This is a genomic window from Gordonia sp. NPDC127522 (assembly GCF_042672305.1).
Taxonomy (GTDB): domain Bacteria; phylum Actinomycetota; class Actinomycetes; order Mycobacteriales; family Mycobacteriaceae; genus Gordonia; species Gordonia hongkongensis.
Genome location: NZ_JBHXVK010000016.1, coordinates 57,672 through 113,866, shown reverse-complemented (window position 1 = coordinate 113,866; position 56,195 = coordinate 57,672). Strand labels below are relative to the sequence as shown.

General features: G+C 68.7%; 49 protein-coding genes, 1 pseudogene and 1 riboswitch (1 of these 51 only partly in view). Of the genes and pseudogenes, 21 read left to right on the top strand and 29 right to left on the bottom strand.

Features of this window, described 5'->3' with window-relative positions:
- Window positions 1–444, top strand: a pseudogene (locus ACFVHY_RS20010) (Fe-S oxidoreductase); the annotation flags it as partial.
- Window positions 445–613: 169 nt separating this feature from the next.
- Here ACFVHY_RS20010 and ACFVHY_RS20005 read toward each other — a convergent pair.
- The 4 genes from ACFVHY_RS20005 to ACFVHY_RS19990 form a co-directional block, all read right to left on the bottom strand.
- A complete protein-coding gene (locus tag ACFVHY_RS20005) occupies window positions 614–934 on the bottom strand; it encodes a GNAT family N-acetyltransferase (RefSeq protein WP_390275001.1) in 321 nt (106 codons plus the stop codon).
- A 177-nt stretch (window positions 935–1,111) separates the two neighbouring features.
- On the bottom strand, window positions 1,112–1,627 hold the full coding sequence (locus tag ACFVHY_RS20000; RefSeq protein ID WP_390274999.1) for a GNAT family N-acetyltransferase: 516 nt from the start codon (window positions 1,625–1,627) through the stop codon (window positions 1,112–1,114).
- Between the two features lie 89 nt (window positions 1,628–1,716).
- Window positions 1,717–3,483: an ABC transporter ATP-binding protein gene (locus ACFVHY_RS19995; RefSeq protein WP_390274997.1), complete on the bottom strand. Its 1,767-nt coding sequence runs from the start codon at window positions 3,481–3,483 to the stop codon at window positions 1,717–1,719.
- Between the two features lie 127 nt (window positions 3,484–3,610).
- On the bottom strand, window positions 3,611–3,958 hold the full coding sequence (locus ACFVHY_RS19990) for a DUF4440 domain-containing protein (protein WP_390275007.1): 348 nt from the start codon (window positions 3,956–3,958) through the stop codon (window positions 3,611–3,613).
- A gap of 175 nt (window positions 3,959–4,133) precedes the next feature.
- Here ACFVHY_RS19990 and ACFVHY_RS19985 point away from each other — a divergent pair, with 175 nt between their 5' ends.
- The gene (locus ACFVHY_RS19985; protein WP_390274995.1) at window positions 4,134–4,313 is read left to right on the top strand and encodes a hypothetical protein; all 180 of its coding nucleotides are present in this window, start codon (window positions 4,134–4,136) and stop codon (window positions 4,311–4,313) included.
- Between the two features lie 185 nt (window positions 4,314–4,498).
- Here ACFVHY_RS19985 and ACFVHY_RS19980 read toward each other — a convergent pair whose 3' ends face one another.
- The 4 genes from ACFVHY_RS19980 to ACFVHY_RS19965 form a co-directional block, all read right to left on the bottom strand.
- Complete coding sequence (locus tag ACFVHY_RS19980) at window positions 4,499–4,666, bottom strand: hypothetical protein (RefSeq protein ID WP_390274992.1); 168 nt, start codon at window positions 4,664–4,666, stop codon at window positions 4,499–4,501.
- A 421-nt stretch (window positions 4,667–5,087) separates the two neighbouring features.
- Complete coding sequence (locus ACFVHY_RS19975; RefSeq protein ID WP_390274990.1) at window positions 5,088–5,939, bottom strand: hypothetical protein; 852 nt, start codon at window positions 5,937–5,939, stop codon at window positions 5,088–5,090.
- 240 nt (window positions 5,940–6,179) lie between these two features.
- Window positions 6,180–6,830: a response regulator gene (locus ACFVHY_RS19970; RefSeq protein ID WP_390274988.1), complete on the bottom strand. Its 651-nt coding sequence runs from the start codon at window positions 6,828–6,830 to the stop codon at window positions 6,180–6,182.
- Window positions 6,827–7,960: a sensor histidine kinase gene (locus ACFVHY_RS19965; RefSeq protein ID WP_390274987.1), complete on the bottom strand. Its 1,134-nt coding sequence runs from the start codon at window positions 7,958–7,960 to the stop codon at window positions 6,827–6,829. Before ACFVHY_RS19965 ends, ACFVHY_RS19970 begins: the two co-directional genes overlap by 4 nt.
- Window positions 7,961–8,120: 160 nt before the next feature.
- On the opposite strand from ACFVHY_RS19965, the gene ACFVHY_RS19960 reads away from it, so the two are divergent.
- The 5 genes from ACFVHY_RS19960 (at window position 8,121) to ACFVHY_RS19940 (ending at window position 13,261) form a co-directional block, all read left to right on the top strand.
- A complete protein-coding gene (locus tag ACFVHY_RS19960) occupies window positions 8,121–9,035 on the top strand; it encodes an ABC transporter ATP-binding protein (protein WP_390274984.1) in 915 nt (304 codons plus the stop codon).
- Window positions 9,032–9,844, top strand: coding sequence for an ABC transporter permease (locus ACFVHY_RS19955; protein WP_390274982.1), 813 nt, complete (start codon window positions 9,032–9,034; stop codon window positions 9,842–9,844). The genes ACFVHY_RS19960 and ACFVHY_RS19955 overlap by 4 nt, the downstream gene beginning before the upstream one ends.
- 103 nt (window positions 9,845–9,947) lie before the next feature.
- A complete protein-coding gene (locus ACFVHY_RS19950) occupies window positions 9,948–11,699 on the top strand; it encodes an alpha/beta hydrolase (protein ID WP_390274980.1) in 1,752 nt (583 codons plus the stop codon).
- Between the two features lie 69 nt (window positions 11,700–11,768).
- Window positions 11,769–12,707 (top strand): helix-turn-helix domain-containing protein, encoded by a 939-nt coding sequence (locus tag ACFVHY_RS19945; RefSeq protein ID WP_390274978.1) that lies wholly within the window; start codon window positions 11,769–11,771, stop codon window positions 12,705–12,707.
- A complete protein-coding gene (locus tag ACFVHY_RS19940; RefSeq protein WP_390274975.1) occupies window positions 12,707–13,261 on the top strand; it encodes a dihydrofolate reductase family protein in 555 nt (184 codons plus the stop codon). The genes ACFVHY_RS19945 and ACFVHY_RS19940 overlap by 1 nt, the downstream gene beginning before the upstream one ends.
- A gap of 35 nt (window positions 13,262–13,296) precedes the next feature.
- Here ACFVHY_RS19940 and ACFVHY_RS19935 read toward each other — a convergent pair whose 3' ends face one another.
- Window positions 13,297–13,956, bottom strand: coding sequence for a PaaI family thioesterase (locus ACFVHY_RS19935; RefSeq protein WP_390274973.1), 660 nt, complete (start codon window positions 13,954–13,956; stop codon window positions 13,297–13,299).
- Window positions 13,957–14,066: 110 nt separating this feature from the next.
- On the opposite strand from ACFVHY_RS19935, the gene ACFVHY_RS19930 reads away from it, so the two are divergent.
- Window positions 14,067–14,909, top strand: a complete 843-nt coding sequence (locus ACFVHY_RS19930; protein ID WP_390274972.1) for a crotonase/enoyl-CoA hydratase family protein — start codon at window positions 14,067–14,069, stop codon at window positions 14,907–14,909.
- A gap of 287 nt (window positions 14,910–15,196) precedes the next feature.
- Here ACFVHY_RS19930 and ACFVHY_RS19925 read toward each other — a convergent pair whose 3' ends face one another.
- Window positions 15,197–16,192, bottom strand: coding sequence for an N-acetylglucosamine kinase (locus ACFVHY_RS19925; protein WP_390275006.1), 996 nt, complete (start codon window positions 16,190–16,192; stop codon window positions 15,197–15,199).
- Between the two features lie 100 nt (window positions 16,193–16,292).
- Between ACFVHY_RS19925 and ACFVHY_RS19920 the strand changes: the two genes are divergently transcribed.
- On the top strand, window positions 16,293–16,760 hold the full coding sequence (locus ACFVHY_RS19920) for a nitroreductase family deazaflavin-dependent oxidoreductase (RefSeq protein ID WP_390274969.1): 468 nt from the start codon (window positions 16,293–16,295) through the stop codon (window positions 16,758–16,760).
- A 26-nt stretch (window positions 16,761–16,786) separates the two neighbouring features.
- Here ACFVHY_RS19920 and ACFVHY_RS19915 read toward each other — a convergent pair whose 3' ends face one another.
- Both ACFVHY_RS19915 and htpG read right to left on the bottom strand, forming a co-directional pair.
- Window positions 16,787–17,782, bottom strand: a complete 996-nt coding sequence (locus ACFVHY_RS19915) for a hypothetical protein (protein ID WP_390274967.1) — start codon at window positions 17,780–17,782, stop codon at window positions 16,787–16,789.
- Window positions 17,783–17,813: 31 nt separating this feature from the next.
- Window positions 17,814–19,826: a molecular chaperone HtpG gene (gene htpG, locus ACFVHY_RS19910; protein ID WP_390274964.1), complete on the bottom strand. Its 2,013-nt coding sequence runs from the start codon at window positions 19,824–19,826 to the stop codon at window positions 17,814–17,816.
- A 173-nt stretch (window positions 19,827–19,999) separates the two neighbouring features.
- On the opposite strand from htpG, the gene ACFVHY_RS19905 reads away from it, so the two are divergent.
- Complete coding sequence (locus tag ACFVHY_RS19905; protein WP_390274962.1) at window positions 20,000–20,755, top strand: PIG-L family deacetylase; 756 nt, start codon at window positions 20,000–20,002, stop codon at window positions 20,753–20,755.
- Here the strand turns inward: ACFVHY_RS19905 and recD are convergent.
- The 4 genes from recD to ACFVHY_RS19885 are packed head-to-tail and all read right to left on the bottom strand — an operon-like array spanning window position 20,752 to window position 29,977.
- Entirely contained in the window at window positions 20,752–22,614 is a 1,863-nt protein-coding gene (recD, locus tag ACFVHY_RS19900; protein ID WP_390274960.1) for an exodeoxyribonuclease V subunit alpha, read from the bottom strand. The two genes, ACFVHY_RS19905 and recD, sit on opposite strands and share 4 nt — an antisense overlap.
- On the bottom strand, window positions 22,611–25,994 hold the full coding sequence (locus ACFVHY_RS19895; RefSeq protein WP_390274958.1) for a UvrD-helicase domain-containing protein: 3,384 nt from the start codon (window positions 25,992–25,994) through the stop codon (window positions 22,611–22,613). The genes recD and ACFVHY_RS19895 overlap by 4 nt, the downstream gene beginning before the upstream one ends.
- Window positions 25,991–29,431, bottom strand: coding sequence for an exodeoxyribonuclease V subunit gamma (recC, locus tag ACFVHY_RS19890; RefSeq protein ID WP_390274956.1), 3,441 nt, complete (start codon window positions 29,429–29,431; stop codon window positions 25,991–25,993). Before recC ends, ACFVHY_RS19895 begins: the two co-directional genes overlap by 4 nt.
- A gap of 30 nt (window positions 29,432–29,461) precedes the next feature.
- Entirely contained in the window at window positions 29,462–29,977 is a 516-nt protein-coding gene (locus ACFVHY_RS19885) for a thioesterase family protein (protein ID WP_065629855.1), read from the bottom strand.
- Window positions 29,978–30,110: 133 nt separating this feature from the next.
- Between ACFVHY_RS19885 and ACFVHY_RS19880 the strand changes: the two genes are divergently transcribed.
- On the top strand, window positions 30,111–30,716 hold the full coding sequence (locus ACFVHY_RS19880) for a GNAT family N-acetyltransferase (protein WP_390274952.1): 606 nt from the start codon (window positions 30,111–30,113) through the stop codon (window positions 30,714–30,716).
- 171 nt (window positions 30,717–30,887) lie between these two features.
- Window positions 30,888–32,405: an NAD(P)/FAD-dependent oxidoreductase gene (locus tag ACFVHY_RS19875; protein ID WP_390274949.1), complete on the top strand. Its 1,518-nt coding sequence runs from the start codon at window positions 30,888–30,890 to the stop codon at window positions 32,403–32,405.
- 33 nt (window positions 32,406–32,438) lie between these two features.
- Here the strand turns inward: ACFVHY_RS19875 and ACFVHY_RS19870 are convergent, their stop codons facing one another.
- The 7 genes from ACFVHY_RS19870 to ACFVHY_RS19840 all read right to left on the bottom strand — a co-directional run bounded on the left by ACFVHY_RS19870 (window position 32,439) and on the right by ACFVHY_RS19840 (window position 37,624).
- Complete coding sequence (locus ACFVHY_RS19870) at window positions 32,439–33,167, bottom strand: urease accessory protein UreD (RefSeq protein WP_390274946.1); 729 nt, start codon at window positions 33,165–33,167, stop codon at window positions 32,439–32,441.
- 2 nt (window positions 33,168–33,169) lie between these two features.
- Window positions 33,170–33,856 (bottom strand): urease accessory protein UreG, encoded by a 687-nt coding sequence (ureG, locus tag ACFVHY_RS19865; RefSeq protein WP_068972432.1) that lies wholly within the window; start codon window positions 33,854–33,856, stop codon window positions 33,170–33,172.
- Between the two features lie 62 nt (window positions 33,857–33,918).
- Complete coding sequence (locus ACFVHY_RS19860) at window positions 33,919–34,584, bottom strand: urease accessory protein UreF (protein ID WP_390274944.1); 666 nt, start codon at window positions 34,582–34,584, stop codon at window positions 33,919–33,921.
- Entirely contained in the window at window positions 34,584–36,302 is a 1,719-nt protein-coding gene (locus tag ACFVHY_RS19855; RefSeq protein ID WP_390274941.1) for an urease subunit alpha, read from the bottom strand. The genes ACFVHY_RS19860 and ACFVHY_RS19855 overlap by 1 nt, the downstream gene beginning before the upstream one ends.
- Before the next feature lie 3 nt (window positions 36,303–36,305).
- Complete coding sequence (locus ACFVHY_RS19850) at window positions 36,306–36,680, bottom strand: urease subunit beta (protein WP_390274939.1); 375 nt, start codon at window positions 36,678–36,680, stop codon at window positions 36,306–36,308.
- 85 nt (window positions 36,681–36,765) lie between these two features.
- Entirely contained in the window at window positions 36,766–37,068 is a 303-nt protein-coding gene (locus ACFVHY_RS19845) for an urease subunit gamma (RefSeq protein ID WP_058253197.1), read from the bottom strand.
- 133 nt (window positions 37,069–37,201) lie between these two features.
- Entirely contained in the window at window positions 37,202–37,624 is a 423-nt protein-coding gene (locus ACFVHY_RS19840) for a PaaI family thioesterase (protein WP_390274936.1), read from the bottom strand.
- Between the two features lie 342 nt (window positions 37,625–37,966).
- On the opposite strand from ACFVHY_RS19840, the gene ACFVHY_RS19835 reads away from it, so the two are divergent.
- From ACFVHY_RS19835 to ACFVHY_RS19795, 9 genes are all read left to right on the top strand, one after another.
- Window positions 37,967–38,365 (top strand): BlaI/MecI/CopY family transcriptional regulator, encoded by a 399-nt coding sequence (locus ACFVHY_RS19835; RefSeq protein WP_058253195.1) that lies wholly within the window; start codon window positions 37,967–37,969, stop codon window positions 38,363–38,365.
- Window positions 38,366–38,409: 44 nt separating this feature from the next.
- The gene (locus ACFVHY_RS19830) at window positions 38,410–39,363 is read left to right on the top strand and encodes a M56 family metallopeptidase (protein ID WP_058253194.1); all 954 of its coding nucleotides are present in this window, start codon (window positions 38,410–38,412) and stop codon (window positions 39,361–39,363) included.
- An 86-nt stretch (window positions 39,364–39,449) separates the two neighbouring features.
- Window positions 39,450–40,907, top strand: coding sequence for an NADP-dependent phosphogluconate dehydrogenase (gene gndA / locus ACFVHY_RS19825; RefSeq protein ID WP_390274932.1), 1,458 nt, complete (start codon window positions 39,450–39,452; stop codon window positions 40,905–40,907).
- A 16-nt stretch (window positions 40,908–40,923) separates the two neighbouring features.
- The gene (locus ACFVHY_RS19820; protein ID WP_390274930.1) at window positions 40,924–42,357 is read left to right on the top strand and encodes a GuaB1 family IMP dehydrogenase-related protein; all 1,434 of its coding nucleotides are present in this window, start codon (window positions 40,924–40,926) and stop codon (window positions 42,355–42,357) included.
- Between the two features lies 1 nt (window position 42,358).
- Window positions 42,359–43,828: a hemolysin family protein gene (locus ACFVHY_RS19815; RefSeq protein ID WP_390274928.1), complete on the top strand. Its 1,470-nt coding sequence runs from the start codon at window positions 42,359–42,361 to the stop codon at window positions 43,826–43,828.
- Window positions 43,818–44,894, top strand: coding sequence for a hemolysin family protein (locus ACFVHY_RS19810; RefSeq protein WP_390274925.1), 1,077 nt, complete (start codon window positions 43,818–43,820; stop codon window positions 44,892–44,894). Before ACFVHY_RS19815 ends, ACFVHY_RS19810 begins: the two co-directional genes overlap by 11 nt.
- On the top strand, window positions 44,891–45,835 hold the full coding sequence (locus tag ACFVHY_RS19805) for a 3-methyladenine DNA glycosylase (RefSeq protein WP_390274922.1): 945 nt from the start codon (window positions 44,891–44,893) through the stop codon (window positions 45,833–45,835). The genes ACFVHY_RS19810 and ACFVHY_RS19805 overlap by 4 nt, the downstream gene beginning before the upstream one ends.
- Window positions 45,836–45,871: 36 nt before the next feature.
- Window positions 45,872–48,103 carry a malate synthase G gene (locus ACFVHY_RS19800; protein WP_390274919.1) on the top strand — a complete coding sequence of 744 codons (2,232 nt, stop codon included), beginning with the start codon at window positions 45,872–45,874 and terminating at the stop codon, window positions 48,101–48,103.
- A gap of 138 nt (window positions 48,104–48,241) precedes the next feature.
- Window positions 48,242–49,477 carry a substrate-binding domain-containing protein gene (locus ACFVHY_RS19795; protein ID WP_390274917.1) on the top strand — a complete coding sequence of 412 codons (1,236 nt, stop codon included), beginning with the start codon at window positions 48,242–48,244 and terminating at the stop codon, window positions 49,475–49,477.
- A gap of 49 nt (window positions 49,478–49,526) precedes the next feature.
- On the opposite strand, the gene gcvP is transcribed toward ACFVHY_RS19795, so the two are convergent.
- From gcvP to gcvH, 6 genes are all read right to left on the bottom strand, one after another.
- Window positions 49,527–52,445, bottom strand: a complete 2,919-nt coding sequence (gene gcvP / locus ACFVHY_RS19790) for an aminomethyl-transferring glycine dehydrogenase (RefSeq protein ID WP_390274914.1) — start codon at window positions 52,443–52,445, stop codon at window positions 49,527–49,529.
- Between the two features lie 173 nt (window positions 52,446–52,618).
- Window positions 52,619–52,722: riboswitch (glycine riboswitch) on the bottom strand.
- Between the two features lie 29 nt (window positions 52,723–52,751).
- A complete protein-coding gene (locus ACFVHY_RS19785; protein WP_390274912.1) occupies window positions 52,752–53,396 on the bottom strand; it encodes a MerR family transcriptional regulator in 645 nt (214 codons plus the stop codon).
- A 295-nt stretch (window positions 53,397–53,691) separates the two neighbouring features.
- The gene (locus ACFVHY_RS19780) at window positions 53,692–54,204 is read right to left on the bottom strand and encodes a bifunctional nuclease family protein (protein WP_055475394.1); all 513 of its coding nucleotides are present in this window, start codon (window positions 54,202–54,204) and stop codon (window positions 53,692–53,694) included.
- A gap of 174 nt (window positions 54,205–54,378) precedes the next feature.
- Window positions 54,379–55,065: a MerR family transcriptional regulator gene (locus ACFVHY_RS19775; RefSeq protein ID WP_055475436.1), complete on the bottom strand. Its 687-nt coding sequence runs from the start codon at window positions 55,063–55,065 to the stop codon at window positions 54,379–54,381.
- A gap of 41 nt (window positions 55,066–55,106) precedes the next feature.
- Window positions 55,107–55,559 carry a glycogen accumulation regulator GarA gene (garA, locus tag ACFVHY_RS19770; protein ID WP_055475393.1) on the bottom strand — a complete coding sequence of 151 codons (453 nt, stop codon included), beginning with the start codon at window positions 55,557–55,559 and terminating at the stop codon, window positions 55,107–55,109.
- A 315-nt stretch (window positions 55,560–55,874) separates the two neighbouring features.
- Window positions 55,875–56,195: the 3' portion of a glycine cleavage system protein GcvH gene (gcvH, locus tag ACFVHY_RS19765; RefSeq protein WP_055475392.1), read on the bottom strand. It continues 84 nt past the right edge of the window; only the last 321 of its 405 coding nucleotides appear in the window; its start codon lies off the right edge, out of view — the gene reads right to left on this strand; it ends in the stop codon at window positions 55,875–55,877.

Genomic DNA, 56,195 nt, shown 5'->3' with positions numbered 1-56,195 from the left:
ATGCTCACCGACGGTGTGACCGCCCGGACGAGCGGTACCGAGTCCGAGGGCAAGGTCGAGGTCGTCGACGTCGCGCAGTTGCTGCTCGAGTCGGTCAAGCGCGACCGGACCGAGGTCAAGCTCGGCGGCCGGTTCCTCGGACCGCGTCCCACCCTCGCCGAGCCGGAGCCGGAACCCGAGCCCGAGAAGGTGCCCGCGGCGGCGACTGCGTCGGCCGCGACCACCGAGGCCGCGCCGAAGCCGAAGGTCGGCCTGGGCATGAAGGGCGGCAAGAAGCCGGGCGCGGCGGCCAAGACCGCGGCACCGGAAGCGCTCGACGAGAGCCCAGCCCACAAAGCCCCGGCCGAGAAGAAGCCCGCATCGAAGGGCTTCGGCATGAAGACCGCCGCCAGGCGGCCCGGCGCTACGAACAGGCCTTCCAGTACGGGTCAATCCTCTTCTTGATCCCGATCGCCCTCGATCTCGACAACCGGGTTGTCGATCGGGCTCGCCTTTTGAGCTTCGTCAGTTGATGGTGCTCGGTACTCGTCGTGTGCGGTGGTCTTGCGTGTTTCGTGGCAGTTCCAGTCGGGGTCGAAGCGTGTGACGCCGACGCTGCCGATTGCGAGTGGCGTTAATGAAGTTGTTTGATGAACCGGATGCCGGTGTGGGTCCAACCGTGGCGCTGGTAGAAGTCGTGCGCAGACTGGCGGTGGTTCCCGGAGTTGACCACTGCCCGCTGCGCGCCATGAGTGAGTGCCCAGGCCTCGAAGGTGCGGCACAGGGCGGTGCCGACCCCCGTCCCGCGTGCTTCGGTACTGCTGACCAGAGCGATCAGTTGCGCGGCCGGTCGGTCGTCTTCGATTGGGTGCACGAGATGCCCGGCGGCGAACCCCACCGGTACGCGCGCCGCGGACACAGCGATCCACGCCTGATAGGTCGGATCGGACTGCACACGTGTGAGGCGAGTGGCCAGTTGAGTGGTGGTAGCCGGGTGACCCAACTCTTCGAAGAGGTCTTCAAGCTCGCTGGCGTCGGCGGGTTCGGCGGGTCGGGTCACTATCGGGTCGCTGCTGGTGGCCTCACAGTCCATTCCTGGATCATCGCACCCGAGATACGTCGACGCCCACCGCTAATCACCGCTGAGATGTGTCGTGGTCATGCGGGTTTCGTGGCAGTTCCAGTCGGGGTCGAAACGGGTGACGCCGTCGAGTGCGAATCCGTGTTTGCGATAGAACGCCCTTGCGCGTGGGTTGTCGCGTAACACCCATAGGTAGGTGGGGGCGGCGGCGCCGCCCAGAACGGCGGTCATCAGCTTGAGGGCTATGCCGCTGCCGTGGTGGTCGGGCAGGACGTTGAGAGACCACAACTCGGTCGGTGCGGGCGGGTCGTCATCGCGGGCTGGACCGCTTGTTGCGAAGCCGACAATCTCGCCAGTGGCGGTGAGTGCCGCGCAGACGGTGCGGATTCCTCGCGCGGCCTGTGCTGTGTGGGTGCCGAGGGATTGGCGACGTCGGGCGAGTGCGTGGGCAACGTCGAAGGAATCGAGCTTGGTCTGGTCGACCATCCCCGGATAGGTGGCTTTCCAGATAGCGACGTGGGCAGCAGCGATCTGTTGCGCATCCTCAGGTCTGGCGTCGCGGATCACGTACCGATGCATAATGCCTGTCTCGCACACGGCGGGCTCCGGACCTGTTCTGCAATCGGACATACTGCGGCCGCAGAAGCAATGTCGACTCACGTGGCGCCCGAGGATGACAGTGTTGAGATACGCAGTGCTGCAATCAGTTCTCGGTACAGGGCGTCTTGGTTGAGGAGTTCGGTGTGGGTGCCTTGGGCGCGGATGGTGCCGTTGTCGAGAACGATGATGTGGTCGGCGTCGATGATCGTGGACAGGCGGTGGGCGATGGTGATGACTGCCCCGTGGGCGGAGAGTTGTCGGATGGCGGTGGTGATGGCGGATTCGGTGCGGGCGTCGAGTTGGGCGGTGGCTTCATCGAGTAGCAGCACATCGGGGCGGGCCAGCAACGCGCGGGCCACCGCGATGCGTTGACGTTCACCACCGGAGAGGGTGGTTGCGGCGATCTCGTGGTCGAGCCCATCGGGCAGTGACCGGACTTTATCGCTGAGGGCGACGGTGTCGAGGGCCTGCCATATGTCTGCTTCGGAAGCCTTGGAGGCGGTGTAGGTGATGTTGTCGCGGACGGTGCCCGGCACCAGCGGGGCGTCTTGTTCGACGTAGCCGATCCGGGATCGCACCGCGGGGATGGTCCACTGGTCGTAGGGGATGCCGTCGAGCAGGACCCGTCCGGCGGTGGGATTGATGAATCTCAGCAGTGTGGAGAGCACCGTAGTTTTGCCCGCTCCGGACGGGCCGACCAATGCCAGGTGACCGTGCCGCGGGACACGCAGGCTCACCGAGCGCAGCGCGGGCGGTTGATCGGGGGTGTAGCGGACGGTGAGGTTGTCGAACTCCAGCACCGGGCGGTGCGGGTTGATGCGATGATCCGCCCCCGCGCTGGGAGGGTCGGTTTCGCGTTCGAGTGTGGTGACTTCGTCGATGCGCCGGGCTGCGGCCAACCCTGATTGCGCGGACCGGATGCTCACCATGATCATTCCGATGGGTGCGTTGAGGGCGAACACGTACAGCAGGAAGGCGACGAGGCTGGGTACGTCGAGCGCGCCGGTTGATACCCGCCACGCACCCACGGTGAGCACGCTGATGAGCATCAGGTTGATCGCCAGCCCGCTGAATACGTCGGCGGCGGCTTCGAGCCGGATCGCCCGGACTCCGAGTGTGCGGGCGTCATCGACGTGGCGGTTAAGAGCTTCCAGCTCGCGGTTCTCGGCGCGTGAGGCCTTGACGGTGCGGATAGCGCGGACGGTGCCGTCCAGTCGCGCGCCGAGTTGGCCGAGTTGCTCTTGGACCTGTTGTTGCACACGAGACAACCTGGGCATCAACGCCAGCGACAACGCCAGCGTCAGCCCCATCACCACCGCAGCGACCGCGAGCAGGACGACATCGAGGTAGGCCATCAACGCCAGGCTGCCCACCAGAGACACGACCCCGTTGACCAGCAGCACGACGCTGCTGGTGGCGGTCTCTCGAATCAGGGTGGTGTCGGAGGTGACCCGGGAGGCCATCTCGCCGGCGGTACGGGTCGCGCCGATACGCGCCCGCAACAATGCGGCCAGCATCGACCGCCGGGTGGCGCGCACGATCCGCTCAGCCATCGCCCCGAGCATCACCATCTGTACATACCCGACTCCGGTGGAGGCCACCAGCACCGCCACCAGTACCAGTGCGGCCCCGAGGACCGAGCTGCGGGATTCCAGCCGCTCTAGCACTTCTCGCGTCACCAGCGGGCTGATCAACTGGGCGGCGGTACTGACCAGACCCAGAACGAGCCCGACACTGAGCACCGCCAGTTCTGGGCGCATCCACCGGGCCAGCAAACCCCACCCACCGTGCTCGGACACATCACTGCTTGTCTTCCCCGACATGTTCGCCACACTAAAGCCGCCATCAACTCGCTGTCGCGGCAAAGTCCTCGTCGTGGCGGCTGAACTCCTGGCGGCCTTGGCTCAGACGTGACGGTGGAACGCGAGACCAGCCGCCGATGTTGTCATCTCAACTCGGGGTGGCATCGGCTGGATCGCATGCCGTCCCCTGATGGTAGACAGCTTTCCATGCCGAGTCTCGCCGCCTCCATAGTGTGCAGCGCCGCGACAACCGCTCCTGGAAGCGCAAACGGTAGGTGACGAGATACACGTCGGTGGCAAGAGCCATGGAGCGAAAGTCAGTGATCGTCCAGGCTGCTTCATTCGGATCCTGGCCATCGCGATACCGCTGTTCGACGACGGCGAGGACGAGGTGTCGGGTGTACACCACTCCGGAAGCGCCTACCTCGAAGAAATCAGGTTCGAGCAGTGCTTCGACCGCCCAACGATCAGCTCGCGGCGGGAGGCGATGGAAGATCGGTTCCAGGTCGCCAATTCTCGATCTACCGCGGTATCGCTGCTCACGACTTCATCCTGGCAGGAAGCGGAAGCGCCGACACTCTAGATTGCTGAGCTGTTCACCCAGCTGACGGACTAGGGGGCGCGGCCGATCCAGCAGGTGGGTGGGCTGTCGTTGGCAGTCCAAGGTCGGTGTGTCGCCGGAGTCGGCGCTGCACTTCGGTTCTCTTGCCGCGCAGAAACGACAGGGTGAGGTCAATCCCTTCGATTTCGCCGATCCAGTTCTCGGTGTGGGCGCGGTCTCGTCGCTCGAGAAGGCTGGCTTCGATGTCGTCGAGGCGCGAGAGCATCTTGGGGTCGACGTGGATGGGTAGGCCGTTGTTGACCAGTTCAGTGGCGAACAGTCGGCGAAAGTCGTGGGGCCGGAAGTGAATTCCTTCGAAGCGGGGTCGGTGGTGGCGATGTCGGCGCACACGGCCCGCAGGTGTGTGCCGATCGCGCCGGTGGTCATCACTTCGATGCGTTGGCGGATGCGGCGTTAAAACAGGAACGGCTGCGGTCACTGGTGATGCGTTCGTAGTTGTCGTACCGGGTGGCCAGCGGCACCGCGGCTCGACCAGGCAATGATCCGGCGGATGATGCAGGCGATGACGTGGAACAGGTCCGCAGACGTGGGTACCACTCGTTCGCGGTCGGTCTTGGACGGTGCCACTACCAGTAGCGCCATGACGTCACTATTGGGCCGTCGGTACTGTCGCACGCTCAGCTGGGACAGTTCAGTCAGTTCTTTGATGCGTAGTCCGCTGTGCCGCAATGTTTCTACGATGGCCCCACCCCCCCCCCCAGAACGCGGCGTCTTCCGGTCGGGTGACATCGATGCCTATGTCAGCTTGGTGATCGTGCACCCGGACTCGTGGCGCGACGCCTTGAGCGGCGAGGCGGCGGTCCTCGCGGGAGTAGATGCGAGTGTAGGTCCGGTCGCCGACGGTGAACTGTTGCTGGTCATCGACATCGGTGGCGGTGTCGAGGAGGGTGCGCCACGTCTCGTCTCGTACCGGATTGCGACGGCGTCGATGAGTGCCGGTGGCAGCGGTTGCAGGGTGCGGATCGAGGGTGGGTTCTTTCGCGGACGCGGTGTCTGTGGTTCATCAGCATGCGGATGCCACTGCGTGGCACGGGGCAGTGCGCGGCCCAGTGCGCCCACTTTTCGGGTTCGTGAGTGACCCACAGGTTGATGTCGAAATACATGGTCCGCACCGCGCCGAGGACAGTTGCCCGGTCGGTGCGCGGGCTGGCGTCATCGCAGACCGTGATGTGTTCTCGCCACCGGGCGTAGAGCTCTTGGGAGATGCGGAGGTCGGTTTTCTGGGGTTGAACTGTTGGATCGCCAGCCAGAACAGCTTCGTGATGAGGTGTGCCTGTCGTGCCAGGGAGGCGTAGTCGATCTCGGCGCCGCGGCGATCGAGGTAGACGATGAGGAGCTGCCGTACCGGCTGGCTGGCGACCGGATACTGGTCAACCATCAGTGCGGTTGTCAGCTGCGGTGCCCGTAGGGCACCCCGCAGCGTGGGTGGTGCTGAGGCTCGGAAGTGCCCGCATCCGTGCAGGATCTGCCAGGCCAGGTGTCCGACGTACTTGCCGAGGTGTTCACCGTTGCGATCGGTCAGTGAGCGTGTGCGGACTGCGTAGTCCATGAATGCTTCGGGTGTGAGATCGGCGAACGGGATGCCTTGGTAGGTCAGCGCGGCGCACACGTCGAACACGGCCCACCGTTCGAACTTGTCGCTGGCATCGGTCTCGTTGACGGCGGTGATGAAGCGCTCCAGCTCGGGATCGTTCTCGGCCTGGGCGAACTCGTGGGAGTAGCGCATCAGTTTGTTGGCTCGAAAGGCTTGCAATGTCGGGCGGATCACGCGCAGCGCGAACAGCGCTTCGAGACCCTGCGCGAACTCGGCGCGGGCAGTCGCTGTGCCCGTGGGGGAAGCGTCGCTGGCGGGCAACAGTTCAGTGTTGAGTTCGCATGCGTCCCAGCGTTGTTGCCACGTATCGCCGGGATAGCCCTTCAGGTAGTCACCGATCTAGTCCAGACCGCGGTTACGGCTGCGCCGCCGATGGACTGGCTCGGGCCACACGCTGGTAGCGGACCGACCGGCAGTACGGTCATCGGCAGCGAGAACGGCCAACCCGCATCTGCCGATCGGTGAACGCACTGCCGGGGAGGTCTCGACGGACTGAGGCGCTCACACCATCCCGGCGTCGTGCATGAGGATCGCGACCTGGACCCGGTTGCCCGCGTCGAGTTTGGTGAAGATGTGCGAGATGTGCGCCTTGACCGTCGCAAGACTCATGTAGAGCCGTTCGGCGATCTCGGCATTCGACGCCCCGCGGGCGAGCTCGACGGCCACATCACGCTCGCGTGCGGTGAGTCGGTCGATACGTTCGACCGCGGACGACGTCCGGTGACCGCCGCTGGTGACGACCTGCTTGATCAATGCGGCGGTCACCGAGGGACTCAGGGCCGGTCGACCGTCGAGCACCTGGTGGATGGCGGCGACGATGTCGTCGGGTGGAGTGTCCTTGAGGAGGAATCCGTCGGCACCCATCGCGAGTGCGCGGACGACGTAGTCGTCGGCGTCGAAGGTCGTGAGCACGATGATCGCGGGTGGCGAGGCCAGTGCCTTGAAGCGGCCGGTGGCCGCGATCCCGTCGAGGACCGGCATCCGCAGATCCATGAGGACGAGATCCACGGGCGCCGTGGCATGGGTGTCGAGGGCCTCCTGCCCGTTGCCCGCCTCGGCGACGATGTCGAGGCCGGCATCACCGCCGAGGAGAAGCCGGAGTCCGGAACGGACGAGGGGGTCGTCGTCGACGATCATGATGCGGGCGGTCATGACTGCCACGGTAACCAGACGTGCAACAGGAACCGTTTGTCCTCGCTCACGGTCACCGACTGCCTGCCGCCGTGCAACCCGACCCGCTCGGCCAGGCCGACGAGTCCGAATCCTGGTGTGGGACCGGCCGAACCCGCTGTCAGCGGTAGCGGATTCTCGACGAGCAGATCCACACCGTGCTCGGGTCCGCCCCGGATGTGCATGGTCACCGGCGCGCTCGGCGCATGACGCCGCGCATTCGTCAAGGCCTCCTGCACACACCGATACAGCGTGCGTGAGATCGCCGGGCCCAGCGAATTCACATCGATGTCGCAGCGGCTGTCCACACGCATCCCCAGCCGGCGCGCCTCCTCGATCAGCGCGGCCAGGTCCGGAACCCCTTGCGGTTCCTCGGGCGCGGCGTCGCCGGGCCCTTCGCGCAGAACCCCCAGCACCTCGCGCAGCTCGGTCAACGCCAGGTGCGACGTCTCCTGGATGGTCTGCGCCGTCTCGCGGATCTGCTCTCCGGACAGGTCCGAACGGTAGGCCAGTGCGCCCGCGTACATGCTCATCGCCGAGATCCGATGCGCGAGGATGTCGTGCATCTCGCGTGCGATCCGCGCCCGTTCGAGCGAACGCGCCTGCATCACCTTCGCCTGCTGTTCGGCCTCGGAGGCCAGCGCGCGCGCCTGCCAGCTGGCGAGAAGCTCACGGCGCGAACCTATGTAGAGACCCCACGCGACCATTGCCGCCGTCGCGACCGCCGTGACCGAGTAACTGATGATGACGGGATCGTTCGCCTCGGTCGGAGTGGCGAAGAAGGCGAGGGCGATGATCCCCGCGACAACGGACAACACCGCCTGCGGGATGATCTCGCGCCACCGACGCCGGGTCGACAGGGACACCATGGCGAGAATGCCCGGTCCGAGAGACGACGACGACACGATGGTCACGATGTTCGTGAACGTCGTGACCGGTACGGGATGGCTTCGGCGCCACCAGATGACGATGTAGGAGAGCACCCCGAGTGCGAGGTCGGCCACGAACCACCACCGGGCCTCGTCCCACAGGTACGACGCACGGGTGGCGAAGGTGCCGGCCGAGACGCAGAGCATCACCGCGAGCCGCCACAATCGGCCGGCCCACGTCATCGGTGGTTGGTACTGCTCAGGACGCACAACCGTCACCGTAGTCGGGCGCCGGTGGTGCCCGCGTCCTCCCGATGGGTGTCGACCCCTACGACTTTCGGTCGATACGACGCTGTCCGGAGGTCCGATGTGCGCGCCGTGCGGGAACGACACGATGGACGACATGATCACAGTGAAGAATCTGACGAAGCGCTACGGCGACTACGTCGCAGTCGACGACGTGTCCTTCACCTGCCGCCCCGGGCAGGTGACCGGATTCCTGGGCCCCAATGGCGCCGGGAAGTCGACGACGATGCGGATCATCGCCGGGCTGACGCCGCCGACGTCGGGGGTGGCGCAACTCTATGGCGTCGACTACCGGTCCATCCCGAATCCCGGCACACAGGTCGGCATCCTCCTGGACGCCTCGGCGCAGCACGCCGGCCGGACGGGCGCGGAGGTCCTGCGCCTGTCGGCGATGACCATGGGCATCGGCCAGGACCGCGTCGACGAGATGCTCGAGCTGGTCAGTCTCACCCCGGAGGAGGCCGGGCGACGAGTGCGCAACTACTCCCTCGGCATGCGCCAGCGTCTCGGTATCGCCGCAGCCCTGCTCGGGGACCCGAAGATCCTGATGCTCGACGAACCGGCCAACGGACTGGACCCGGCGGGCATCCACTGGATGCGAACCCTGCTGCGCGGGTACGCCGATCGCGGTGGCACGGTGCTGCTGTCGTCGCACCTGTTGCACGAGATCGAGATCGTCGCCGACGACATCGTCGTGATCGGCAACGGCCGGATCGTGGCCCAGGGCACCAAAGACGAACTGCTCGCCGGCGCCGGGACACGCGTCCGATCACTAGACGACGCGACCCTCGGCGAGGCGCTGAACGCAGCCGGGATCACCGTGCAGCGCAACGCCTCCGGCGGACTCGATGTCGACGCCGACCCCGTCGACGTGGGCCGCGCCGCGGCCGCCGTCGGCGTCGTCCTCACCGAGCTGCGGCCCGCGGACGGCGCTCAGCTCGAGGCGATGTTCCTGCAGCTGACCGCGGACACCCAGCGTGAACACACCACACTCGAAGGAGCAGCCCGATGACCCTCGCCGACTTCGGCACCCCCGTGCCACACACCGACGTGATCGACGTCGAGCGCCCCGGAATCCCGTTCTCCCGACTCGTCCGCGTCGAACTGCGCAAGCTCGTCGACACGCGTGCGGGTTTCTGGCTGACCGCCTCGATCGGAGTCATCGCGGCGATCGTCGTGATCGCGATGCTCATCGCGAACCGCAACAGCCCCGAGAACCTCAACCTCGGACAGTTCTTCGGGATGATGAACATCCCGACCGCCATCATCCTGCCCATCCTCGCGATCCTGCTCGTGACCGGGGAGTGGAGCCAACGTACCGCGCTGACGACATTCACCCTGGAGCCACGGCGGCAGCGCGTCGTCGGAGCGAAGCTGGTGGCGGCGCTCCTCACCGCCGTCGCGGCGGTCGCGGTCGCGCTCATCCTCGGCGTCATCGGCAACGGGATCGCCGGTCTGGCGTTCACCGATCCCGCCGGCTCCTGGGACCTCACGCTCGCCGGGTTCGTGAATTCGTTTGTGTCGCAGACCTTCGGCTTGCTGCTCGGTTTCGGCTTCGCCGCCCTGATCCTGAACACCCCGGGCGCGATTGTCGCCTACTTCGCGCTGCCCACCGCACTGACCGTGGTCAGTCAGCTGGTCCCGTGGTTCAAGGACAACCTCGGACAGTGGGTGGACACCGGCCTGACGAACGTGCCCTTTCAAGAGGGCGACTGGGCGACCGGGGGCGAATGGGCGAGGATGCTCGTCTCGGCAGTGATCTGGATCGGATTGCCCCTGGCGTTCGGGGTGCTACGGATTCTGCGGTCCGAGGTCAAGTAACGGACGCCGCTGGATGGCACGACGGTCACGGTCGCCGTAAGCGCCGCTGCCACACCGCGATCGGTGTTACGGTTTTCGGGTTCTCGAGAAAAGAGGAACCCACGTGTCGTCGACCACGCCCACCTCGCAACCACCTGCCGCTCCGGAACCGGACGAGGCACCGGTTCCGGAGCAGTCCGGCGCCACCGGCCCGGCAGAAGGAAAGAAGCCGTCGTGGTGGCGGCGGCGGCTCCACCGGTATTCCTGCGTCGGGTTGACGGTCGCGCTCGCCTTCCTGTGGCTGTCGGTGACGCCGTCGCTCCTGCCGCGCGGGCCGCTGTTCCAGGGCATCGTGAGCGGGGCCTCGGCCGCGGTCGGGTACGGCCTCGGTGTGCTGGTGTCCTGGCTGATCCGTTACATGATCTCCCGGGAGGAACCCTGGCCCGCGCCGATGCGCCGGCTCTGGGCGGCGCTGGGCCTGGCCGCGATCGCGGGCACGGTCGTCATGCTGGTCGCGTTCCAGCGGTGGCAGGACCAGGTCCGGACGATGATGGGGGTCGACCTCCTGTCCTGGACGGCCTACCCGCAGATCGTGCTCGTCGCCGTGGTGGTCTTCGCCCTCCTGATGACCATCGGGCAGGCGTGGGGCGACGGGGTCAAGTGGCTCGTCCGGAAGCTCAATCGCGTGGCGCCGCCGCGGATCTCGGCTTTCGCCGCGGCGACCATCGCGATCATCGTCACGGTGCTGGTCCTCAACGGCGTCGTCGCCAACTACGGTATGCAGGCGCTGAACTCGTCGTTCGCGGCGGTCAACGACGAGACGACTGCGGACTCCAGTCCGCCGACCACGCCGCAGCGTTCGGGCGGTCCGGGTTCGCTGGTGACCTGGGATTCGCTCGGGCGTCAAGGCCGGATCTTCATCTCGGTGTCGCCCACCGTGGAAGAGCTGAGCGCGTTCAACGGGTCCCCCGCCATGGAACCGATCCGCGCCTACGTCGGGCTCGGCTCGGGTGACGACCTGCGTGCCAATGCCGAACTCGCTGCGGAGGAACTCGTGCGCGCCGGCGGATTGCAGCGCAAACTCATCGCGGTCGCCTCCACCACCGGCACCGGATGGATCAACCAGGCGACGGTGGACTCGCTCGAGTACATGTACAACGGCGACACGGCGACGGTGAGCATGCAGTACTCGTACCTGCCGAGCTGGTTGTCGTTCCTCGTCGACAAGGAACGCGCGCGGCAGGCCGGGCAGGCGCTCTTCGAGGCGGTCTCGGAACGGGTGCGCGAGGTACCTGAGGCCCAACGCCCCAAGCTCGTCGTCTTCGGCGAGAGCCTCGGCTCGTTCGCGGCCGAGTCGGCATTCGGGACCATCCCGGCGCTGAGCGCGCGCACCGACGGCGCCTTGTTCAGCGGACCGACCTTCAACAACAAACTGTGGGTGGACACGACCGGGTCACGCGACGACGGCACCCCGGAAGTGTTGCCCACCTACGATGACGGTCGACAGGTCCGATTCATCGCCGACGCACCGGACCTCGACAACCCGACCACCGAGTGGACGTCTCCGTCGGGCCGCGCGGTGTATCTGCAGCACGCCTCCGATCCGATCTCGTGGTGGAACCCGCGACTGATCCTCCGCGAGCCGGACTGGCTCGAGGAGGAACCCGGACGCGACGTGCTGTCGGCGATGCGCTGGATCCCGTTCGTGACCTTCCTCCAGGTCAGCGCCGACATGGCGGTCTCGGTCGGCGTCCCGGACGGGCACGGGCACAACTACATGTCCGCGATCCCGGCAGCCTGGGCCAAGATCCTGCAGCCGCCGGGCTGGACCGAGGCCAAGACCGAACGTCTGATCCCCCTGCTGACGAGGGACTGATCGGCACCGCCGCCCGGTGGAGCAATTTCGGTCGGGCGGGAACGGCTTTCGCGGTTCCATACTCAGAGGGTGACCTCTTCCGACCGTGACCGTCTTCGGCAGCTTCTCGACGCGGTGCTGTCCGAGGACAACACCTCGCTCGACGACATGGCCTCGGGCGCCTATGCGTCGCCGTTCCACTTCACCCGGCAGGTCCGGCGCGGTGCCGGCGAGGCACCGGTGGCTCTGCGACGCCGCGTTCTCCTCGAACGTGCGGCGTGGCTCCTCCAGCGCGGACAGTCGGTGACCGACGTGGCCTTCGAGTCCGGGTACTCGTCGGTCGACGGCTTCTCGCGTGCGTTCAGCCGCGCCTTCGGACACAGTCCCGGCCGCATGGGTGCGGTGGGAGAGCACAGTCACTGGCTGCCGGCGCCGAACGGTATCCACTTCCACTCGCCCACTGCGCTGTACGTCGACAGCGGCTCACCCACGACCGAGGATGCGGGCAACGTGGTGATGCTCATGATCCGCCACGACCTCGACGACATCGAGGCGCTCCTCGACGCCGCGAAGGGGCTCGACGCCGCGTCGTGGACCGCGCCGCGTCTCGCAGGTAACCAGCTACTGTCCTGGAGTGGACCGGAAGAGTCTCTCGCAGAGGTCATTTCCCATCTGGTCGGCGACAAAATCCCCTGGTTGTCGACGATCGAGGGAGCCGACCTGCCGCCGGGCGCACCGACCGAACTGACCGACCTCATCGAGTTGCACCGCGACATCGCACCGCGCTGGCTCGCCCTGATCCGCGACATCGACCGACGCGGCGCGTGGCAGGACCGCGTGATCGACGCCTTGTGCGACCCACCTGAATCGTTCCTGCTCTCCCAGATCGTCGCGCATGTGTTGACGTTCTCCGCACACCGCCGGCTCGTCGCCCGCTGGATGCTGCGGGACGCCGGCGTCGACGTCACCACCCCGACTCTCGATCCCGACCCGATCATGTGGCACCGCAAACACTCCGGAGGATTCTGATGGCATTCCGCTACTACACGGCAACGACCCTCGACGGCTTCCTCGCCGACGACCGGGACAACCTCGACTGGCTGCTCAGCCAGCCGCTCGAGGAGGGCGGGCCGATGAACTACGACGACTTCTTCCGGCAGGTCGGTGTCGCCGTCATGGGTGCGACGACCTACCGGTGGATCCTCGACCACGAGGTCTCCGACGGGAAGCCGTGGCCCTACGACATACCGACGTTCGTCTTCACCCATCAGTCACTCACGCCGGTGGCGGACACCATCTCGGTGGTCGCCGGCAACCCCGCGGACCTCCGTGATCGTCTGGTCGACGCAGCGGGCGACCGCCACATCTGGGTCGTGGGCGGCGGCGACCTCGCCGCGCAGTTCGCCGAAGCCGGAATGCTCGACGACGTCATCGTGTCGATCGCGCCCGTCACGCTGGGGTCGGGCCGACCACTCTTCCCGCGCGCCTACGACTTCGAGCTGCAGGACTTCGCACGCAACGGCGCGTTCCTGTGTGCGCGCTACTCACCCGCCGGGCCGCGATCGACTCCCCCGGAGATCTGACCGGTCGACGGGCGACGGGCCGGCCGGCGGGGCGTTCAGCCCTCGCCGACCGAGTTCCGCATGGCGTCGGGCACCTCGCCGCGAGCCCACCGGGGCAGGATGAAGATCCCCTCGGACTCGGCGGTGACCTGGCCGTCCACCGAAATCGTCCCTGTGACGAACGTCTTCACACCTTCCACCCGATCGACGCGCGCCTCGCCGCGGATCACCCCGAGCGGCGTACCGCGCCGATACCGGACGGTGAGGGTGCCGGTCATCCCGGGCACACCCTGGAACTCCGCGGTCGAGCCCAGCAGCTGGTCGAAGACGAGCGCGAGCACGCCGCCGTGGACGAGCCCGGCCGGACCCTCGTACTGGGGACCGAGTGCGACCTCGAGCCAGCTGTACTCGGATTCGTGGTGGAGCTCGACCGGCGGTGCGATCGGGTTCCGCCGCCCCAGAACGGCATTGCCCCAGGACCGTTTGGTGCCGTCGGAGTTGAATCGGATGCCGAACGGGCCTGGCAGCTGGTCCTTCCGGAGGATCTCGGTGGCGGCGGCGATGAGCCGCCTCGCCTCCGCGATGTCTGTCTCACCGACCTCGGTGCGTACCGTCGCATCGATCAAGTCCCGCACGCTGCCCGCGATCGCGGACGCGAGTTCGGTCCGGTGCGCGAGTTCGTCCGGGTCGATGTCCTCCTGGATGTATCCGCTCATGTGCCCATCTAACAGGGTCGACGCACCGCTCTCGCCGCGACCGGTCGCCGTCGGTTGCCGTCGGCGGATCCGGACACGGCCGGTTCTGACCGCCGAGTAGGCTCCCTCGCATGACAGACCACGCCTGGAACGACCGCGCCTGGACCGCGTTCGACGTCACCGTCTCCGACCACATCGCCGAGGTCACCCTGATCGGCCCGGGCAAGGGCAATGCCATGGGACCGGATTTCTGGCAGGAACTCCCGGAGCTGTTCGGGCACCTCGACACCGATCCGGAAGTGCGCGCGGTGGTGCTGACGGGGTCGGGCAAGAACTTCTCCTACGGCCTCGACCTCGTCGCGATGGGCGGGACGCTGTCGGCCGTCCTCGCCGGGGACGCGAAAGCGGCGCCGCGCACCGAGTTCCTCGACTCGCTGCGCAAACTGCAGGCCGGCATCACCGCGGTCGCCGACTGTCGCAAGCCGGTCGTCGCAGCCGTGTCCGGCTGGTGCATCGGTGGCGGTGTGGACCTGATCTGCGCGGCCGATGTGCGCTACGCCAGCGCCGACGCCAAGTTCAGCGTGCGTGAGGTGAAGGTCGGGATGGTCGCCGACGTGGGCACACTCGCGCGCCTGCCGTTCATCATCGGCGACGGTCACATGCGGGAGCTGGCGCTGACCGGCAAGGACATCGACGCCGCCCGCGCCGAGAAGATCGGTCTGGTCAACGACGTCGCCGACGATCAGACCGCCGTACTCGAGCTCGCCCGCTCGACCGCCCGCGAGATCGCCGACAACCCGCCGCTCGTGGTCCACGGCATCAAGTCCGTTCTCGACCATTCGCGCAGCGCCGCCGTCCACGACAGCCTCCGCTACGTCGCCGCGTGGAACTCCGCGTTCCTGCCCAGCGAGGACCTCACCGAGGCCATCACCGCCGTCTTCGAGAAGCGCAAACCCGAGTTCAAGGGCCGCTGAGTCGGCGGGGCGGCTCCACCGCTCCCACGAGCAAGCGAGCCCGCCCCTGCTCCCTGAGGAGCGAGCTTGCGAGCGTCACGAAGGGTCTCCCGAGCTCGGTCGCCAGGACCCTTCGTGACGCGCACTCCGCAAGCTCCGAGCGCTCCTCAGGGAGCAGAAACAGCCGAGCACTCCGCAAGCTCCGGGCGCTCCTCAGGGAGCGGGGGGCTTACGCGCCCTCCGCAAGCTCCGGGCGCTGCTCAGGGAGCAGAAACAGCCGCAGGGAAAGGGGTACGCGGTTCTGACGCTCAGGGAGCAGAGGTCGCCCGGTAGACGTGCTCGGCCAGCGGGTGCGCGGCGTCCAGATCGGTGAGGAGTCGGACGCCGTCGAAGGGCGGGCCGTGCGGCGGTTCCACGGACGCCTCGGGGGATCGGCGAGAGATGGTGTCGGCGAACCGGTTTCGGAGTCGATCACTGGCCGACATCACGCCGCCGACCCAGCTCACGCGTGCTGGGTCGCCGGGCCCGCGGCCGCTGCGGTCGAGCGCGGTCATCGCCGACGTCGCCAGTTCGTCGGCGGCGTCGTCGATGACCTGTTGGGCCACCGCATCCCCGGCCTCCGACGCGGCGTCGACCGCCCGGGCGAACGCGGCGATGCGTGCGACGCGGTCGGGGTCGGCCTGCACCGACATGTACAACTCGGCCAGCGGACCGAACTCCTCCTCGGTGGCCACGCGGAGTACCGTCTCGGGGCCCCGGCCGTCGAAGGCGCGCAGCGCCGCGGTGACGCCCGACCGCCCGATCCAGTAGGCACTGCCGGCGTCGCCGAAGAGGTATCCCCAGCCGTCCACCCGGCAGACACCGCCCCGGCCGACCCCGAGGGTGACCACGCCCGTCCCGACCGCGGTGACCGCGCCGAACTCGCGACGATTCGCGGCCAGATACGCGGTCACCGAATCATGGGCGAGGACAACGGAGTCGACGCCTGCGTCGCCGAGCGCGGCGAGGAGATCGATGGGGCGGGAAGCGCCGGGGGTCAGTCCGGACACGCCGGCCGCGACCACCGACGGGCCGGGCGACCCGTCGGGACCCGACCTCGCCTCCGCCGTTCGAAGGATGTTCCGCACGGTTGCGGCGATCTGCTCCACGACCGGTCGGTCGGTCCGGATCGGGGGCGCATCGTGGTCGGAACCACCGTCGGGCGTCTCGATCCGCACGCGGGTTCCGGTCTGGCCGCCGTCGATCAAGATGCGCGTCACGCTGTCACCGGTCGTCACGGACCGCAACGCTACCTCGGTGCCCATCCGCCCGGAGGCCACCGAACCGTCACGGCGCCGGCGGAGAGTCGACACGGGTCCGGGGAGTCGACGTCGATTCGCCGAATCCCCGTGACACACTGGGCGCATGAAGGTGCGGCGCGGACTGGCGGTGAAGATCGGGTCGATCTCCTGGATGCCTCGCTTCCTCCCGCAGATCGTCAAGTGCGACAGCGTTCTTCAATCTGTGTCGGGACAGCGGCTGACCCTGCTCGACATCGGTGATCTGCCGAACATCACGATCCGGGTCCCGGGCCGCAAGAGCGGTGCGATCCGAACGACGCAACTCCTGGCCGTCCCGGACGGGTCGGACTGGTTGATCGCCGGCTCCTACTTCGGCGGTCCCAAGATGCCGGCATGGGTCTTCAACCTCCGCGCTGCCGACGAGATCGAGATCATCGTCCACGGTGAGGTGTCGGAGGCGGTGCCCACCGAACTGGTCGACGCCGAGCGGGACGCGGCCTGGCAGACGCTGCGGGCGGTGTGGCCGAACTTCGATCTGTACGAGAAGCGCACCGACCGCCGCATCCCGGTCTTTCGGCTGCAACCGCGCTGACCCCACCCTCGTCGGAGCTCGACGGGTCAGCCGTCGGTGACGAACTCGGGACTGCTCTCGGTGAGGTCGACATGGCCCACGAGGTACTGCTCGTCGACGGTCTCCACCCGGGGCCCGTCCGCGTCGTACTCGGGCGTGTAGGACACCCGCCAGCGCACCGGGCCGACGACGTCGACGACACCCAGATCCGACTCGTCCCGAGTGCTGCTGTCCCCCCTCGCATCCGAACCCGGATCGCGGAGCAGGTAGCGCAGGCCGGAGAGGTCTTTCGGCGCGGTCCACCGCACACTGCCGTCCACCGCGGAGCGGTACAACCGTTGGGTACAGCCCGCGACCTGCCGACCCGCATCGGCCTGAGTCGACGCCGCACACGCGGTCAGATGCGCCGACACCGAATCGCTGACGGCTCCGGCGCCGGTGGCGCTCAGTTCGCCGACGACGCGGACGGACATCGGTCCTCGCGGCGTGGTCGGATGGTCGTCATCCGCTGCGCGCGCGACGAAGTCTGTGTCGCGCGAGCCCCAGCGCTGCGGTCCGGGGAACACGTGCACCGTGTCCCCTTCCTCGACCTCGCCGCCGAAGAACGTCGGTCGCACGACCCGCAGCGACTCGATCCGGACCGCGATCGCGCCGTCGACGACGGCCCAGCCATCGGCGACCCGAACGGTCCGGATCTCGGTTTCGATGACCCGGGCACCCATCCGGTATCTCGCCCGGACGTTCTCCTCCCGCGCACCGTCGGCAGCAGACCGGACCTCGATGTCGCCCAGCGGCGCCGCGGCGCGTTGAGCCCGCAGGACGTTGTCGGACAGGAACCGGGTGTCGGGGCGCGGATCGATGACACCCAGAGCCGCGTCGGCGTCGGCATCGGCGAGCGCGTCGAGATAGGTCTGCACCGCCTCGGACGGGGTGGCCGCCCGCTCGTCCTCGCGGGCCAGCCCGACGACGAGCGCGGCGACCAGCACCACTGCCAAGACGGCCGCGACGCCGCCGAAGACGACGATCCGTCTTCGGCGGCTCACGTGCGGCGTACCCGTGGTCTGGACAGACCGATCAGGACTCCGAACCGGCCGACGGTCCGCTCGCCGCGAACGACTCGGTGAGACGACCGGCCAACAGCTTCGCGAACTCGGCCGGGTCGTCGAGCTCACCGCCCTCGGCGATGACGGCCATGCCGTACAGCAGCTTCGCCGTCGGCACCAGTTGTTCGTGATCCCCGGCTCCGTAGGCCTTGTTCAGCGCGGCGACGAGCGGGTGATCAGGGTTGAGCTCCAGTGCCCGCTTGGACTTGGGGAATTCCTGACCGGACGCCCGGTAGAGCTTCTCCAGCTGCGGAGACATCGAGAACGTGTCACCGACCAGGCACGCCGGCGACTCGGTGAGGCGCGACGAGAGTCGCGTCTCACTGACGTCGTCGGAGAGGGTGCTCGTGAGCCACCCCAGCAGGTCGGCGTAGGTCTTGTTCTGCTCCTCCTTGGCGGAATCGTCGGCGTCCTCGTCGTCACCGTCGAGGTCGACGGCGCCCTTGGCGATCGACTGGAACGACTTGCCGTCGAACTCCGCACCCGCCGAGACCCACATCTCGTCGACGGGATCGGACAGGACGAGGACCTCGATTCCCTTGGCGCGGAACGCTTCCATGTGCGGCGAGTTCACGATCTGCTGACGCGATTCGCCGGTCATGTAGTAGATCGTGTCCTGACCGCTCTTCATCCGGCCGATGTAGTCGGCGAGCGTGGTCAGTTCGTCCTCGGAGTGGGTGGTCGCGAACGACGAGGCCTTGAGGAGCGCCTCACGGTTGTCCGGATCGTTGACCAGACCTTCCTTGAACACCCGGCCGAAGGCATCCCAGAACGTGCGGTAGTCGTCGGGCCGGCCGGCGCGCATCTCGGTGACCGTCGAGATCACCTTCTTGGTGAGCCGGCGACGGATCGCGCGGATCTGGCGGTCCTGTTGCAGGATCTCGCGGGACACGTTCAGCGACAGGTCGGCCGCGTCGACGACGCCCTTGACGAAGCGCAGGTACTCCGGCATCAGTTCGGCGCAGTCGTCCATGATGAAGACGCGCTTGACGTAGAGGTGGATGCCGACCTTGCTGTCGCGCATGAACAGGTCGAACGGTGGCTGCGTCGGGATGAACAGCAGCGCCTGGTACTCGAAGGTGCCCTCGGCCTGCAGCGTGATGGTCTCCAGCGGCGCATCCCAGGCGTGGGAGACGTGCCGGTAGAACTCCTGGTACTCCTCGTCGGTCACCTCCGAGCGCGACTTGGCCCAGAGCGCCTTCATCGAGTTGATCGTCTCGGCCTCGACGACCGTCTTCGTCTCCGGCGCCTTCTTCTCGTCCGCGTCGTCGGCGTCGGAGGCCTCGGTGTCGGGGGTCTCCACCGGAACGGTCTTCTCGACGTCCATCCGGATCGGCCACGCGATGAAGTCCGAGTACCGCTTCACGAGCTGGCGGAGCTTGGTCGGATCCGAATAGTCGTAGAGGTGATCCTCGGTGTCGACGGGCTTGAGCGCCAACGTGACCGAGGTGCCCTGCGGGGCGTCGGGGACGTCGTCGATCGTGTAGGTTCCGTCGCCGGTCGACTCCCAGCGGGTGCCGGTGCTCTCCCCCGCCTTGCGGGTCACCAGCGTGACCTTCTCGGCGACCATGAACGTCGAGTAGAAGCCGATGCCGAACTGTCCGATCAGTTCCTCGGCCGCCGCGTCGGACACCCCGTTCGCGCGGGCCTCCGCGAGCGACCGGCGCAACTCGGCCGTGCCCGACCGGGCCAGCGTGCCGATCAGGCCGACGACCTCATCGCGGGTCATGCCGATGCCGTTGTCGGCCACGACGAGGGTCCGGGCCTCGGCATCGGGGTCGAGCGTGATGTGGAGGTCGGAGGTGTCGACGTCGAGGTCTTTGTCGAGCAGGGACTCCAGCCGCAACTTGTCCAGTGCGTCGGACGCGTTGGAGATCAGCTCGCGCAGGAAGCTGTCCTTGTTGGAGTAGATCGAGTGGACCATGAGATCCAGCAGTTGCCGGGTCTCGGCCTGGAACTCGTGGACTTCGGGCTGAGCGCTCATCGCAGACCTCCATGTTCTGTTCTCGTGCACCGGACGGACGAACATCTCCGCGCCGGTGCGACACGTGTGACGGACACCGACTTTACCGAGCGGTGGTGTGGCTACCCTGGGTCGGGGACCGACTACCCCGCACAGCATCCGTGCCGTGCGGGAACGATCAGGAAGCCAGGTGGATGGGCACACCCCGACTGCTGTTGGTGCACGCGCACCCCGACGACGAATCACTGTGGACCGGTGGCCTGATCGCGCGTCACACCGACGCCGGCGGCGAGGTCGACCTCGTGATGTGCACCTGGACCGACGGCACCGTCCGGCACCGCGAACTCACCGACGCGGTCGACATCCTCGGGATGCCGCGCCCGCCGATCATGCTCGGCTATGCCGACGACCGGCGACCAGAATCCGCACCCGACGCGCAGCGGCTGTGCGAGGCGTCGTTCGACGAACAGGTCCGTGCGCTCACCCACCACATCCGGGCACTGCAACCCGACATCGTGATCACCTACGACCCGCTGGGGATCTACGGTCACCCCGACCACGTCCACGCGCACCGGCTCGCGTGCGCCGCGGCCGACGCGGCGGCGTCGACGAAGCTCTACCACCGCGCCGGGCCGGCCTGGCGCGTGCGTTCGCTGTACTTCGCCACCATCCCGGAGTGGATGATGGACATCCTCGCGGAGAGTCTCTTCGCGGACATCCCCCGGGAGCAGCTACCCGGCACCCCGGAGTCCGAGATCGACGTGGTCGTCGACGTGTCGGATCTCGCGGCCCGCAAGAGGGCAGCCGTCACCGCCCACCGTTCCGAGATCGATCGCAGCCGGGCCATCTCCGGCTTCATGTCGCTGCCCGACGACATCCAGGAGAAGCTGCTCGGCGTCGAGTGCTATCAGCGCCGCGACCTCGTCCCCGGTGGTTGCGACCTGATCTAGGAGCGGTCGAACGGCGTCACCGCCGATCGCAGACCGCTGGCCCGCTGCACGCGGCGGTCGACCGCCGCGGCCAGCACCTCGGGTGTCCCGACGATCCGCACGTGTTCGCGGGCGCGGGTGATGGCTGTGTACAGCAACTCGCGGGTGAGCAGCTCCGAGCCCGTGGGCGGCAGGATCACCGTGACCTGCCGGAACTGGCTGCCCTGGCTGCGGTGGATGGTCATCGCGTGGACCGACACGACGTCGGCGAGTTGCGTCGGGTGCAGGAGTCGCACCGATCCGCCGCGACGGAACGCGACCCGGACGGCGTCGGCCCCCTGCGTCCGGCCCTCGGGATCGGCGATCACCACGCCCGTGTCGCCGTTGAACGTCGCCGTCTGGCGGTCGTTCGCGGTGACCAGGATGGGCTGTCCCGCATACCATCCGGCGAGCTCGGCGCCGGCGGTGCCCAGCCACTCGGTGATCCTGGCCGACCAGCCACGGACACCCCATGACCCCTCCCGGTGCGCGCACAGCACCCGGTGGGCGTCGAGCGCGTCGAGCGCCCCGTCGGCATCGGCACGACGGGCCGCTGACCGCAGCGCCCTGCCCCATTCGACGAGGTCGGCACGGACGTCATCGAGGTCGTCGGGCGCCACGAGTTCGACGTTCGGGACGTCGTCCACTGCGACCAGTCGCAGGACTTCGTCCGCGTCGCCGGCGTTCACGGCCGCCGCGACCCGCGAGATGCCGCCGCCGAAACGGAATTGGCGCCGCAGGGTGATGACGCCACCGGCGAGATGATCCGTGTCCTCGGGTTCCAGTTCATGATCGGCATCCAGGCCCACCGCCTCGAGCGCGGCCTGCGATACCGCCGTCGTGGTTCCCGAATCTCCTTGCACTCCAGCGACATCCGCCCGTTCGACGAGATCCGCGAGCACCGCTCCGGCCTCGACCGACGCGAGCTGATGCGGGTCACCGACGAAGATCACCCGTGCGTCCGGACGGACCGCGTCGAGCAGGCGGCTCATCGCGGTCATCGACAGCATCGAGGTCTCGTCGACGACGATGACGTCGTGCGGCAGTGTCCGCCCGCGGCCGTACCTCGGGTTGGCACCCGGGCGCCAGCCGAGCAACGAGTGGAGCGTCACGGCGTGCGCCGTGACGGGAACCGTCGACTCCGCTTCCACCGAGGCCTGCAACTGAGCCGCCGCCCGGCCCGTCGGCGCGCACAGCCCGATACGGAGGCCGGGTCCCTGCAGGGCGTCCAGTACCGCGAGTATGCGTGCGACCGTGTAGGTCTTGCCGGTGCCGGGGCCGCCCGCCAGGACGGTGGTCCAGCGGGTCGCGGCGACCGCTGCCGCCAGCTTCTGCAGGTGCCCGTCCTCGGGCGAGGTGTAGACGGCGGCGATCGCAGCGCGCAGCGCATCGGCTTCGACCACGGGTGTCGTCCGTGCGCGGCGGGCCAGCGTCTCGCGGATCGTCTGTTCCTGCCGGAAGTACTTCTGGAGGTACACCAGCGGCCCGTCGATGGACCGTCGCACCACCAACGGACGCAACGGCCCCGCCTCGCTGCCGCCGACGAGCGGGCTCTCGAGCAGTGCGTCGAGCACCGCATCGGACGACGGGATGGTGAGGTCGACGGTGTCGTCGCCGGCCAGCTCGCCCAAACGGTCCAGCGCGAGGCACGTCGAACCGAGCCGCACCGCACGGACCGCCAGCGCGGCGCCGAGTCGCGCGGTCTCGGACACCGGCTCGGCGCACATCGCCACGAGACGGTCGGTGATGTGCACGTCCGCGGCGGCGAGGACTCCGGCCTCATTCCACTCGGCGAGCACACCGGTGGCCCACTCCACCACCTGGACGTCGGACACGGTCATCGGGACGCTCCCGCCAGTGCGTCGGACAGTGCGAGGATCAGAGCTGCGGGCAGATCCCACTCGAACACGCCGCAACCGGGCGGCGTGCCCGGCCCGGCCATCCCGCGCACGAAGTGGTACTGCACCGGGCCGAGGTGCCGGACCGGATTGTAGTCGACGACGCGCCATCGCAGATACCTGTGCAGCGCAACCGAATACAGCATCGCCTGTAGGGGATAGTGGGCGGCGATCATCTCGCCTGCCATGGCCGCGGTGTCGAAGTCCTCGACGACCAGGTCCCCCGCCCGGATGCGGTTGGTCTTGTAGTCGACGACCACGTAGCGGCCGTCCGGGGTGCGCAGCACCGAGTCGATGCTGCCCGTCAGGAAGCCACGCAGTTCACGATCGGGGAGCTCGCGGAGGTGATCGACGTAGTCACGCAACAGATCGTCGTCGGGCAGATGCCGGTCGAGGATTTCGGCGAACACCCTCGGCGTCGCCCCACGGGCGCCGGGGGTGCGATCCGACGGTCCCAGCGGAAGCTCGAAGTCGAGCTCGGCGAGGCGATCTCCCGGCTCGACGCCCCAGAGATCGCCGAAACCGAGTGGCGTGGTGAGGACGCCGACGAGCGCGGTGACCAGCACGTCGGCGTCGATGTCCGCCGGCAGGACCCCGAGTGCGCGCGAACACAATTCGCGCACATGGCTCTCGATGTCGGGCGCCGAGGTGTCGACGTATTCGAGGACCTCGTGCACCAGGGTGCCGAACGCCGCCCCGTAGGGCAGCCCGTTCATCAGCGACGGCGTTCCCGCTCGGTGCCCCTCGGCGGGCGGCTCGTCGAGCTCGACCGGGTGGGCGACCGGTTCGTCACCGAGGATGTCGTCGGCCGGTTCGCTACCGGTGGTGACAACGGAACCGGCAGGGGTCCCGGGTGCACCGTGCGCGACGTCGGCGACGATGGCCGAGTATGACGTGCGACGCCATTCCTGATCGATGGCGCGCCGGAACCGCGCGACCCCGAGGGTCGCCGTCTCGGCGTCGGCGTGCGGCGGGGCCGCCACCGCACCGGCCTCGATCCGGCCGGCGGGCTCGACCGAGATCGCGGCATCGCGCCCGGTCAGGGTGCGCAGGACACCGACGCACGTGGCGTCGTCGTCGGGAATGGGAACGTCGGAGGCGACCGACCACACCGATTCGCTGTTCTCGGAGGGGATTCGGGTCGCGGTGTCGCGTCCGAAGATCAGCCGGTGCAACGGTCCGCTCGTGGTGTTCATCGACGGCGCCCACCACGCCACCACCTGCGATTGCGCTCGCGTCAGCGCGACGTAGAGCAGCCGGAGGTCTTCGCCGGCCGTCTCCTCGGCGTACCGCTTGCGGCGCGCCGCGCGGCCGGGCGCCTGTCCGCCACCGACGTCGAGACGCCGGGTACCCGACTCGTCGTGGTAGGTGATGTTGCCGCGGTCGCCGATCCACGTCCCGTCCCAGCCGTAGGGCACGTAGACGATCGGGAACTGCAGGCCCTTGCTGGCATGCACGGTCATGATCTGGACGGCCTGGGTGTCGCGGTCGAGGCGTCGACTCTGGTCTTCGTATCGCTGGCGCGCGGACGTGTCGGCGATCCGCTCGGCCAGCCACTCGACGAGGCCACTGACTCCCGCCGAGGTCTCGACCACGTGCTTGTTGCAGAGCGCGGACACCTGCAGGAGATCGGTGAGGACACGTTCACCGTTCTCGGTGGCCAGGACGCGCGCGGCGACACCGTGCGAGTCGAGCAGGCGCTGCGCCATCGCGGCGAACCCGCCCTGCACGAACACCCGTCCCAGCGAGGCCAGTTCGGCCCCGAGCTCGGCGACCTCGGGTTCGCCTGCGGTGGCCACCTTCTCGATCGACCAGCCGAGCAGGGTCGTGAGCGCCGCCAACCGCACGCGGTCCGCGCGGGAGGGTTGTTCGACGGCACGCATCACCCACAGCCAGTGCTGGGCCGCGGTCGTGGAGAACACGTTGACCCCCGACCCGATCACCGAGTTGATTCCGCGCTCGGCGAGCTCCCGCTGGAGCGGTTCGATGGTGCTGTTGAGCCGCACCAGAATCGCGATGTCGCCGGGATCCACCGGGCGGGAGGATCCGTCGACCTCGAGCCGGGCGCCCTGGGCGAGGGTCTGCGCGATGTCGTCGGCGACATCGACCGCGATCCGGTCGCGGACGTCCTTCACCGCGGGCAGGTTGTAGGCGTTACGGGACGTGAAGTCGGTGCGCAGGAACGCGCGGATGCGCAACGGCGGACGACCGTCGAGCCGGCTGCCCGGGTGTGCCGCCGAGACCGGATACACCACGATGCCCGGATGTCCCAGCGCCGCTTCGCCGTACAGATGTCCGAGGGCGTCGACGAGGGCGCCGTCGGACCGCCGGTTCACGTCGAGTGCCTGCAAGGTGTCGGCCGAGGACACCGCGGCGAGGTAGCTCAGGACCTCGGCGCCGCGGAACCCGTAGATCGATTGTTTGGGGTCGCCGACGAGGATGAGTCGGCGATGGCCGTGGAAGCACCGGCGCAGGATGTCCCACTGCAACGGGTCGGTGTCCTGGAACTCGTCGACCAGGACCACGGTGAAGGTGTTGCGGATACGTTCGCACGCGCGCTCGCCGACCACCGGGTCGGTCACGATGCGTTGCAGGATGGCCTGCAGGTCGTCGTAGGTCCGTACGCGCGCATCACGTTTGCGCGCCTCGACGATGCGGCGGACCGCGGACGCGAAACTCACCCGGCGGGCGGCCACCGCATCGGCACCCGGCCCGTCGGTCGACTCGGAGGTGTCCGGCGCCAGCGCGACCGACGCCTGGCGCACCGCGTCGCGGGCGATCGATTGCGCCTCGGTGAAGTCGAATTCCGGTGTGTCGCTTGCCCAGAAACCGCGCAGGTAGAGGTCGAGCGCCACCTCTTCGGTGAGTTCGTCGACCTCTTCGACGATCGAGTAGACCAGTTCACGCTCACCCAGGAACCCCAGCGCCTCCAGCATGCGATTGCAGAACGTGTGGGTGGTCGCGATCGTCGACGCGTCGAAGTCGCTCAGAGCGCGGGCGAGATTGCGACGACGTGTGGCGACCTCGTCCGGTGGTCCCTGGGCCAGCATCTGCAGCAGCGCGTCGTCGCCGGGGGCGGCACCGGGACAGTCGAGCCCGTCGAGCAACTCGCGCACGCGGTCTCGCATGCGTTCACGCAGCTCGGCGGTCGCGGCCCGGCTGAAGGTCACCAGCAGCATCTCCGAGATCGGGACACCCTCGGCGATGTGCCGGGCGGCGAGTCCGACGATGGCGTAGGTCTTCCCGGTTCCGGCGCTCGCCTCCAGGACCGTGGTGTGATCCGGCAGGTCGGCGGTGACGTCGAAGGTGGTCGGCCGTCTCACGCGCCCTCCCGGTGCTGATCGAGTGGCACCCACACGGTTCGGGCCAGCCCGGCGAACAACGGTTCGTCGTCGGCCATGGGCAGTTCGACACCGCCGACGGTGCGGTAATCGGGCGTCGCGCCGTCGAGGAGGTCGCCGAAATCGACCTCGGCCAGCACGTCCCCGCCGAATGCGAGCTTCACATACGGGTCGTGCGCGGCACCGAATCTGTCGTCGAAGCTCCGGCGGGCATCGGCGAGCGAGAACGTGCTGCGCCGGCCGGGCCCGTCGTTCTCGACGAACGTGTACGCGGGTTCCAGCGGCAGCGGCAGCGGACGACGCAGACCCTCGTCGCGAAGCCGGACGAGGTCGTGGAGCAACGGCACCGGATCCTCCGGTCGCCGGAGCCTGACGGTGCTGGTCCCGCCGCCTCGCGGGGCCCGCCCGATCAGGACCGCCGAGTCCACCGGCCGCGCCGCGGCATTGCCCTGGGTCGCGGCGGCGGCCACCGCGAGAAGCGTGATCCAGCCGCTGAGTTGCTGTTTGGCCTTGAGCTTGGAGTACGTCGGGCGGACCAACGCCGCCGCCCCGGTGTCGCCGAACACGTCACCGACCGTGCCGTGCACCCGGCGGCCGTCGGGTAGTCGGACCAGGACGTCGAGGGTCGTGGGAGTCCCTGTGCGCAACGGCTCGACGACGCCGTACAGCCGCGTGACCGTCCGCGAGATCGCGCGGAGCTCTCGGGTGCCGAAGGCGAACGGCGGCAGCGTCCCGCGCCGGAGCTCGGCCGCCTCGCACTCCCCGATGGACACCCCGGTCAGCATCCGGGAGAGGAATCGGTCGCCGATCCCCCACTTGTCCAGCGGTTCCAGTTCGACGTCGAGCTGGTCGTCGTGCGGCCGGTCGTCGTCGGGGATGCGGGCACCGAGTCGCTGGCGGACGAACGCCACGATCGGGTCCACGTGGAAGTCGATGAGGGTCGCGAGGTCGATGTCCTCGGTGTCGGGGGTCCGTTCCGGCGCGGGCAGCACCTCGGCAGCGGCGACCACCACGCGTCGCGACGGCTCGCGTAACGCCTCGGCTCCGCGAAGCATCGACGCGTCGTGACTGAACGGCCCCGCGATTCCCGGCACGCCACCGGGGGTGAAGTTCCGCGCGTCGAACCCGTGCAGCGAATGCCGGCGAACGGGACTCACGCCGGTCAGACCGGTCAGCGTGTCGACCAGTTCGCTCACGACCACGGCGGGCGGGATCCGGCGGCCGGAGACCGGGTCGGCACCGCTGTAGAAGACGAGAAGGGCATCTTGCGCGGCGCAGATCGCGTCGAGGAAACACTGCCGGTCCTCGTCCCGCGGATTGCGTTCTCCCACCAGCGGATCGACGCCGAGGACGTCATCCCCGTCGATACGCTGCACACGCGGGAACACCTCGGCGTCGATCCCGAGGAGCACGATCACCCGATGCGGCACCGAGCGCATCGGCACCATCGTGCACACCGTCAGCTCTCCGGTGCGGAAGTTCGAGCGCGTCGGCCGGCCGGCGACCAGTGCCGACAGGAGGTCCCGCACGTCCGCCAGACGCAATACCTCCTCCGGCTCGACCGGTCGACTGTCCCCGAAGGCCTCGCTGAGCATCCGGATGGCCTGTGCGCGTTGCCAATCCTCGGTGGGCTCGGTCGCCGTCAGCGACGAGACGGCGTCGATGAGCGTCTCCGCCCATCGGTGCGCGGGAGCGGCTTCTCGCAGTTCGGCCAGCACCCGACCGAGTCGGTCGAGGAACTCGTCGAACCTGCCGACGAGATCGATGCCGGTACTCTCCACTCCGGCGAGCGGCAGTGCGGTACCGAGCCATTCGTCGTCGGCCTCCTCGGCGACGACGCCGAGGGCGATGCGGTCCAAGCCGGCGTCGAAGGTGCCCTGGCGGAACCGTTCGAGACCGTAGCGGGCGCGTTCGGCGACACCTATCCCCCAGCGGACGTTGCTGTGCGCCAGCCATTCCCGGATCAGATCCAGGTCGTCGTCGGTCATCGCGAACCGGGTTCGTACCGGCGGGGCGCCGAGGAGATCGACGACGTCACCGGCGGTCACCCGGCCCGCGGCCAACTCCACGACTCCGACGATCACGTCGAGGATCGGGTTCACGTGGCGGATGCCACGATCGGCGAGCCGAACTCGCAGGTCGAACGCCGGATGCGGCAGCCCCGCTTGTCCGAATGCGCCACGGATCAGGGGCGCGAAGGTCTCGACGTCCGGGCACATGATGAGGACATCGCGCGCCTGCAGCTCGGGATCGGCGGCGAACAGATGGAGCAACCGATCCCGCAGGACCTCGATCTGCCGCTCGGGCCCGTGACACCCGTGCACCTCGACGGACGGGTCCGCGGAGACGGTCGGGTCCGACGCGTCGGCGACGCCGGGCGCGGGAGCCAAGTCGTCGCGGATCCCCGACTGGACGACGTGCAGCGCGGTATCGCCGAGCACCGACTCCCGCGGCACATGGTGGAGGTCCCGGTCGACGATCGGAGCGAGCCGCAACTGGAGCTCCTGCAGATCACGGGAGAGACCGGCGAGCAGGGGGTTTCGCAGTTCGGGGAGCTCGCACTCCCCGCGTCGCGGTGGGACCCCGTTGCCGGAGCCGGGGTCGACGAGGGCACCGAGTTCCGCCCACAGCCGTGGACTCGGGTGGGGCACGAACAGGTGGACATCGTGGTGGACGGCCGCGGCCGCGGCGATCTGACGAAACGACTCGGTGATCCGCGTCGGCCCGAAGACCGACAGTCGTTCCGGCAATCCCCCCGCCGCGGGGTCGGTGCGCAGCCGATCGCAGACCGCGGCGAGATCCTCCGCGGGATGCGGCCGGCCGACCACGGCGCGGACCGCGCGCCAGAACCCGGGCTGCCACGCCAGGTCGTCCCGCAGGGGGCGGCCGGCACCGTCGAGATCGTGGCCGGCGGCCCAGTCGGCGATCAGCGACGGGCGCGACCGCCCGTACCGGTCGAACAACTCGGCCAGATGGCGTGCGGTGGCGTAGCGGCGCCCGATCCGGGGCGAGGAGGTGTCGCCCGCGCCGATGTGCCGCGCGATCACGTCGAGCGCGGGGTCGTCGACGCGGTCGTCCAGGACACGCAGCACCGGCCACGTCAGTTCGGCCGCGCGCCACGGATCGTCCGGCGCCGTCAGCGAGCCCGAGGTGTTCAGACGCGTATCACCGAGCACCGCCGCGACGATGGCGTCAGCCAGGCGGGACGGTCCGGTGAAGTCGATGTTGGCCGCGATCCCGTCGTCGCCGGCCCCTGCCCCCAGGCGTCGGGCCAGATGCTGGGCGAGCCACCGCTCGACTCCCGCGGCGGGAACCGACACGATCTCCGGGCGCATCGGGTCGCCCAGCGGGTGCGCGAGGACCTCGGCCAGCGCATCGGCCAGCGTGTCGGTGCGTTCGGCGCGGTGCAGGATGAGCATCTGACGGCTGTGGTTCCGGGCCCGGCCCGGTCAGCCCGCGGCGTTCGACCGGGGCGTGTGGAAACGCACCGGCTCGCCGAGGCGCGCGGTCAGCAGCGGCCGGGCGTCGTCGGGAATCGGGGTGGGCCGGCCGGTGTCCGGGTCGACGACGACCATCGTGGTCTCGGCCGTGGCGCACAGCGTCCCGGACTGGTCGAACAGGCGCAGGGCCATCACGAACGACGACCGGCCCACGCGTCCGATGCAGGTGCGCACATGCACCGGGTCGAGCGAATAGTGCACGGGAGCGGAGAACTCGATGTCCTGGCGCGCGACGAGGAACGAGAACTTCCGCGGCCGGTCGGGCATCCATTCATAGAACGAACGCACCCGGCTCTCCTCGAAGATCCGGGAGATCTGCACGTTGTTGATGTGGTTGTTGATGTCCATGTCGCCCCAGCGCAGCGCGACCGGGATGTCGAGGACGTAGTCCGGCCCGGCGGAGCCGGCTGCGGTTGCCTCGGGATCGAGGGCATCTGGGTCGGGGGCATCTCGGTGGGGGGCCACGGCGCGATCTTAGTGCGGGACACGCGTACGACGAACTGCAGGAGTCACAGCCGACCAGACCGTAGACTCACTCGCCGGGGCAGGACGTCAGGCGAATCGGTGCGCGCATCCCCGCGCGCGGTGAGGGGCTCGGGTGAACATCGACACGGCACGGGCTCGGCTTCGCCCGGTGTCCGCCGTCGATGTCGACGAGCTCGTCCACCTCGACAGCGATCCCGAGGTCATGCGGTACGTGAGCGGCGGTGCCGCGACACCGCGCGCCGTGATCGAGGACTGGGTGGTCCCCCGCGCCGAGACCGAACACCGCAGACACGGCACCGGCACCTGGATCCTGTGCGACCCCGCCACCGCCGCCTTCCTGGGCTGGATCTCGCTGCGCACACCACGGCACAGCAACCGGGCCGAACTCGAACTGAGCTATCGCCTCCGGCGCACGGTGTGGGGCCGCGGCCTCGCGACCGAGGCGGCGTTCGCCCTCGTCGCGTTCGCGTTCGACCACCTCGGCACCGAGCGGGTGTTCGCGAGCACGGTCGCCCGCAACGCGTCGTCGCGCCGCGTGATGGAGAAGCTCGGGATGACGCTCTGCGCCATCCACCTCTGCGACGACGCCGCGGACTCGGCCGAGCTACTGACCATCCACCCGGACCGCGACCGGTCCGAGGTCGAATACGAGCTCCTACGGGCCGACTGGCAGGAGCGATCGCAACGATGGTCGTCGGCCGGGGGTCTCAGCGCGTGAGCGCAACACCCCCTCTGGCCGCGCCCATCGGAACATCATTGACTACCGTTGAGGACATGCACGGCCGTACTCCGGCCCCGGCGCTACACGGCCCCCTCGGGTAGCACCCCACTCGGGTCCGCCGAAGTCCGCACGACCGTCGCCCAACGACCTGGAAGGAGATGTCTGGAGATGAGCAGCCCCGCCGTCCAGGCCCCCGCTGGAGCAGCCACGAGCCGCCGGAAAGTGGTCATCATCGGTTCGGGCTTCGGCGGATTGTTCGCCGCTCAGCGACTGGCCAAGGCCGATGTCGATGTCACGCTGATCGCCAAGACCACCCACCACCTGTTCCAGCCGATGCTCTACCAGGTGGCGACCGGCATCGTCGCCGAGGGCGAGATCGCACCGGCCACCCGCGTGGTCCTGCGCAAGCAGAAGAACACCGCGGTTCTCATGGGTGATGTGTACGACATCGACCTCGAGGCCAAGACCGTCACCTCCCGCCTGCTCGAGCGCATCACGGTCACCCCGTACGACGACCTCATCGTCGCCGCCGGCGCCGATCAGTCGTACTTCGGCAACGATCACTTCGCCGAGTACGCGCCCGGCATGAAGACCATCGACCATGCACTCGAACTGCGCGGTCGGATCCTGGGCGCCTTCGAGCAGGCCGAGCTGTCCCACGACCCCGCCGAGCGCGCCAAGCTGCTGACCTTCGTGGTCGTCGGCGCCGGCCCCACCGGTGTCGAGCTGGCCGGCCAGATCGCCGAGATGAGCGACAAGACCCTCAAGGGCGCGTTCCGCAACATCGACCCGACCGAGGCCCGGGTGATCCTGCTCGATGCCGCGCCGGCCGTCCTGCCGCCGTTCGGCCCGAAGCTCGGCGGCAAGGCCGCGGCCCGCCTCGAGCGCATGGGCGTCGAGATCCAGCTGAACGCGATGGTCGTCGACGTCGACTACGACGGACTGGTCGTCAAGGAGAAGGACGGCACCACCCGCCGCATCGAGTCGCAGTGCAAGGTGTGGTCGGCCGGCGTGCAGGCCAGCCCGCTCGGCCAGCAGCTCGCCGAGCAGTCGGGCGTCGAACTCGACCGCGCCGGCCGGGTGAAGGTGCTCCCCGACCTCACCATCCCCGGCCATCCCGAGGTGTTCGTCGTCGGCGACATGATGGCGGTCGACGGGGTCCCGGGTGTGGCGCAGGGCGCGATCCAGGGCGGCCGCTATGCCGCGGACGCCATCAAGGCCGAGCTGAAGGGGCAGACCCCGGACCAGCGCAAGCCGTTCAGCTACTACGACAAGGGCTCGATGGCGACCATCTCGCGGTACTCCGCGGTGATGCAGGTCCCGATCCCCGGCATCAAGAAGACCTTCGAGACCGAGGGCTACTTCGCCTGGCTCGGCTGGCTGGCGCTGCACCTCGTGTATCTGGTCGGGTTCCGCAACCGCCTGAACACCCTGATCAACTGGTTCTTCGCGTTCACCACGCGCGGCCGTTCGCAGCTCGCGGTGACCGAGCAGCAGGTCTACGCGCGCACCGCGATCGGCCAGTTGTCGGCGCTCGAGAAGGCCGGCGAGACCTCCGATGCGGAACCGGCGAAGACCGATGCCGGGACGGTGGACACCGCGTCGACCGCGCCCGGGGCGACGGGCTCGGTCCCCACCGAGGGCAAGGACGCCGACGGCAAGGAATCCGAGGCCGAGGCCAGCTGATCCGCGGACGGCGGCCGGCCCGCCGGCGGTCGTCTACGGCACGACGGCCAGTGAGTCGATCTCGAGGCCGTCGGCCAGCCGCCGCGCAGTGCTGACCGAGGTCCCGAGGGCGGTGGTCAGACTGGCGCCGCCGGCCAGCTGCAGACGCGCGGCGATCTCCGTCCCGTGCACGTCGCCGGGCCGGTTGTCGGGGTACCGGAACACGCTGCTCGCCGCTCGGTGGCCCGCGGCCCCCGCGGGTGTGCCCTGACCGAGCGAGAGCCGATGGGCCAGCACCACTTGATCGTCGACCTCGACGCGCAGACCCCCGGTCCAGGCACCCATCCGGTCGCGGTCGACCAGCGTGGCGTCCGTCATGCTCGCCGCCCGGCCGATCTGGACGTGCTCGTGTAGATCGAGGGTGGCGCCGGCGGCGAGTCGTGCCGTGATGTCCGAGCGGTGGACCGCGCCACCGGCGACGACCGTCGGTTGCGGGTCGATGCGCAGGCGACCACCGTCGCCGACGGCGATCTCCCACCGAGCCGACGAGTCCGGACGGTCGCGGGCCGGCAGCGCGATCGTCGCGGCGACGCTGCCGACCCGCAACTGCGCACCCGGTTCGACCTCGATGCGCACCACGATCTCGTCACCACCGAGCGGCGTGGCGGCGGTGCCGATCAGCTGAACGTGGCCCGGCGCGGTCACCCGCACGCCCAGTCCCCCGACCGCCCGATGACGCACGCCACGCTCGACGGTGGCGACGATGTCGACCTCGGTGCGCATCGTCACCCGGCAGCGACCGGGGCCGCCAGTTGGGCACGGACCCAGGCCAGCACGTCCGTCGCGGCCGGGTCCTCGGTCAGCGAGATCATGGCGGTCTGCCGGCCCTCGCGGACCTTCGCCGCGTCGCGCCGCATGACGTCGAGGTCGGCGTTGACACGTTCGGCCAGATCGATCTTGTTGATCACCAACAAGTCCGAGAACGTGACGCCGGGTCCGCCCTTGCGGGGCACCTTGTCCCCGCCCGCGACGTCGATGACGAAGATCTGCACGTCGATCAGACCTGTCGAGAACGTCGCGGTGAGATTGTCGCCGCCCGATTCCACGAGGATCAGATCCAGCGGCGGGTTCGCCTCGACGAGATCGTCGATGGCGTCGAGATTGGCGGTGATGTCGTCCCGGATGGCGGTGTGCGGACATCCGCCGGTCTGGACGGCGGTGATCCGTTCATCGGGCAGAACGGCGTTGCGGCGCAGGAAGTCGGCGTCCTCGGTCGTGTAGATGTCGTTGGTCAACACGGCGACCGACAACTCGTCCCGGAGCTGTCGGCACAGCGCGGCCACCAGCGCGGTCTTGCCCGATCCGACCGGGCCACCGACACCGATGCGCAGCGCCTCGCCGGGCTCGCGCTTGCGGCGCGGCCGGTTGTGGTCGTGGGTGTGCGGCTGCCCGTCGATGAGATGCGGGGGCATTCAGAACTCCTCTCGGTTCGCGACGGCGACTTCGCCGGGTCACGGGATGGGTGGGGCGGTGGTCAGGACATGAACAGCGGCATCGGTTGCCGCTCATGGCGTTCGGCGAAGATGTCGAGCACCGGATCGGACAGGTCCGCCAGGCCGACCGCGGCCTCGGCGGCGACGCGTTCGCACTCGGGACCGAGTTCGGCGATCATGATCGACACGTCGGCCGGGTCGAGTGCGAGCAGGCGCTGGCCGGCGGTCGCCGACCCGCTCATCGTGGTGTACACGAGGATCAGAGCCGTGTGGAAACCCGACAGCGAGGACACCGCGCCGATCGACCCGCTGATGACAGGGAGATGCGTCGACCGGCGGTGGGCCGACCAGTCGGCGTCCGGCCACATCCGCCCCGCCAGCCGCACCATCCCGCGGCCCTGCGCCAGCGATGCCTTCCGTGCGGCCGCCGACGGTGTGCGCGCATCGGTTTCGCGTTGCGCGCGGGGCACGTCGAGCGCGCCGTCGGCAACGGCCGCCGCCACCGATGCCGCGACGAGACCGCTCGTGGTCACCCGGCGGTACAGGAAGGAGGCGAGATCGCCTGCGGTGCGGATGAATCCGTCGGTGATCGCCTGCTCGACGCCACCGGAGTGGACATGCCCGCCCACCGGAAGACGCGAATCCGCCAGGGCCAGCATCATCGCCAGCGGCGCGGAGGCGCCCGGGTTCGTGTCGTCGGGTCGCATCAGAACAGGAAATACCGTTGCGCCATCGGGAGTTCGGCGACGGGCTCGGACTCCCACACCTCACCGTCGACCCTCACCGTGAACGTGTCCGGGTCGACCTCGATCGTCGGGCAGGCGTCGTTGTTGACCATGTCGGCCTTCCCGACGCCGCGGGTGTTCTTGACCGGGACGAGCCTGCGGTCGACCCCGATGCGCCCGGCGAGATCGGCGTCGGCGCCCGGGGCGACGAAGCTGACCGACGTGGCGGCCGCGAGTTTCGGTGCGGCGCCGAACATCGGGCGCGGGAAGACCGGTTGCGGCGTGGGGATCGAGGCGTTGGCGTCGCCCATCGCCGCCCATGCGATGGCGCCGCCCTTGATGACCAGATCGGGGCGGATCCCGAAGAACGCCGGGTCCCACAGCACGAGGTCGGCGAGCTTGCCGACCTCGACCGAACCGATCTCGTCGTCGAAGCCATGCGCACGTGCCGGACAGATCGTGTACTTCGCGATGTAACGCCGTGCGCGATTGTTGTCCGCCCGACCGTCGCCGGGCAGCGATCCGCGTTTGCGCTTCATCACATGCGCCGTCTGCCACGTCCGAAGCACGACTTCGCCGATCCGGCCCATCGCCTGCGAGTCCGAGCCGATCATCGAGATGGCGCCCAGATCGTGCAGCAGGTCCTCGGCCGCGATCGTGGACGGCCGGATCCGGCTCTCGGCGAACGCGAGGTCCTCCGGCACGGTGGGGTTGAGATGGTGGCAGACCATCAACATGTCGAGGTGCTCGTCGAGTGTGTTGACCGTGTGCGGGCGCGTCGGATTCGTCGACGACGGAAGCACATTCGGGTAGGCCGCGACCGTGATGATGTCCGGCGCGTGACCACCGCCCGCGCCCTCGGTGTGGTAGGCGTGGATGCCGCGACCGGCGATCGCGCCGAGGGTCGTCTCCACGAACCCGGCCTCGTTCAGGGTGTCGGAGTGCAGCGCGACCTGCACGCCGGTCTCGTCGGCGACCCGCAGGCAGGCGTCGATGGCCGCGGGCGTACTGCCCCAGTCCTCGTGCAGCTTGAAACCCGAAGCGCCCGCACGGATCTGCTCGTGCATCGACTCGGCGCTGACGGTGTTGCCCTTGCCGAGGAGCGCGATGTTCATCGGCCAGTGATCGGTCGCGGCGAGGATCGAGGCCAGATGCCACGCGCCGGGTGTCACGGTGGTGGCCTTGCTGCCCTCGGCCGGACCCGTACCGCCGCCGATCACGGTGGTGATCCCGTTACCCAGCGCCTCGTCCATGATCTGCGGACAGATGAAGTGCACATGGCAGTCGATGGCGCCGGCGGTGACGATCTTGCCGTTGCCGGCGATGATCTCGGTCGACGGCCCGATGACCAGGTCCGGATGCACCACGTCCATGGTGTCGGGATTGCCCGCCTTGCCCATCGCGACGATGCGACCGTCCCGAATTCCCAGGTCGGCCTTGATGATTCCCCAGTGATCGAGGACCACGACGCCGGTGATGACGGTGTCGGGGGCGCCGTCGGCGCGGGTCGCCCGGCTCTGTCCCATCGATTCGCGGATCACCTTGCCACCGCCGAAGACGGCCTCGTCTCCGGCGCGACCCGGTCCGCCCGACAGGTCCTCGGTGACCTCGATGAGCAGATCGGTGTCGGCGAGGCGGATCAGATCGCCCGTGGTCGGGCCGAACAGTTGCGCGTACCGGTCGCGTCCCAGGATCGCCATGCCCTACTCGCTCTCGTCGGTGCGGACGGCGTCGACCGGGCCGCAGGGCCCGGGGGGAGTCAGGGAGATCCCGTATACCTCGCGGGTTCCGCCGAGCGGGACGAGACCGACGGTCATCTCGATACCCGGCTCGAACCGCACCGCGGTCCCGGCCGGGATGTCGAGCCGGCGGCCGTGTGCGCGAGCGCGATCGAAGACGAGCGCCTCATTCGACTGCGGGAAGTGCACGTGACTGCCGACCTGCACCGGACGATCGCCGGAGTTCACGACCCGGAGTTCGACGGCGTCGGCACCCGCGTTGAGCTCGATGGTCCCGTCGGCCGCGATGACCTCACCCGGCACGAGCGTCGATCGCGGGCCGGGATGCGTACCCGACATATCGGTCTCCTCTGGACTGCTGGTGTTCGATGGACGGGCGCTGGGCGCCACGATCCACCTCGGACGGTGCCCCGATCGCGGGGCGTCAGGCGATGGGGTCGTGCACGGTCACCAGCTTGGTGCCGTCGGGGAACGTCGCCTCCACCTGGACGTCGTGCAGCATCTCCGGCACCCCGTCCATGACGTCGTCGCGCCGGAGCACCTCGCGACCGGAGGTCATCAGCTCGGCCACCGACCGGCCGTCGCGCGCGCCTTCCAGGACGTGATCGGTGATCAGCGCGACCGACTCCGGGTGGTTGAGCTTCAGGCCGCGCCCCTGCCGCCGCCGGGCCAACTCGGCCGCGTAGGAGATCAACAGCCGTTCTTGTTCATGCGGCGACAGTCGCACCGGGAGCGCTCCTCGAGAGTGTTCAGCCGGACGGTCTGTTCGGTGGGTCCGGCCGGGCAGTAGGAGTCATCCTGCCATGCCGGCCCGGGGTCGGCGCGCCGAGTGGCGATGGGGTGACGTGGGCCTCAACGGCCTATGTGACCTCGATGTTCTGCAACCGCACCTGCGACTTGGCCAGCAGCTTTCCGTCCTGGTCGACCATGTCGACAGCCCACAGCTGCTGGCGACGTCCCCGGTGGATCGGGGTGGACGTCGCAGTGACCGTGCCGGCGCGGACAGACCGGAGGAAGTCCGTGTTGTTGTTCACCCCGACGGCGGTGCCGCCGATCCCGGAGTCCTGCAGCCAGAGGTAACCGCTCATGCTGGCGACACTCTCACCGACCGCGCAATAGACACCGCCGTGCACGATGCCGAACGGCTGATGATGACGCTCGGTGATCTCCATCGTGGCCACGATCCGGTCCGGCCCGGCCTCGACGACCTCGAGTCCCAGGACGCCGTCGAGTCCTTTGCCGAATGAATCCCGGAGAACATCGTCCGCACTGTCAGCAGTCATGACGTCAACAGTCGCATGCCGGTCGGGTCGTCGCGACAGCAGTCCGGGACTCGGCGGGGAACCGGGCTCGACCGTCGATCGTTGGCCCCCCGAGGATCCCAGAAGGCCCCGCATCTCTGGGAGATGCGGGGCCTTCCGTGCCGTGGACCGGGGGTCTCTGCAGCCCTCAGGACTCTCGCGCGGTCCGACGTGACACTTAATGTAGGCTAGCCTTACCAACCTGTCAAGCGTTCGGGAAAAGGCCACGTCAGGAGCGTGGTGACCGACAACGGCGTCGCTCGGCACACCGACACGCAACAACTGGGTATCCACCGGACCCACAAACGGAGGCACAGCAGTAAAATGCGAAAGATGAATGGCCTGGGCGACCTCGAACGCGCTGTGATGGACACGTTGTGGGAGAGTTCGACCCCGCAGACCGTGCGGCAGGTACACGCCGCACTGTCCCGGGACCGCTCCCTCGCGTACACGACCGTCATGACGGTCCTGCAGCGACTGGCGAAGAAGAACCTCGTGACGCAGATCCGCGACGACCGCGCGCACAAGTACGTCCCCACCCATCCCCGCGAGGACCTGGTCGCCAGTCTCATGGTCGACGCGCTCAGTGAGGCCGCCGCCCCCGGCTCCCGACACGCGGCGCTGGTGTCCTTCGTCGGGCGCGTGGGCGCCGACGAGGCGGCCGCCCTCCGTTCCGCACTCGATGAACTCGAAGCCGCCCGCGGAACGAGCGACACCGGCTAGATTCGCGGCACCACCACTCGCAGCCCACCCTGAGGAATCACCAGATGACCGCCTTGCTCTTCGGCATCGTCAGCCTGGTGCTCGCCGGACCCGTACCCGAGGCACTGTCCCGGGCCCGCTGGCCGATCCGAGCACCACGCGCGGCGATGACGCTGTGGCAGGCCATTGCCCTGGCCGCCGTGCTGTCGGCGTTCAGCTGTGGCCTGGCGATCGCGGCGAACATCCTCGTGATCGGACCCGACGGCACCCCGACGACCCACCCGGTCCGCGAGATCGAACGCCTCGGCTGGCCGCTGTGGCTCCTCTGCGTCGGGGTCTTCGTCCTGACGCTGCTCGTCGGCGCGCGGCTGTTCTACACCGTGATCCGCGTCGGCCTGCGCACCCGCGCCCGGCGCAAGGCGCACCGCCAACTCATCGACATCCTCGACCGGTGCGACCGGACCGACGACGCCGACGATCCGCTCTACGCCCGCGACGTCCGGATGATCGACGTCGAACAACCCCTCGCCTACTGCCTGCCCGGGCTGCGGCAGCGCGTCGTGGTCAGCGAAGGCGTGGTGCATCGCCTCACCCGTGACGAACTCGTCGCGGTGATCGCCCACGAACGCGCGCACCTCCGCGCACGCCACGACCTCGTCCTCGAGGCCTTCATCGCGTTGCACGAGGCGTTCCCCCGCTTCGTCCGCAGCAGCTCGGCGCTCGGCGCCGCGGAACTGCTCGTCGAGGCACTGGCCGACGACCAGGCCGTCCGCGCGACCACCCCGACGACACTGGGTCGCGCATTGGTCGCCTGCGCCGACGCGGTGGCTCCGCGCGGGGCGATGGCGGTCGGCGGGCCGACCACCCTGACCCGTGTCCACCGGCTCCGCGACGACCGTCCCGCGCGCGTTCTCGCGGCCGGCGCCTACATCGCCGCCGCCGCGATCCTGGTCCTGCCGACCCTCGCGGTCGCGATCCCGTGGCTGACCGAGCTCAACCGACTCATGTCGGCATTCTGACGACTCCTGTCCCCCGGCATCATCTGCCCGCCGTCACACATGGAGGCAGATCGCCGGTTCGGACACAGAGGCAATAGGCTGTCCGCATGAACAACGTCGACTCATCGTCCTCCTCCGCGAAGGCCCAGATCGGTGTCACCGGCCTGGCCGTCATGGGTTCGAACATCGCACGCAACTTCGCCCGTCACGGGTACACGGTCGCGCTGCACAACCGCAGCATCGCCAAGACCGACGCGCTGATCGAGAACCACGGCGGCGACGGCAACTTCATCCGTACCGAGACGGTGGCCGAGTTCGTGGCCGCACTCGAGCGTCCGCGCCGGGTCCTCATCATGGTGAAGGCGGGCGACGCGACCGACGCGGTCATCGAGGAACTCGCCGACGCGATGGAGCCGGGCGACATCATCATCGACGGCGGCAACGCCCTCTACACCGACACCATCCGGCGCGAGGCCGCGATGTCGGCCCGCGGACTCAACTTCGTCGGCGCGGGCATCTCCGGCGGCGAAGAGGGCGCGCTCAACGGCCCGTCGATCATGCCGGGCGGACCAGCCGAGTCCTATGAGTCGCTCGGGCCCCTCCTCGAGTCGATCGCCGCCCAGGTCGACGGCGAGCCGTGCTGCACCCACATCGGGCCCGACGGCAGCGGCCACTTCGTCAAGATGGTGCACAACGGCATCGAGTACGCCGACATGCAGCTCATCGGCGAGGCCTACGACCTCATGCGCAAAGCCCTGGACATGCCGGTCTCGGAGATCGCCGACGTCTTTCGCGACTGGAACACCACCGAACTCGAGAGCTACCTGATCGAGATCACCGCGGAGGTCCTCAGCCAGGTCGACGACGAGACCGGCAAGCCGCTGGTCGACGTCATCGTCGACGCCGCGGGTCAGAAGGGCACCGGTCGCTGGACCGTGAAGTCCGCACTCGACCTGGGCATCCCGACGACCGGTATCGCCGAGGCCGTCTTCGCCCGCGCCCTGTCGAGCGCCACCGATCAGCGCGTCGCCGCGCGCGGCCTGTCGTCGGGCAACCTCGGCTCAGCCCCCGCCGACCGCGAGACCTTCGTCAACGACATCAAGACCGCCCTCTACGCCTCCAAGGTCGTCGCCTACGCCCAGGGCTTCGATCAGATCGCGGCCGGCAGCGCCGAGTACGGCTGGGATGTCGACCGCGGAGCGCTGGCCACCATCTGGCGCGGCGGCTGCATCATCCGGGCACAGTTCCTCAACCGCATCCGTGAGGCCTACCACGACGATCCCGCCCTCCCGAGCCTGCTTCTCGCGCCGTACTTCCGCGAAGCCGTCGAGGTCGGCATCGACAGTTGGCGCCGGGTGGTTTCGACCGCGACGCTCCTCGGTATCCCCGTGCCGGCGTTCGCGTCGTCGCTGTCGTACTACGACGGTCTGCGAGCCGAACGCCTGCCGGCCGCGCTCACCCAGGGCCTGCGCGACTACTTCGGCGCGCACACCTACCAGCGCATCGACAAGAAGGGCACGTTCCACACGCTGTGGAGCGGTGACCGCTCGGAAGTGACCGACTAGGAGCCCACGAAACCCCGTGCGATTCATCGAAGGCCACCGGCCGACACACGATCTGACGTACGACGATCTGTTCATCGTCCCGGGCAGATCGGACGTCAGCTCGCGCTTCGACGTCGACCTGTCGACGTCGGACGGCAGCGGTACCACGATCCCGCTGGTCGTGGCGAACATGACGGCGGTGGCGGGCAAGCGCATGGCCGAGACGGTGGCCCGCCGCGGTGGACTCGTGGTCCTCCCCCAGGACCTGCCCATCGAGGCGGCCGCCGCGTCCATCGCGTTCGTGAAGTCACGGCACCTGGTGGCCGACACACCCGTCACCCTCGACCCGGATGCGTCGGTCACCGATGCGGTCGCGTTGATCCCGAAGCGTTCCCACGGCGCGGCCGTCGTGGTCCGGGAGGGCCGGCCGGTGGGTGTCGTGACCGAGCGACGGTGCCGCGACGTCGACCGGTTCGCCCGGGTCAGCGAGATCGCCGACCCCGACATCGTGACGCTGCCCGTCGACACCCCGCCCCGCGAGGTCTTCGACGCGCTGGGCGACCTGCACCTGGGCCTGGCCGTGCTCGTCGAACCCGACGGGCGGCTCGCCGGGGTACTCAACCGCGTCGGTGCCCTGCGGCATGCGATCTACACGCCGAACCTCGACTCCGCCGGTGCCCTGCGGATCGCGGCGGCCGTCGGCATCAACGGCGACGTCGTGGGCAAGGCTCGCGCGTTGGTCGCCGCGGGAGCGGATCTACTGGTGATCGACACCGCGCACGGCCATCAGGAGAAGATGCTCACCGCGCTGTCCGCAGTCGCCGACGCCGACCTCGGCGTCCCGATCGCGGCCGGCAATGTCGTGTCGGCCGAGGGCACGCTCGACCTCATCGACGCCGGCGCGTCGATCATCAAGGTCGGTGTCGGGCCGGGCGCGATGTGCACCACCCGCATGATGACCGGTGTCGGGCGTCCCCAGTTCTCGGCGGTCGCCGAATGCGCCGCGGTCGCCGCCGGTCACGGTGCGGCGGTCTGGGCCGACGGCGGTGTCCGGCACCCGCGCGATGTCGCGCTCGCACTGGCCGCCGGGGCGTCGAACGTGATGGTCGGCTCGTGGTTCGCCGGGACCCATGAGTCACCGGGCGACCTGCTCGTGGACGAGCGGGGCCCGTACAAGGTGAGTTTCGGCATGGCCTCGAAGCGGGCGGTCGCAGCCCGGTCGAGCGGCGACAGCACCTACGACCTGGCACGCAAGAGCTTGTTCGAAGAGGGCATCTCGAGTTCACGGATCCGCCTGGACCCGGAGCGGCCCGGCGTCGAGGACGTCATCGACCACATCTGTGCGGGCGTCCGCAGCACGGCCACCTACACCGGCGCCCGCAACCTGCGCGAACTCCACGACAAGGTGGTGTTGGGCATCCAGTCGCCCGCCGGCTTCGCCGAAGGACGGCCCCTGCCGGGCGGGTGGTGACGTGGAGATCCTGCTCCTGGTCGCGAGTCTCGTCGGATTCATCGCGTTGACGCTCGGGACGGCGCTGTTCGTGGCGGCCGAGTTCTCCCTCACCGCGTTGGAGCGGTCGACGATCACCGCCGACGTGGCCGATCGCGCGGACCGTCGTTCTCGGATGGTCCAGCGTGCGCACTCCACCCTGTCGTTCCAACTGTCGGGCGCGCAGCTGGGCATCACGATCACGACCCTCATCACCGGCTACATCGCCGAACCGGTCCTCGCCCGGATCCTCCGGCCGCCGCTGACCGCACTCGGCGTCGGCGAGTCGGTGGCCTCGGCGACCTCGCTGATCCTCGCACTGGTGATCGCGACCTCCCTGTCGATGGTGCTCGGCGAGCTCATCCCGAAGAACCTCGCGATCGCCAAGCCGCTCGCGGTGGCGCGGGCCACCGCCGGCCCGATGACCGTGTTCTCCGCGGTCTTCCGCTGGGCGATCAACGGATTGAACGGCACGGCGAACTGGATCGTCCGCCGTCTCGGCATCGAGCCGACCGACGAGCTGGCCTCCGCGCGGTCGCCCCAGGAACTCGTCTCGCTCGTCCGTAACTCGGCACGTCGCGGTGCCCTCGACCAGCAGACGGCGACCCTCGTCGACCGCTCGCTGCGCTTCGGCGAACTCACCGCCGAGGACCTGATGACCCCCCGCGTGACGATCGATTGTCTCGACCGCGCCGACTCCGTCCGCGACCTCGTCATGGCGTCGTCGCGCACCGGGCATTCCCGTTTCCCGGTCGTCATCGACGGCGACCTCGACGACCTCGTCGGGGTCGTGCACATCAAACAGGCCTTCACCGTTCCCCCCGAGCGACAGGCCACCACCTCGGTCACCTCGATCGCCCGGCCGGTGCCACGTGTGCCGGCCAGCCTCGACGGTGACGCGCTGATGGAACGCATCCGCGCCGACGGGATGGAGCTGTGCGTCGTGATCGACGAATACGGCGGGACCGCCGGCATCGTCACCACCGAAGACCTCATCGAGGAGATCCTCGGCGACGTCACCGACGAACACGACGACGAACGAGCAGACGTCGCGGTCGACGGCAACGGTTACCTCTGTGCCGGACTGCTGCGCATCGACGAGCTGTACGACGCCGTCGGCTACCACGCCCCCGAAGGGCCCTACGACACGCTGGGTGGACTCGTCATGTACTGCCTGGGCCGCATTCCCACCGTCGATGACGAGGTGGACCTCCCACGACGCTCGGCCGTCGGCGAGACCGACGACGACACCGCCCAATCGCCCGACCGCGGCCCGGACGTCACCTGGCGTGCGACCGTCACCCAGATGGACGGACGCCGGGTCGACGTGGTCGCGATCCGGCCGGCGCCCGCGGATCAGGTCCGGCCGGCTCACGCGGATCGAGACCTCTCCACCGCCGCCGAACGAAACGGCAAACCGTCGAACAACCAGGAGGACCCGCATGGGCGGTGATCTGTGGGCGGTCGGGCTGACCGTCGTCCTCCTGGCCGGCAACGCGTTCTTCGTGGGTGCCGAGTTCTCCCTGATCTCGGCTCGACGCGACCGCCTCGAAGCCCTCGCCGAGAGCGGCAAGAGCCGCGCGCGGACCGTCATCTACGCCGGCGAACGGCTGTCGCTGATGCTGGCCGGTGCGCAGCTCGGCATCACGATCTGCTCGATCCTGCTCGGCCGGGTCGGCGAGCCCGCGGTCGCGCATCTCATCGAGGCGCCGCTGCACCTGGCGCACGTTCCCGATGCCCTCCTCCACCCGATCTCGTTCGCCATCGCGCTGTCGCTGGTCGTGGTGCTGCACATCCTGCTGGGCGAGATGGTCCCGAAGAACATCGCGCTGGCCGGCCCGGAGTCGTCCGCGATGCTCCTCGTGCCGGCACATCTGTTGTTCATCCGTCTGGTCCGGCCGCTGATCGCGTTCTACAACTGGCTGGCGAACATCTCGCTGCGGCTCCTCCGGGTGGAACCGAAGGACGAACTCGAGTCCACGGTGTCGCTGGGCGAGCTGGCCGAGATGGTCGGCGAGTCCAAGCAGGAAGGCCTCATCGACGCCGAGGAACACGAACGCCTGACCCGCGCCCTGCAGTCCATCGGCCGCACCGTGGCGGAGGTGATGATCCCGCTCGACCAGATGCGCAGTGTCGGTGTGCAGGTGTCCGGTTCCGGCGGTATCGGACCGACCCTGGGTGCCGTGGAGAAAGCGGTCGGCGAGACGGGGTTCTCGCGGTTCCCCGTCCGCGGACCCGACGGCACCTTCACCGGCTATCTGCACCTCAAGGACGTGCTCGACGAGATCCTCGACGAGCACGTCGGATCGGACACGATCATCGGCGTCGACAAGATCCGGCCGCTGCCGGTCATCGATTCGACGACGCCCCTCGACGAGGCCACCGGAGTGCTGCGGCGGACCAGTTCGCATCTGGGCGCGGTGGTCGACGACAGCGGCCGCACCATCGGCATCGTCCCGCTCGCCGATCTGGTGGAGGAGTTCGTCGGCAACGTTCGCGACGAGACACACCGGGTGTGACCACGATGACCGCGCAGCTGGAACATCCGGATCACGGCCTGGCGGCGCAGGTCCTGGACGCCGACGAGTGGCGAGCACGCCGCGACGCCCATCGGCAGGCGGTGGACGAGCTGATCGGCCCCTACCTCGACGCCCGACGTCGCGGCGCCCGTCACCCGGTGATCGACTTCTTGTTCACCTACTACTCGTCACGTCCGGCGCACGTACTGCGCTGGCATCCCGGATTCGGCGTGACGCTCGAGGACGGCGACGAGTTCCTCGGCCTGCGCGGCTACGAGCGGACCGACGCCGGTGTGAGCGTCGGCGACGCCTATCTCCGGCACCGCGGCGAAGCGCTCGCCGCGGCCGTGGACATGCTCGGTGCCACCGCTCGACGACCCGCTCGGCTCGGCTGTTTCGGGCTGCACGAGTGGGCGATGGTCTACCGCACCGACGACACCCGGCACGACCTGCCGCTGCGATTGGGGTCCGCGGGCACCGACGCGGTCGTCGAGTCCATGCCGCTGCGCTGCACCCACTTCGACGCGTTCCGGTTCTTCACCGACCCGGCGCGTCCGCGCAACGACACCACGCTGAGCCGGGTGTCGCAGATCGCGCACGAACAGCCGGGTTGCCTGCACGCGACGATGGACCTCTACCGGTACTGCTTCACCCTCGCGCCGCTCGTGCCGTCGGACCTGACGCTCGACTGCTTCGCGCTGGCACTCCGAGCCCGCGACCTCGACATGCGCGCCAGCCCCTACGATCTCAGCGACCTCGGTTACGAGCCGGTCCGCATCGAGACAGCCGCCGGCAGGGCCGACTACGTGCGCGAGCAGTCGGCGATCGCCGAACGGGGAATGACCCTGCGGACGCGGCTGCTCAACATCTGTACGGAGCTCGCGGACCTCGCGACCGTACCCGGCGGGAGGCGCCTGCCGTCCGCCGTTACCGGCGAGTAGCATGTATGCGTCGTCATTCGCTCGAGAAAGGCTGCCATGTCTGACCGGATCACCGTCAACGGGTTGCAGGTCGCTACCGTCCTGCACGACTTCATCAACAACGAGGCGTTGCCCGGTACCGGTGTAGATGCGGACGCCTTCTGGACCGGTGCGGCCTCGGTCATCGCCGATCTCGCCCCGCGCAACCGCGAACTGCTCGCCGTCCGCGACGACCTGCAGACCAAGCTCGACGCCTGGCACCGCGATCACAAGGACGCCGACCTCACCCCCGGCAGCGCCGACTTCGACTCCTACAAGTCGTTCCTCACCGAGATCGGCTACCTCGCGGAGGTCCCCGCCGACTTCCAGATCACCACGTCGAACGTCGACCGCGAGATCGCCGACACCGCGGGCCCGCAGCTCGTGGTCCCGATCCTCAACGCGCGCTTCGCCCTGAACGCCTCGAACGCCCGCTGGGGTTCGCTGTACGACGCGCTCTACGGCACCGACGCGATCTCCGAGGCCGACGGTGCGGAGAAGGGTTCGTCGTACAACAAGGTGCGCGGTGACAAGGTCATCGCCTACGCCAAGAACTTCCTCGACCAGGCCGTGCCGCTCGAACAGTGCAGCTACACCGATGTGCGGGCGTTCGCCGTCCGGGATGGTGCGCTGCAGGTGACGCTCGACGGCGACAAGACCTCCACCCTGGCCGACCCGACCGCGTTCGTCGGCTATCGGGGCGACCCGGCTTCGCCGACCTCGATCTTGCTGCGCAACAACGGTCTTCACCTCGACATCGAGATCGATCCGTCCTCGCCCATCGGTTCCACCGACCCGGCCGGCATCAAGGACGTCGTCGTCGAATCCGCGATCACCACGATCATGGACTTCGAGGACTCGGTCGCCGCGGTCGACGCCGCGGACAAGGTCGTCGGGTACCGGAACTGGCTGGGCCTCAACAAGGGCGACCTGTCCGAAGAGGTCACCAAGGGCGGCAAGACCTTCACGCGCGTGCTCAACGGCAACCGCGAGTACACCGCGCCGGACGGCACCACCTTCGACCTGCACGGGCGTTCACTGCTGTTCGTCCGCAACGTGGGCCATCTGATGACCAACGACGCGATTCTCGACGCCGACGGCAACGAGGTCCCCGAGGGAATCCTCGACGGTCTGATCACGTCACTGATCGGCATCCACGGTTTGAGCGGCGCCGGGAGCGAAGCGAGCGGGCCGAATGGATCGCAAGCAGAGGGTCTACAGAACTCGCGGAGCGGTTCGGTCTACATCGTGAAGCCGAAGATGCACGGCCCCGACGAGGTCGCCTTCACCGTCGAACTGTTCGGTCGCGTGGAGAAGGTCCTCGGCCTGCCCGAGAACACGCTCAAGGTCGGCATCATGGACGAGGAGCGCCGCACCACGGTGAACCTCAAGGCCTGCATCAAGGCAGCCGAGCAGCGCGTGGTGTTCATCAACACCGGCTTCCTCGACCGCACCGGCGACGAGATCCACACGTCCATGGAGGCCGGGCCGATGGTCCGCAAGGCCGAGATGAAGCAGCAGACCTGGATCGGCGCGTACGAGAACTTCAACGTCGACACCGGTCTGCACGCGGGCCTGCAGCACAAGGCGCAGATCGGCAAGGGCATGTGGGCCATGCCCGACCTGATGGCCGACATGCTCGAGCAGAAGATCGGACATCCGAAGGCCGGCGCCACGACCGCGTGGGTCCCCTCGCCGACGGCTGCGACACTGCACGCGCTGCACTACCACCTCGTCGACGTCTTCGAGCGCCAGGACGAGATCGCCAAGCGCGATCCCGCCCGGGTCGAGGACGTCCTCACCATCCCGCTCGCGCCGAAGACGGATTGGTCCGACGAGGAGAAGCAGCAGGAACTCGACAACAACTGCCAGTCCATCCTGGGTTACGTGGTGCGATGGATCGACCAGGGTGTCGGCTGCTCCAAGGTGCCCGACATCCACGACGTCGCCCTCATGGAAGACCGTGCGACGCTTCGGATCTCGAGCCAGCTACTGGCGAACTGGCTGCGCCACGGCATCGTGGCGGAGTCCGACGTCGTCGCATCGCTCGAGCGGATGGCCCCGGTCGTCGACCGGCAGAACGCCGGTGACCCGACCTACCGGCCGCTGGCGCCGGACTTCGACTCCAACATCGCCTTCCAGGCGGCCAAGGAGCTGATCCTCGAGGGCACGACGCAGCCGAGCGGCTACACCGAGCCGATCCTGCACCGCCGCCGCCGCGAGTACAAGGCGGCCAACCCGGCCGGCTGAGCACCGGGTTCCACGTAGGCGATACGACCGTGCCGAACCGCCGAGGATCGGCACGGCGTATCGTCGTACCCTGCACTGCGCACCGGTTCGCCACGGCCGACCGGGCGAGGGACGCACCGAGCAGGGAGGGCATCGGCGTTGGCACATCACCGGAGTAGCGGCGGGGAGAGCATCCGAAGCCGCGGCGTGAGCCGAGGTGTCGTCGCCGCACTCTTGTCGATCCTGCTCGTCGCGGCCGTCGTCGTCACCTGGCAGGACCTCGGCGATCAGATCGATCGCCAGGCCGAGGAGGCCGCCGCGCAGTGCGTCGAGGGTCGTGAGTCGGTACCGATCGTCGCCGATCCCGACATCGCGCCGGGACTGGCGGCCGTCGCCCGCAACTTCGGCGAGACGAACCCCGTCGTGCGCGACAAATGCGTCACCGTCGACGTCCGGCCGGGCGACGCGAAGATCACCCTCGACGGTCTGTCTGGGTCGTGGGACACCGAGTCGATGGGCGCGTACCCGGCCGCCTGGGTGCCGCAGTCGTCGGTGTGGTCGGCAGATCTGGCGGCGGCGAAACCCGATGCGATCGAGGGCAACACCCGATCGCTGGTCTCGACGCCGGTCGTACTGGCGGTGTCCCCCGAGCTCAACAGCTCCCTGGCCGGCCGTCTCGACTGGTCCCAGATCCCCACCCTGCAGCGCCGCGACAACTCACTTGCCGACTTCGGACTCCAGGGCTGGGGATCGTTGCGCATGGCGATGCCGATCGGCGCACAGTCCGACGCCAGCGCGCTGGCCGCCCAGGCGGTCGCGACGCGCGTCACCCGGACCACCGGACCGCTGACCACCGCCGACGCCGAGTCGCCGCGGGCCAGTTCCAGTGTGCGCGCCATGCTGGAGGGCGCGCCGCTTTCCCCGGACGGGACACCCCAGGGCGCGGCAACAGCCATCGCCGACGCACCGGACGCGGCCCGAGCGGAGATCCACGTCGTGCCCATCACCGAACAACGCCTGTTCCAGATGACGCGCGAGGACGACCGCGCACGCCTGGCCGAACTCATCCCGTCGGGTCCGACTCCGATCGCCGACTACCCCGTCATCCGGATGTCGGGTCCCGAGGTCACCGAGTCGGCAGCCGATGCCGTCGCCGAGTTCATCCAGTTCGCCTCGGAGCCCGAGCAGTTGCAGTTGCTGACCGAGCTCGGTTTCCGCGGCGACGCCCCGATGCCCTCCCCGACCCCGACCGTGACGTTCCCGCGCACGCCCAATCCGATGCCGACGCCCGAGAACGGCGCGATCGTCGCCATCAACCGGCTCGTCTACGGGCCGGCCAGCGTCCCGGCGAGCTCCACGCCGCCCTCGGTGCCGTCGGGAAGCGCGGGGGGCTAGCGGCCGGTGGTGACCGCTCTCGCGGCCACCACCGTCAAACCCCTCCGTCTCAGCTGTAGGCCTCGATCGGCGGGCAGCTGCACACCAGGTTGCGATCGCCGTACACCCCGTCGATCCGCCGGACGGCCGGCCACACCTTCGCCCGGCCACCCGCGGACGGCAGTCCCTGCGGGTAGACGGCGAGTTCCCGCGAGTACGGGTGGTCCCACTCGCCGACGAGCGACTCGGCCGTGTGCGGGGCGCCGCGGAGCGGATTGTCCTCGGCGGGCCACTCCCCTCGTCCGACGAGTTCGATCTCGCCGCGGATGGCGATCATCGCATCGCAGAACGCGTCGATCTCGTCGAGGTTCTCGCTCTCGGTGGGCTCGACCATCAGCGTGCCGGCCACCGGGAAACTCATGGTCGGTGCGTGAAAACCGTAGTCGGCGAGTCGTTTCGCCACGTCGTCGACGGTGACGCCGGTGGCCTTGGTGATGGCCCGGAGGTCGAGGATGCACTCGTGGGCGACGAAGCCGTCCTCGCCGGTGTAGAGCACCGGATAGTGCTCACCGAGCCGCTTGGCGACGTAGTTGGCGGCGGTGATCGCCGTGAGCGTCGCCCGCCGGAGACCGTCCGCGCCCATCATCGCGATGTAGGCATAGGTGATCGGCAGGATCGCCGCCGAGCCGTACGGGGCCGCGGCGATCGTGGCCGACCCGGGCAGTTCGTCGGCGAGCGGGTGTCCGGGGAGGAACGGGGCCAGATGCTCCCGGACCGCGACGGGTCCGACGCCGGGCCCGCCGCCGCCGTGCGGGATGCAGAACGTCTTGTGCAGGTTGAGATGGCTGACGTCACCGCCGAAATGACCCGGCCGTGCGACACCGACGAGCGCGTTGAGGTTGGCGCCGTCCACGTAGACCTGGCCGCCGGCGTCGTGCACGGCACCGCAGACGTCGCGGACGTCGTGCTCGAAGACGCCGTGCGTCGACGGGTACGTGATCATGATCGCCGCGACCCGGCCTTCGTTCGCCGCGATCTTGGCGCGCAGATCGTCGAGGTCGACGTCGCCGTTCTCGCGGCACCCGACCACCACGACGCGCATCCCGGCCATGACCGCCGACGCGGCATTGGTGCCGTGGGCGCTCGACGGGATGAGGCAGACATCCCGGTCGACGTCGCCGCGGCTGAGGTGGTAGCCGCGGATCGCGAGCAGTCCCGCGAACTCCCCCTGTGAACCCGCGTTGGGCTGGAGGCTGACGCGGTCGTAACCGGTGACCGCCACGAGCCAGCCCTCGAGCGTGGTGATCAGCTCGCGGATGCCCGTGGTGTCGTCGGCCGGAGCGAAGGGGTGCAGCTGGGCGAAGCCGGGCCACGTGATGGGTTCCATCTCGGTCGTCGCGTTGAGTTTCATCGTGCACGACCCGAGCGGGATCATGCTGCGGTCGAGCGCGATGTCCTTGTCCGACAGGGCCCGCAGGTAGCGCAGCATCGCGGTCTCGGTGCGGTACCGGTTGAACGCCGGATGGGTCAGGTACTCGCTGGTGCGATTCTCGATGGGCTGCGCGAGTGCCCGCGGGGTGACGCCGGCGACGTCGAAGGCCCGCAGGACGGCATCGATGTCGGCGTCGGTCGTCGTCTCGTCACAGGCGATGCCGATGGTGTCGGCGTCGACGCGTCGCAGGTTGATCCCGTCGTGGCGGGCGCGGGCGAGGATCGTGTCGGCCTGACCGGGTGCGTGCACCTCGACGGTGTCGAAGAAGTTCGCGTGTGCCACCGAGAATCCGCCCGCGGCGATCGAGTCGGCGATTCGGGCCGCTGCGTCGTGGGTGCGTCGTGCGATGGCACGCAGGCCGTCCGCTCCGTGGTACGAGGCGTACATGGCGGCCATCACCGCCAGCAGCACCTGCGCGGTGCAGATGTTGCTCGTGGCCTTTTCCCGGCGGATGTGCTGCTCGCGGGTCTGCAGCGCGAGCCGGTAGGCGAGGTTGCCGTCGGCATCCTTGGAGATGCCGACGAGCCGCCCGGGAAGCTGTCGGGCGTGCTTCGACCCGACGGCGAGGTAACCCGCGTGCGGTCCACCGAAGCCCATCGGCACACCGAAGCGTTGCGTCGTGCCGAAGCAGACGTCGGCTCCCTGCTCGCCGGGCGGCGTGACCAGTGTCATCGCCAGGAGATCGGCACCGGCCGCGACGAGAGCGCCGCGCTCGTGCGCTGCGTCGACGATCGCGGTGGCGTCGACGATGCGACCCGATGCGCCCGGCACCTGGAGGATCACGCCGAAGAAGTCGCCGTCCGGCAGTCCGCATCCGGGCAGATCGGGGTGCAACGAGGCCTCGACGACCTCGATGCCCAGGGGCTCGGCGCGCGTGTCGAGGACGGCGCGCGTCTGCGGGAACAGGTCCGCGTCGACGATCACGCGGTTCGACCTCGACTTGCCCGCGCGACGCATCAGCGTCATCGCCTCGGCGGCCGCGGTGGCCTCGTCGAGCATGGAGGCATTGGCCACCTCCATGCCGGTGAGGTCGGCGACCATGGTCTGGAAGTTCAGCAGCGCCTCGAGACGTCCCTGACTGATCTCCGGCTGATACGGCGTGTACGCGGTGTACCAGGCGGGGTTCTCCAGCACGTTGCGCAGGATGACGCCGGGCGTGTCGGTTCCGTAGTAGCCGAGCCCGATCATCGACCGGGCCACGGTGTTACGGGCTGCGAGGTCACCGAGTTGTGCGAGGACCGCACTCTCGCTGAGCGGTTCGGGCAGCGCCCCCAGGACGTCGGAATCGAGTTCGTCGGCGATGACGGCGGGTATGACGCGGTGCGCCAGATCATCGAGGGAAGCCGCGCCGATCGCCTCGAGCATCCGGCGGGTCTCGTCGGCGTCCGGACCGACATGACGGTCGACGAAGGCGGCTGAAAGCTGGGGGACGGCCGGAGTGGGATCCGGGCGGGATCCTTCTGGGGCGTCGGACGGGGTCGCTTCAGTGGTGGACACGGTGGCGGGCAACCTCTCGCAGGCGCCGGTACACGGACCGGCTGCTGGCCCTCCCCCTCTGTCATGTCTTCGGCCACAGCCGATGTGACGCCTGAGAGATTCGGCGCCGCGCAACTCTGCGCGATCGCCTTTCACCGTGGGCGGACGACGGATCGTCACTTTCCAGAGACGTCGTCACCACCGCGGTCCTGGGTGCCTGAGAGTTTGACGGAGAGGTGTTGCTCCTTCGGCGGCCGCCGGCGATGAGTATCCGACGGCGCTCTCCCGCAGCGTAGCGACGCGGGGCCAGTCTACGCGGAGTCTCGACTATCCGGTGCGACGGGCGCGGTTCTTGCGCCGCGCGGCCAGTTCGTCCTCGGGTGCGGTCTCACTGACACCGCCGTCGGCCCGCTCGCCGGGGAAGTCGGCGATGGTGCCGGTGAGTTCGCGCATCGCGCCGCTGACGGCGATGCCGAACACGCCCTGCCCGCCCTGCAGGAGGTCGACGACCTCTTCGGCCGAGGTGCACTCGTACACCGTCGTACCGTCCGAGAACAGGGTGATCTTCGCGAGGTCCTCGACCCCGCGCTGACGGAGGTGGTCGACGGCCACGCGGATGTTCTGCAGGGAGATCCCGGTGTCGAGCAGACGCTTGACGATCTTGAGGACGAGGATGTCCTTGAACGAGTACAGGCGCTGGCTACCGGAACCCGCCGCTCCACGGATCGACGGGACGACCAGCGAGGTGCGGGCCCAGTAGTCGAGCTGGCGATAGGTGATCCCGGCGATCTGGCAGGCGCTCGGCACCCGGTAGCCGACGAGCTCGTCGGGCACCGTGTCGTCCGGGAAGAGGCCCGGGGCGATGTCGCCGAGACTGCCCTGGGTCGGGACGGCGTCGGAACGCTCGCCCACCGGACGATCGGGTGACTGGTCGCTCGACGTCGTTTCGCTGTCGACCGGACGATCGCCCACTTCTGACTCCCTCGCAAAGCTCGGATCGGACGCCGCACCACGGTGCCTGACGTCCACGTCCACAGTACGCGGTCCAGGCTGTTTCGGGTCGGCCGATCATCTTCATCGGCCCGTGTGCGGTGCTCGATGTCGCTGATGACGCTATGCGGCGGAGGACGGTGGATCAACGCGACTCGCCACGACACTCAACCTCAACTTGAGATCAAGACAAATGGTGATCGGGCGGTGTCGATTCCGTGATCTGAGTTTCGGTTCCGGTCGGCGAACACGTTCGTCGACGGAGTCCACGAACCGGTCAGGCGCCGCTTGCCTTGAAGTCGTCCGGGGACACGTTGTCGAGGAACTCCTTGAACTTCTCGACCTCGTCCTCTTTGACCTCTTCGGGCTGCACCTCGGCGGACTCGTCGGAATCCTCGTCCGGGATCAGCAACCCCGCCTCGGCGAGAACCTCTTCGTCGGCGATGATCGGCACCTCGGCACGCATCGCGACCGCGATCGAATCCGACGGCCGCGCCGACACCCGCAGGTCGCCGGTGAAGATCATCTCGGCGTAGAAGGTGCCCTCCTGCATGTCGACGATCCGGACCTCGACGAGGGTCTGCCCGAACTCCTTGATGAGGTTCACGATCAAATCATGGGTCAACGGACGAGGGGGCTCGATCCCCTTCTGCCGCAACGCAATCGACGCAGCTTCACTCTGCCCGATCCAGATCGGCAGGTAGCGTTCGCCCTCGACCTCGCGCAGCAACAACACCGGCTGACTCTGCGGGGGTTCGACCCTGATGCCCACCACACGCATCTCGCTCATCTCGCACCTCCCAGACGCCTTGTACGGCGCTCGATTCAGTGACCTCGACGCTACACCGACTGAGCGGACAGCGGCGGCCGACTCGCGGCACCCCAGCGGATCCCCTCAGCGGGCGCCCTCGACGGATCGTCGCTGTTCAGTCCGGTGCGGCGGCCGCACGCGCGCACCGCGATCTCAGTCCAGCGCACCCTTGACGGCCGCCTTGACCAACTGCGTGTGCAGCGTCACCGACAAGGCCGCGATCTCGCGCACGAGTTCCTCGGCACGGTCGCGCGCACCGGTGCCCTTGCCCTTGGCGATCGGGTTGGCGATCTGGGCGACGAGGCCCGCCTCGCGATCTGCGGACACCTTGAACGCCCGCAGATGGCGCGTCTCCAGGCCGTAACTGGCCAGGGCCGCGGCCGCCTCGACGAGCCGTACGGCGTCCTCGTCGAAGAACCCGGCGGGCCCGGCGGTCAACAGGCCGTTGCGCTGGAGTTCGGTGACGAACGCCGAATCCACCCCGGTGCGTTCGATCAGCGACTCCCGGGAGACGCGTCCGGCGCGCGCACCGAAGTCGGTGGCCGGCGCCACGGTCCCGCGGGCCGCGGACAGCACGCGCGTTCCGCCGGGACCGAAGCCGCCGTTGCCGTTGTCGATCGCGTCGAGCTGTTCCTTGATCACCTTCAGCGGGAGATATCGATCCCGCTGGGCGGTCAGCACGAACCGCAGCCGTTCGCAGTCGGCCTGACTGAACCGCCGATACCCCGACGGAGCCCGCTCCGGGGTCACCAGACCCTCCGACTCCAAGAATCGGATCTTCGAGATCGTGATGTCCGGGAAGTCATCACGCAGTTGGGCGAGGACCGTGCCGATCGACATCGATCCTTCGCCGCGGGGGGCCGTGGACGCCGTCACGGGTGTCAGGCGTCTGCTTCGTCGCGGGGACCGCTGAGGAACACCAGACGGAACTTGCCGATCTGGACCTCGTCGCCATTGCTCAGCGACGCGGTGTCGACCGGCTCGCGGTTGACGTACGTGCCGTTGAGGCTGCCCACGTCGACAACCTGAAAGTCGTTGTCGCCGAGACGGAACTCGGCGTGACGACGGCTGACGGTCACGTCGTCGAGGAAGATGTCGCTGTCGGGGTGCCGGCCGGCCGAGGTCGTCGGCTGATCGAGGAGGAACCGCGACCCCGCATTGGGCCCTCGCTTCACGACAAGCAGCGCGGTCCCGGGAGCGAGTCGTTCGACCCCCGTGTCGGCCGGCTCACTCGAGGTGCTGGTCCCGGCATCGAGTTCATTGATGAACTCCTCCCGGAACACCGATGTGGTCTCCACCGGCGCCTCGAAGTCCCTGTCGTTTTCGCTCACCACTTCTCCTTCGTCGTCGTCAGTGCCGACCGCACAGTCGCCAACCCCGTTCTCGGAACCGCCGGCATCGCCTGGGACGGTGCCCGTCGGCTCTCGCCACGATGGCCGGTCGAATCTACATGACTTGTGCGGCCGGGTAGTTCTCGGCGCGAGATCGTGAGCATCGGTGTCACGTCGCGCCTCGTTCCCACTGCCGTAACCGTACCGGTCCTGCCGATCCCACCGGCGCGCGAGTCGACTCCGGCATCGACGATCATATCGTTCCGGAGGCGATCAGCCGGGTCGATCGGGGCACCGGCCGTTCACGGCCGGGAGAACTCACCCCTCGATGACGGCGCGGTAACCCGCGGCGTCGAGTACCTCGCCCAGGTGTTCGTCGAGGGTCGCCTCGTCGGCCGCCTCGATCTCGACCAGCCACCCCTCGCCGTATGGGTCCGAATTGACCAGTTCCGGCGACGCGTCGAGGGCGTCGTTCACCGCCGACACCGTGCCTGCGAGCGGCCCGAAGATGTCCGAGACACTCTTCGTCGACTCGACCTCGGCGAACGACTCGCCGACGGTCACCTCCGCACCGCTCTCGGGTAGCTGGACGAACACCACGTCGCCGAGGGCGTCCTGGGCGTAGTCGGTGATCCCGAC

Bases quoted from the DNA above. Each gene is read 5' to 3' on its own strand.
- ACFVHY_RS19930 (WP_390274972.1), top strand. From the start codon at position 14,067: ATGACAGACCACGCCTGGAACGACCGCGCCTGGACCGCGTTCGACGTC.
- ACFVHY_RS19925 (WP_390275006.1), bottom strand. From the start codon at position 16,192: ATGGGCACCGAGGTAGCGTTGCGGTCCGTGACGACCGGTGACAGCGTG.
- ACFVHY_RS19940 (WP_390274975.1), top strand. From the start codon at position 12,707: ATGGCATTCCGCTACTACACGGCAACGACCCTCGACGGCTTCCTCGCC.
- ACFVHY_RS19965 (WP_390274987.1), bottom strand. From the start codon at position 7,960: ATGACGTGGGCCGGCCGATTGTGGCGGCTCGCGGTGATGCTCTGCGTC.
- ACFVHY_RS19960 (WP_390274984.1), top strand. From the start codon at position 8,121: ATGATCACAGTGAAGAATCTGACGAAGCGCTACGGCGACTACGTCGCA.
- ACFVHY_RS19855 (WP_390274941.1), bottom strand. From the start codon at position 36,302: ATGGCGATCCTGGGACGCGACCGGTACGCGCAACTGTTCGGCCCGACC.
- ACFVHY_RS19955 (WP_390274982.1), top strand. From the start codon at position 9,032: ATGACCCTCGCCGACTTCGGCACCCCCGTGCCACACACCGACGTGATC.
- ACFVHY_RS19905 (WP_390274962.1), top strand. From the start codon at position 20,000: ATGGGCACACCCCGACTGCTGTTGGTGCACGCGCACCCCGACGACGAA.
- recD (WP_390274960.1), bottom strand. From the start codon at position 22,614: ATGACCGTGTCCGACGTCCAGGTGGTGGAGTGGGCCACCGGTGTGCTC.
- ACFVHY_RS19850 (WP_390274939.1), bottom strand. From the start codon at position 36,680: ATGTCGGGTACGCATCCCGGCCCGCGATCGACGCTCGTGCCGGGTGAG.
- ACFVHY_RS19810 (WP_390274925.1), top strand. From the start codon at position 43,818: ATGGGCGGTGATCTGTGGGCGGTCGGGCTGACCGTCGTCCTCCTGGCC.
- ACFVHY_RS19920 (WP_390274969.1), top strand. From the start codon at position 16,293: ATGAAGGTGCGGCGCGGACTGGCGGTGAAGATCGGGTCGATCTCCTGG.
- recC (WP_390274956.1), bottom strand. From the start codon at position 29,431: ATGCTCATCCTGCACCGCGCCGAACGCACCGACACGCTGGCCGATGCG.
- ACFVHY_RS19860 (WP_390274944.1), bottom strand. From the start codon at position 34,584: ATGCGACCCGACGACACGAACCCGGGCGCCTCCGCGCCGCTGGCGATG.
- ACFVHY_RS19875 (WP_390274949.1), top strand. From the start codon at position 30,888: ATGAGCAGCCCCGCCGTCCAGGCCCCCGCTGGAGCAGCCACGAGCCGC.
- ACFVHY_RS19970 (WP_390274988.1), bottom strand. From the start codon at position 6,830: ATGACCGCCCGCATCATGATCGTCGACGACGACCCCCTCGTCCGTTCC.
- ureG (WP_068972432.1), bottom strand. From the start codon at position 33,856: ATGCCCCCGCATCTCATCGACGGGCAGCCGCACACCCACGACCACAAC.
- ACFVHY_RS19835 (WP_058253195.1), top strand. From the start codon at position 37,967: ATGCGAAAGATGAATGGCCTGGGCGACCTCGAACGCGCTGTGATGGAC.
- ACFVHY_RS19935 (WP_390274973.1), bottom strand. From the start codon at position 13,956: ATGAGCGGATACATCCAGGAGGACATCGACCCGGACGAACTCGCGCAC.
- ACFVHY_RS19830 (WP_058253194.1), top strand. From the start codon at position 38,410: ATGACCGCCTTGCTCTTCGGCATCGTCAGCCTGGTGCTCGCCGGACCC.
- ACFVHY_RS19840 (WP_390274936.1), bottom strand. From the start codon at position 37,624: ATGACTGCTGACAGTGCGGACGATGTTCTCCGGGATTCATTCGGCAAA.
- ACFVHY_RS19870 (WP_390274946.1), bottom strand. From the start codon at position 33,167: ATGCGCACCGAGGTCGACATCGTCGCCACCGTCGAGCGTGGCGTGCGT.
- ACFVHY_RS19980 (WP_390274992.1), bottom strand. From the start codon at position 4,666: ATGGCGCTACTGGTAGTGGCACCGTCCAAGACCGACCGCGAACGAGTG.
- ACFVHY_RS19995 (WP_390274997.1), bottom strand. From the start codon at position 3,483: ATGTCGGGGAAGACAAGCAGTGATGTGTCCGAGCACGGTGGGTGGGGT.
- gndA (WP_390274932.1), top strand. From the start codon at position 39,450: ATGAACAACGTCGACTCATCGTCCTCCTCCGCGAAGGCCCAGATCGGT.
- ACFVHY_RS19800 (WP_390274919.1), top strand. From the start codon at position 45,872: ATGTCTGACCGGATCACCGTCAACGGGTTGCAGGTCGCTACCGTCCTG.
- ACFVHY_RS19775 (WP_055475436.1), bottom strand. From the start codon at position 55,065: ATGTCGATCGGCACGGTCCTCGCCCAACTGCGTGATGACTTCCCGGAC.
- ACFVHY_RS19780 (WP_055475394.1), bottom strand. From the start codon at position 54,204: ATGAGCGAGATGCGTGTGGTGGGCATCAGGGTCGAACCCCCGCAGAGT.
- htpG (WP_390274964.1), bottom strand. From the start codon at position 19,826: ATGAGCGCTCAGCCCGAAGTCCACGAGTTCCAGGCCGAGACCCGGCAA.